General features: G+C 64.5%; 53 protein-coding genes, 1 tRNA gene and 2 riboswitches (1 of these 56 only partly in view). Of the genes, 24 read left to right on the forward strand and 30 right to left on the reverse strand.

The window, feature by feature from the left end; genetic code table 11:
- Positions 1–538: 538 nt before the first annotated feature.
- Positions 539–1,792: an NAD(P)/FAD-dependent oxidoreductase gene (locus CG51_RS13020; RefSeq protein ID WP_051930565.1), complete on the reverse strand. Its 1,254-nt coding sequence runs from the start codon at positions 1,790–1,792 to the stop codon at positions 539–541.
- Positions 1,793–1,966: 174 nt separating this feature from the next.
- Here CG51_RS13020 and CG51_RS13025 point away from each other — a divergent pair, with 174 nt between their 5' ends.
- Positions 1,967–2,305, forward strand: coding sequence for a hypothetical protein (locus CG51_RS13025; protein WP_035745693.1), 339 nt, complete (start codon positions 1,967–1,969; stop codon positions 2,303–2,305).
- A 110-nt stretch (positions 2,306–2,415) separates the two neighbouring features.
- On the opposite strand, the gene CG51_RS13030 is transcribed toward CG51_RS13025, so the two are convergent.
- The gene (locus CG51_RS13030; protein WP_035745695.1) at positions 2,416–3,168 is read right to left on the reverse strand and encodes an SDR family NAD(P)-dependent oxidoreductase; all 753 of its coding nucleotides are present in this window, start codon (positions 3,166–3,168) and stop codon (positions 2,416–2,418) included.
- 62 nt (positions 3,169–3,230) lie between these two features.
- Complete coding sequence (locus CG51_RS13035) at positions 3,231–3,929, reverse strand: alpha-ketoglutarate-dependent dioxygenase AlkB family protein (protein WP_269845372.1); 699 nt, start codon at positions 3,927–3,929, stop codon at positions 3,231–3,233.
- A 214-nt stretch (positions 3,930–4,143) separates the two neighbouring features.
- Here CG51_RS13035 and dnaK point away from each other — a divergent pair, with 214 nt between their 5' ends.
- From dnaK to radC, 3 genes are all read left to right on the forward strand, one after another.
- A complete protein-coding gene (gene dnaK / locus CG51_RS13040; RefSeq protein WP_035745697.1) occupies positions 4,144–6,054 on the forward strand; it encodes a molecular chaperone DnaK in 1,911 nt (636 codons plus the stop codon).
- 65 nt (positions 6,055–6,119) lie between these two features.
- Positions 6,120–7,271, forward strand: coding sequence for a molecular chaperone DnaJ (gene dnaJ / locus CG51_RS13045; RefSeq protein ID WP_035745699.1), 1,152 nt, complete (start codon positions 6,120–6,122; stop codon positions 7,269–7,271).
- A gap of 195 nt (positions 7,272–7,466) precedes the next feature.
- Positions 7,467–8,222, forward strand: coding sequence for a RadC family protein (radC, locus tag CG51_RS13050; RefSeq protein ID WP_035745701.1), 756 nt, complete (start codon positions 7,467–7,469; stop codon positions 8,220–8,222).
- 454 nt (positions 8,223–8,676) lie between these two features.
- Here the strand turns inward: radC and CG51_RS13055 are convergent, their stop codons facing one another.
- Together CG51_RS13055 and secA are read right to left on the reverse strand one after the other, a co-directional pair.
- On the reverse strand, positions 8,677–9,288 hold the full coding sequence (locus CG51_RS13055; RefSeq protein WP_035745703.1) for a hypothetical protein: 612 nt from the start codon (positions 9,286–9,288) through the stop codon (positions 8,677–8,679).
- Between the two features lie 52 nt (positions 9,289–9,340).
- On the reverse strand, positions 9,341–12,073 hold the full coding sequence (gene secA / locus CG51_RS13060) for a preprotein translocase subunit SecA (RefSeq protein WP_035745705.1): 2,733 nt from the start codon (positions 12,071–12,073) through the stop codon (positions 9,341–9,343).
- A 213-nt stretch (positions 12,074–12,286) separates the two neighbouring features.
- Here secA and CG51_RS13065 point away from each other — a divergent pair, with 213 nt between their 5' ends.
- The 4 genes from CG51_RS13065 to CG51_RS20410 all read left to right on the forward strand — a co-directional run bounded on the left by CG51_RS13065 (position 12,287) and on the right by CG51_RS20410 (position 15,225).
- Complete coding sequence (locus tag CG51_RS13065; RefSeq protein ID WP_035745707.1) at positions 12,287–13,132, forward strand: peptidylprolyl isomerase; 846 nt, start codon at positions 12,287–12,289, stop codon at positions 13,130–13,132.
- A 26-nt stretch (positions 13,133–13,158) separates the two neighbouring features.
- Positions 13,159–14,532, forward strand: coding sequence for a bifunctional glutamate N-acetyltransferase/amino-acid acetyltransferase ArgJ (argJ, locus tag CG51_RS13070; protein ID WP_035745709.1), 1,374 nt, complete (start codon positions 13,159–13,161; stop codon positions 14,530–14,532).
- Entirely contained in the window at positions 14,529–14,927 is a 399-nt protein-coding gene (locus tag CG51_RS13075; RefSeq protein ID WP_035745711.1) for a (deoxy)nucleoside triphosphate pyrophosphohydrolase, read from the forward strand. Before argJ ends, CG51_RS13075 begins: the two co-directional genes overlap by 4 nt.
- A gap of 154 nt (positions 14,928–15,081) precedes the next feature.
- Complete coding sequence (locus CG51_RS20410) at positions 15,082–15,225, forward strand: hypothetical protein (protein WP_035745772.1); 144 nt, start codon at positions 15,082–15,084, stop codon at positions 15,223–15,225.
- 325 nt (positions 15,226–15,550) lie between these two features.
- Here the strand turns inward: CG51_RS20410 and ubiG are convergent, their stop codons facing one another.
- The gene (ubiG, locus tag CG51_RS13085; protein WP_035745713.1) at positions 15,551–16,294 is read right to left on the reverse strand and encodes a bifunctional 2-polyprenyl-6-hydroxyphenol methylase/3-demethylubiquinol 3-O-methyltransferase UbiG; all 744 of its coding nucleotides are present in this window, start codon (positions 16,292–16,294) and stop codon (positions 15,551–15,553) included.
- 61 nt (positions 16,295–16,355) lie between these two features.
- Between ubiG and pip the strand changes: the two genes are divergently transcribed.
- The 8 genes from pip (at position 16,356) to rfbA (ending at position 24,123) form a co-directional block, all read left to right on the forward strand.
- Positions 16,356–17,324 carry a prolyl aminopeptidase gene (gene pip / locus CG51_RS13090; protein ID WP_035745715.1) on the forward strand — a complete coding sequence of 323 codons (969 nt, stop codon included), beginning with the start codon at positions 16,356–16,358 and terminating at the stop codon, positions 17,322–17,324.
- Between the two features lie 181 nt (positions 17,325–17,505).
- Complete coding sequence (locus tag CG51_RS13095) at positions 17,506–19,623, forward strand: YjbH domain-containing protein (RefSeq protein WP_035745717.1); 2,118 nt, start codon at positions 17,506–17,508, stop codon at positions 19,621–19,623.
- Positions 19,614–20,273, forward strand: a complete 660-nt coding sequence (locus CG51_RS13100; protein ID WP_051930567.1) for a YjbF family lipoprotein — start codon at positions 19,614–19,616, stop codon at positions 20,271–20,273. The genes CG51_RS13095 and CG51_RS13100 overlap by 10 nt, the downstream gene beginning before the upstream one ends.
- 75 nt (positions 20,274–20,348) lie before the next feature.
- The gene (locus CG51_RS13105; RefSeq protein ID WP_051930570.1) at positions 20,349–20,594 is read left to right on the forward strand and encodes a hypothetical protein; all 246 of its coding nucleotides are present in this window, start codon (positions 20,349–20,351) and stop codon (positions 20,592–20,594) included.
- Between the two features lie 188 nt (positions 20,595–20,782).
- Positions 20,783–21,346, forward strand: a complete 564-nt coding sequence (rfbC, locus tag CG51_RS13110; RefSeq protein ID WP_035745719.1) for a dTDP-4-dehydrorhamnose 3,5-epimerase — start codon at positions 20,783–20,785, stop codon at positions 21,344–21,346.
- A 5-nt stretch (positions 21,347–21,351) separates the two neighbouring features.
- Positions 21,352–22,392 carry a dTDP-glucose 4,6-dehydratase gene (rfbB, locus tag CG51_RS13115; RefSeq protein WP_035745721.1) on the forward strand — a complete coding sequence of 347 codons (1,041 nt, stop codon included), beginning with the start codon at positions 21,352–21,354 and terminating at the stop codon, positions 22,390–22,392.
- Positions 22,389–23,246 (forward strand): dTDP-4-dehydrorhamnose reductase, encoded by an 858-nt coding sequence (rfbD, locus tag CG51_RS13120; RefSeq protein ID WP_035745723.1) that lies wholly within the window; start codon positions 22,389–22,391, stop codon positions 23,244–23,246. Before rfbB ends, rfbD begins: the two co-directional genes overlap by 4 nt.
- 1 nt (position 23,247) lies before the next feature.
- Positions 23,248–24,123 (forward strand): glucose-1-phosphate thymidylyltransferase RfbA, encoded by an 876-nt coding sequence (gene rfbA / locus CG51_RS13125; protein ID WP_035745725.1) that lies wholly within the window; start codon positions 23,248–23,250, stop codon positions 24,121–24,123.
- 154 nt (positions 24,124–24,277) lie between these two features.
- Here rfbA and CG51_RS13130 read toward each other — a convergent pair.
- From CG51_RS13130 to CG51_RS13160, 7 genes are all read right to left on the reverse strand, one after another.
- Positions 24,278–24,353 (reverse strand) — tRNA-Ala (locus CG51_RS13130).
- Between the two features lie 143 nt (positions 24,354–24,496).
- Positions 24,497–27,334, reverse strand: a complete 2,838-nt coding sequence (gene gcvP / locus CG51_RS13135) for an aminomethyl-transferring glycine dehydrogenase (RefSeq protein ID WP_035745726.1) — start codon at positions 27,332–27,334, stop codon at positions 24,497–24,499.
- A gap of 18 nt (positions 27,335–27,352) precedes the next feature.
- A complete protein-coding gene (locus tag CG51_RS13140; RefSeq protein ID WP_035745727.1) occupies positions 27,353–27,700 on the reverse strand; it encodes a VOC family protein in 348 nt (115 codons plus the stop codon).
- A complete protein-coding gene (gene gcvH / locus CG51_RS13145) occupies positions 27,697–28,056 on the reverse strand; it encodes a glycine cleavage system protein GcvH (protein WP_035745779.1) in 360 nt (119 codons plus the stop codon). Before gcvH ends, CG51_RS13140 begins: the two co-directional genes overlap by 4 nt.
- A 30-nt stretch (positions 28,057–28,086) precedes the next feature.
- On the reverse strand, positions 28,087–29,202 hold the full coding sequence (gene gcvT / locus CG51_RS13150) for a glycine cleavage system aminomethyltransferase GcvT (protein ID WP_035745728.1): 1,116 nt from the start codon (positions 29,200–29,202) through the stop codon (positions 28,087–28,089).
- Between the two features lie 69 nt (positions 29,203–29,271).
- Positions 29,272–29,334: riboswitch (glycine riboswitch) on the reverse strand.
- A gap of 3 nt (positions 29,335–29,337) precedes the next feature.
- A riboswitch (glycine riboswitch) is annotated at positions 29,338–29,426 on the reverse strand.
- A gap of 128 nt (positions 29,427–29,554) precedes the next feature.
- Positions 29,555–30,916, reverse strand: a complete 1,362-nt coding sequence (locus CG51_RS13155) for an ammonium transporter (RefSeq protein ID WP_035745729.1) — start codon at positions 30,914–30,916, stop codon at positions 29,555–29,557.
- Between the two features lie 28 nt (positions 30,917–30,944).
- Entirely contained in the window at positions 30,945–31,283 is a 339-nt protein-coding gene (locus tag CG51_RS13160; RefSeq protein ID WP_035745781.1) for a P-II family nitrogen regulator, read from the reverse strand.
- Positions 31,284–31,579: 296 nt separating this feature from the next.
- Between CG51_RS13160 and CG51_RS13165 the strand changes: the two genes are divergently transcribed.
- Entirely contained in the window at positions 31,580–33,787 is a 2,208-nt protein-coding gene (locus CG51_RS13165) for a transglycosylase domain-containing protein (protein ID WP_051930572.1), read from the forward strand.
- Positions 33,788–33,935: 148 nt separating this feature from the next.
- On the opposite strand, the gene CG51_RS13170 is transcribed toward CG51_RS13165, so the two are convergent.
- The 5 genes from CG51_RS13170 to CG51_RS13190 form a co-directional block, all read right to left on the reverse strand.
- A complete protein-coding gene (locus CG51_RS13170; protein WP_233141266.1) occupies positions 33,936–34,508 on the reverse strand; it encodes an MlaC/ttg2D family ABC transporter substrate-binding protein in 573 nt (190 codons plus the stop codon).
- Positions 34,509–34,536: 28 nt separating this feature from the next.
- Positions 34,537–35,355, reverse strand: a complete 819-nt coding sequence (locus CG51_RS13175; protein WP_233141267.1) for an MlaA family lipoprotein — start codon at positions 35,353–35,355, stop codon at positions 34,537–34,539.
- A gap of 107 nt (positions 35,356–35,462) precedes the next feature.
- Positions 35,463–36,971, reverse strand: coding sequence for a UdgX family uracil-DNA binding protein (locus tag CG51_RS13180; protein WP_035745731.1), 1,509 nt, complete (start codon positions 36,969–36,971; stop codon positions 35,463–35,465).
- The gene (locus CG51_RS13185) at positions 36,971–38,155 is read right to left on the reverse strand and encodes a putative DNA modification/repair radical SAM protein (RefSeq protein ID WP_035745733.1); all 1,185 of its coding nucleotides are present in this window, start codon (positions 38,153–38,155) and stop codon (positions 36,971–36,973) included. Before CG51_RS13185 ends, CG51_RS13180 begins: the two co-directional genes overlap by 1 nt.
- Positions 38,156–38,266: 111 nt before the next feature.
- Positions 38,267–39,181 carry a 2-hydroxyacid dehydrogenase gene (locus tag CG51_RS13190; protein WP_035745734.1) on the reverse strand — a complete coding sequence of 305 codons (915 nt, stop codon included), beginning with the start codon at positions 39,179–39,181 and terminating at the stop codon, positions 38,267–38,269.
- Positions 39,182–39,349: 168 nt separating this feature from the next.
- Between CG51_RS13190 and CG51_RS13195 the strand changes: the two genes are divergently transcribed.
- The gene (locus tag CG51_RS13195) at positions 39,350–39,973 is read left to right on the forward strand and encodes an exopolysaccharide biosynthesis protein (RefSeq protein ID WP_035745736.1); all 624 of its coding nucleotides are present in this window, start codon (positions 39,350–39,352) and stop codon (positions 39,971–39,973) included.
- Between the two features lie 12 nt (positions 39,974–39,985).
- Positions 39,986–40,651 carry a sulfite oxidase-like oxidoreductase gene (locus CG51_RS13200; protein WP_035745737.1) on the forward strand — a complete coding sequence of 222 codons (666 nt, stop codon included), beginning with the start codon at positions 39,986–39,988 and terminating at the stop codon, positions 40,649–40,651.
- Here CG51_RS13200 and CG51_RS13205 read toward each other — a convergent pair.
- From CG51_RS13205 to coxB, 11 genes are all read right to left on the reverse strand, one after another.
- Positions 40,639–42,090 (reverse strand): FAD-binding oxidoreductase, encoded by a 1,452-nt coding sequence (locus CG51_RS13205; RefSeq protein WP_051930574.1) that lies wholly within the window; start codon positions 42,088–42,090, stop codon positions 40,639–40,641. The two genes, CG51_RS13200 and CG51_RS13205, sit on opposite strands and share 13 nt — an antisense overlap.
- Positions 42,091–42,150: 60 nt before the next feature.
- On the reverse strand, positions 42,151–42,963 hold the full coding sequence (locus CG51_RS13210; protein WP_084695189.1) for an MBL fold metallo-hydrolase: 813 nt from the start codon (positions 42,961–42,963) through the stop codon (positions 42,151–42,153).
- A gap of 71 nt (positions 42,964–43,034) precedes the next feature.
- Positions 43,035–43,616: a GNAT family N-acetyltransferase gene (locus tag CG51_RS13215; protein WP_088233470.1), complete on the reverse strand. Its 582-nt coding sequence runs from the start codon at positions 43,614–43,616 to the stop codon at positions 43,035–43,037.
- Positions 43,616–44,872 carry a M16 family metallopeptidase gene (locus CG51_RS13220; protein ID WP_035745741.1) on the reverse strand — a complete coding sequence of 419 codons (1,257 nt, stop codon included), beginning with the start codon at positions 44,870–44,872 and terminating at the stop codon, positions 43,616–43,618. The genes CG51_RS13215 and CG51_RS13220 overlap by 1 nt, the downstream gene beginning before the upstream one ends.
- Positions 44,873–46,261 carry a threonine synthase gene (thrC, locus tag CG51_RS13225; RefSeq protein ID WP_035745742.1) on the reverse strand — a complete coding sequence of 463 codons (1,389 nt, stop codon included), beginning with the start codon at positions 46,259–46,261 and terminating at the stop codon, positions 44,873–44,875. It abuts the gene before it with no gap.
- Positions 46,258–46,962 carry an SURF1 family protein gene (locus CG51_RS13230; RefSeq protein WP_051930576.1) on the reverse strand — a complete coding sequence of 235 codons (705 nt, stop codon included), beginning with the start codon at positions 46,960–46,962 and terminating at the stop codon, positions 46,258–46,260. The genes thrC and CG51_RS13230 overlap by 4 nt, the downstream gene beginning before the upstream one ends.
- A gap of 71 nt (positions 46,963–47,033) precedes the next feature.
- Positions 47,034–47,840 (reverse strand): cytochrome c oxidase subunit 3, encoded by an 807-nt coding sequence (locus tag CG51_RS13235; RefSeq protein ID WP_035745744.1) that lies wholly within the window; start codon positions 47,838–47,840, stop codon positions 47,034–47,036.
- A 25-nt stretch (positions 47,841–47,865) separates the two neighbouring features.
- A complete protein-coding gene (locus CG51_RS13240) occupies positions 47,866–48,438 on the reverse strand; it encodes a cytochrome c oxidase assembly protein (RefSeq protein ID WP_084695190.1) in 573 nt (190 codons plus the stop codon).
- The gene (locus tag CG51_RS13245; protein WP_035745746.1) at positions 48,435–48,635 is read right to left on the reverse strand and encodes a hypothetical protein; all 201 of its coding nucleotides are present in this window, start codon (positions 48,633–48,635) and stop codon (positions 48,435–48,437) included. Before CG51_RS13245 ends, CG51_RS13240 begins: the two co-directional genes overlap by 4 nt.
- Positions 48,636–48,637: 2 nt before the next feature.
- A complete protein-coding gene (cyoE, locus tag CG51_RS13250; RefSeq protein WP_035745748.1) occupies positions 48,638–49,579 on the reverse strand; it encodes a heme o synthase in 942 nt (313 codons plus the stop codon).
- An 89-nt stretch (positions 49,580–49,668) separates the two neighbouring features.
- Positions 49,669–50,568: a cytochrome c oxidase subunit II gene (gene coxB, locus CG51_RS13255; RefSeq protein WP_051930587.1), complete on the reverse strand. Its 900-nt coding sequence runs from the start codon at positions 50,566–50,568 to the stop codon at positions 49,669–49,671.
- A gap of 171 nt (positions 50,569–50,739) precedes the next feature.
- Between coxB and tldD the strand changes: the two genes are divergently transcribed.
- The gene (gene tldD, locus CG51_RS13260) at positions 50,740–52,158 is read left to right on the forward strand and encodes a metalloprotease TldD (RefSeq protein ID WP_035745795.1); all 1,419 of its coding nucleotides are present in this window, start codon (positions 50,740–50,742) and stop codon (positions 52,156–52,158) included.
- 172 nt (positions 52,159–52,330) lie between these two features.
- On the opposite strand, the gene CG51_RS13265 is transcribed toward tldD, so the two are convergent.
- Positions 52,331–52,768: a GNAT family N-acetyltransferase gene (locus tag CG51_RS13265; protein ID WP_035745750.1), complete on the reverse strand. Its 438-nt coding sequence runs from the start codon at positions 52,766–52,768 to the stop codon at positions 52,331–52,333.
- A 352-nt stretch (positions 52,769–53,120) separates the two neighbouring features.
- Here CG51_RS13265 and dprA point away from each other — a divergent pair, with 352 nt between their 5' ends.
- From dprA to topA, 4 genes are all read left to right on the forward strand, one after another.
- A complete protein-coding gene (gene dprA, locus CG51_RS13270) occupies positions 53,121–54,299 on the forward strand; it encodes a DNA-processing protein DprA (RefSeq protein WP_035745797.1) in 1,179 nt (392 codons plus the stop codon).
- Between the two features lie 343 nt (positions 54,300–54,642).
- Positions 54,643–54,888: a glycine zipper 2TM domain-containing protein gene (locus tag CG51_RS13275; RefSeq protein ID WP_051930578.1), complete on the forward strand. Its 246-nt coding sequence runs from the start codon at positions 54,643–54,645 to the stop codon at positions 54,886–54,888.
- Between the two features lie 13 nt (positions 54,889–54,901).
- Positions 54,902–55,258, forward strand: coding sequence for an EF-hand domain-containing protein (locus CG51_RS13280; RefSeq protein WP_035745752.1), 357 nt, complete (start codon positions 54,902–54,904; stop codon positions 55,256–55,258).
- Positions 55,259–55,375: 117 nt separating this feature from the next.
- A protein-coding gene (gene topA, locus CG51_RS13285) for a type I DNA topoisomerase (RefSeq protein ID WP_035745753.1) crosses the window boundary here: on the forward strand, positions 55,376–57,015 show its 5' portion. It continues 1,006 nt past the right edge of the window; only the first 1,640 of its 2,646 coding nucleotides appear in the window; it begins with the start codon at positions 55,376–55,378; the stop codon falls past the right edge of the window.

A 57,015-nucleotide genomic window follows, 5' to 3' on the forward strand; every position in this document is an offset into this window, starting at 1 on the left:
CGATGCTGACCGATGCTGACCGATGCTGAGAAAGGCTCTCGGATCGCTGCGATTGTAAAGGGATATGTTCTAACAAGCCGCCCCGCCCGATTTCGGGGATCTTCCGACGTAGAGGTAGATATTCCCGTATCTCAGCGGTGGATCGCCTCTCCAGACTTCGTCAGCCCGTTGAGGCTGGCCGATCCGCTGAGGTTGTGAAGTCCTGCTTCACAGGGCGCGCTCGAGCAGCAATCGTTTTCCTCAAGGATCCGCGGAGGACGGCTTGCCGCAACGAACAGTGCGGCGCTTTGCAGAGACTACCGGAGATCAGACTCGCCCTGCCGAGCAGGCGACCCCATGGTCCACGCACACATTGACCCTCCCCGTGCGGCGCCGGACGCGGGCGCCTTCCTGGCAGTCGATACACCGAGGTCGCAATCTGATCGGAGCCATCGCCCGATTGATCGCAGCGCGTTCCGCCGCCCCGGAAAATCCGCTCTCCCCCTTTCCGCGGCAGCCGGCTCGGCGGGGGCTCGATGCCCCCGGTGGGCCGGCTCGGCTAAGGTTGGCGGAACAGGTCCGCGTCAGGGTCTTCGATACCCTCAACCCGGCCCCTCACAATATCTGCCGCGATGGCGGAGAAAGTGATGCCGTTACCACCGAAGCCCATCACCACATGCACCCGCTCCGCTCCCGGCGCGCGGTCGATGATCGGTAGCCCGGTGGTGGTATTGCCGAAGGGCGCGGCCCAGGCATACGCTGGCTCGCCGATGTCGATGCCCGTCAGATCGGCGAGTTTCTCCACGATCCGCCGCGTCTTTTTCCGACCCTTGGCAGGGTCTGCGAAGGCGGTGGCGCTTTCCTCGTCCTCGCCGCCCACGATGATCCGCCCACCGCTTGCGGTCCGAAAATAGAGATACGGATCAGACGCTTCCCAGACCAGAAAGCCATCCAGCCAACCGGGCCGGGCCATATCGGGGCGGGAAGCCAGCGCCCAGGTGGAGATGATGCGATGGACGGGGCTTTCCATCACCTTGAGAAATTCATAGCCCGTGCAGAAAACGACATGCCCGGCCGTGAGCAACCGCCCCTCCGATGTGGCGAGAATCACGGTCTCCCCCCGCTCCTCGACATCCGTCACTTCCACCGGAGAGACCAGTTCCGCCCCCCGCGCCATGGCGGCGCGCAGAAGGCCCGCCGTCATCTGCGCCGGATTGGCGGAGGCGGAGAAATCGGACACGATGGCGCCTGTACGGCTGAGGCCGAAGCGATCCTGAAGCGCCGCCGCATTCAGATAGTCTGCCGCGATCCCAGCCTCATGCCGGGTCTGCGCCTCCGTCTGCAATGCGCGCGAACCATATTCGTTACCGGCGAGGTAAAGCGCCTGTTTCGCCGTCATCGCACAATTGATGCCCAGCCGCTCCACGCGGAGGCGCAGGTCCTCCACGGCGCGGGCGGACCGCCGCCAGGCCCGCGCCGCCTTCTCCGCACCGATCTTGCGGGCGAGCACGTGCAGCGGCACGTCAATCTCATGCTGGATCATCGCCGTGCTGGCGAGCGTACTTCCTTCCACCGGGTCGCGCCGATCCAGGATCAGCACGCGCCGGACCCCGTCCGCCAGCGATTCCGCCACGAGCGCTCCGCTGATTCCGCTGCCAATGACGATCACATCATAATGCCGGTCCACAGGTTCCCGCGAGGCGGGGGCCTTGCGGTGTGGTGTCGCCGCCCAAAACGGTCGGTCCCGGTGCAGCGCTCGCTGTTCGGTAGGTCCATCCGTGGAGGGGGAGTGTTCGGTCTGTCCGTCATCCACGGTGTTTCTCCTGTGCGAACCGCTCCGCCCGAACGCTCGGTCCCGCGCCCGGTTCCACTGCAAGGTTTCCACTGAAGGAGGACGCAATGGTTGTGCCGGGGCAGCACTGTGCCTATTGCGGGAAATGTCGCTGGAGCAACCATCTCGGTGCCGCGTGGAACGTGAGGGAAAGAGATGACCGATACGGAAAAGCAGAAGCGCCCGCAGCAGGTTTATATGCTTGTGGTGGAGGTGGGGCGCCGTCCGGGCGATGGCCTGCCGAACGGCGCGACCGGCGCGGGGCTGATCGTCTATGCCAGCGGCGTAGATGAGGCGGAAGCCGTGCGCGAGACGGTCGCCGTGCTCCGTCAGGCGGAGATGGCACCGCTGGACGTCTCCGGCTATGGCACGCTGGAGGAACGGCTTGCCGCCGGGCAGGATGTGCCGGACGAGGAGCGCGCCCTGATGGAGCGGGCACTAGCGGAGAACGCCGTCGTGATCGCCCAGATGGAACCCTATTTCGACAAGGGCTGAAAGCGCCAAAACCTCATGGACCACGGCAATCCGCTGAATCAAGCGGGTAAGCGCCCCTCGCCGCCGCCGCGAAAGGCAGCGGCGAGCGCAGCTCTGCCGCCCGAGGGCCGTCACGGGACGGTGTAGCCCCCATCCACCAGTTGGTAGCTGCCGGTGATGAACGAGGCGCGGTCCGAGAGCAGGAAGCAGGTCAGTGCCGCCACTTCCTCAGAACGACCGAGCCGCCCCATCGGATGCAGGGAGATGAGGTGGTCATGGGTTGCCTTGTCCATATGCGCCAGCAGCGGTGTTTCGATATAGCCGGGGCCGACCGCGTTCACGCGGACGCCGCGTGTCGCATAGTCGAGCGCGGCGGTCTTGGTCAGGCCGATCACGCCGTGTTTCGCGGCCACGTAATCCGGGTTTCCCGCCGTGCCCACGGAACTGAGGATGGAGCCCATGTTGACGATCGCGCCGCCGCCTGCCCGTTCGATGGCCGGAATCTGATAGCGCAGGCAGTAGAACACGCTGTTGAGGTTCACGTCGATCACGCGCCGCCAGGTATCGACGTCATATTCACCGACCGGCGCGGGATGCTGGCCGCTGATCCCTGCATTGTTGACTGCCAGATGCAGTGCACCGAATTCAGCCTCGGCAAAGGCCACCATGGAGCGAACGGCGTCCACATCCGTCACATCGACAAGGAAGGGCTTACCGCCGACCTCGGTCGCGAGCGCCGCGGCGCGATCCTCATCCATGTCCGCGACAACGACCTTCGCCCCGCCCGCAGCCAGTTCACGCACCACCGCCGCGCCGATACCGGAGGCTCCCCCGGTGACTATGGCGACTTTACCGTCGAATTCCGCGCCTTTGGCTTCAGCCATGACACATCTCCTTCAGAATGTCTGGCGGGAAACATAGGTGCTTCGGCCGCGTCGTCGCCCCCTCATGACGAAGTGACGCAGCGGAGCGTGACGTTGATCCGGCCACCTTTGGGCAGAAGGGTGGAGGAACCGAAGCGGATCCTGTCGATCCCGTGATAGGCCAGCCTCGCCGCGCCCCCCATCACCACCACATCGCCGGAACGGAGCCAGACGGACTCCGTTCGCTCCTCGCGCTTCGTGCCGCCCATGCGGAACAGGGCTTCGTCGCCAAGGGAGAGGGAGACGACCGGAAAGCGGAAATCGCCCTCATCCTTGTCCTGGTGCAGACCCATGCGCGCCGCTTCCCCGTAGAAATTGACGAGACAGCTATTCGGCATTTGTGTGCTGCCGGAAACGGCGCGCCAGACAGCGAGGATGCTGTCGGGAATCGCCGGCCATGCCTCTCCGGTGCCGGGGTGCCGCGGCTCGTAGCGATAGCCGCGCCTGTCCGTCACCCAGCCCAGCCGCCCGGCGGAAGTCATCTGCACCGACATGGGCTTGCCCCAGGCCGTCATAGGCCGCAGGAATGGCGCTTCTCCCGCGATAGCACGCAGATCGGTGACCATCGCCTCCTGCTTCGCCCGGTCGAGGAAGTCTCGGTAGAGCAGGAAGCCCCGGATCGTCACCGGCGGAGCGGTCGAAGCGGTCTCCCCTGACGGGTCCGGATCATGCCCCTGCCCCCGCTCCGAGGGCGACATGGATGACGGGTCATGTTTCGGCATTTCTCCCTCCATCTGCGCGGCCCGTGACAGAGATCGCCCTGCCGCGCGTTTTGCATCGAGTTTGCCAGGCGCTCCGCTTGCAGCGCTATTTCACCCTCCTTATATACCGCTGGAGCCGTCGGGAGGGTATCTCCCGGCGAACCACTGGGATCGGGGAGCGGAGGCCGAAGTCCGGCTCCGAACTCCAATAATCGCCGAAGGAAGAGGTAAATACATGGCCAAAGTCATCGGGATCGACCTCGGGACAACCAACAGCTGCGTCGCCATCATGGACGGGTCGCAGCCCCGGGTGATCGAGAACTCCGAAGGCGCGCGGACGACTCCGTCGATCGTCGCCTTCACCGACACCGAGCGCCTCGTCGGACAGGCCGCCAAGCGGCAGGCCGTCACCAACCCTGCGAATACCGTTTTCGCCGTGAAGCGCCTGATCGGTCGCCGCGTTACCGACGCGGAAGTCGAGAAGGACCGCAAGCTCGTCCCCTACAATATCGTGGACGGCGGCAATGGCGACGCTTGGGTAGAGGTGCATGGCGAGAAGTACTCGCCCTCGCAAATTTCCGCCTTCATCCTGCAGAAGATGAAGGAAACCGCCGAGTCGTATCTTGGTGAAACGGTCACGCAAGCCGTCATCACCGTGCCCGCTTATTTCAACGACGCCCAGCGTCAGGCGACCAAGGACGCGGGCAAGATCGCAGGCCTTGAGGTGCTGCGCATCATCAACGAACCCACGGCCGCCGCTCTGGCCTATGGGCTCGACAAGAAGGAAACGAAGACGATCGCCGTCTATGACCTTGGCGGGGGCACCTTCGACATCACCATCCTTGAGATCGATGACGGTCTGTTCGAGGTGAAATCCACCAACGGGGACACGTTCCTCGGCGGTGAGGATTTCGACATGCGCATCGTGAGCTACCTCGCCGAGGAGTTCAAGAAAGAGCATGGCGTCGATCTGACCAAGGACAAGATGGCGCTTCAGCGCCTGAAGGAAGCTGCGGAAAAAGCCAAGATCGAGCTGTCCTCCAGCCAGCAGACCGAGATCAACCAGCCGTTCATCTCGATGGACAAGAACACCGGCACTCCGCTGCACATGGTCATGAAACTGACCCGCGCGAAGCTCGAATCGCTGGTCGACGATCTTATCAAGAAGTCCATGAAGCCCTGTGCCGACGCCCTGAAGGATGCCGGCGTCTCCAAGGGTGACATCGACGAGGTGGTTCTGGTCGGCGGCATGACGCGGATGCCGAAGGTCGTCGAGGAAGTGACGAAATTCTTCGGCAAGGAGCCGCACAAAGGTGTGAACCCGGACGAAGTCGTGGCGCTCGGCGCGGCCATTCAGGCCGGCGTCCTGCAAGGCGACGTGAAGGACGTGGTCCTGCTCGACGTGACCCCGCTGAGCTTGGGTATCGAGACACTGGGCGGCGTGTTCACCCGGCTCATCGACCGCAACACCACCATCCCGACCAAGAAATCGCAGATCTTCTCCACTGCCGAAGACAACCAGTCGGCCGTGACGATCCGCGTCTTCCAGGGCGAGCGGGAAATGGCGGCGGACAACAAGATGCTGGGCCAGTTCAATCTGGAGCAGATTCCGCCCGCGCCGCGCGGCATGCCGCAGATCGAGGTGACCTTCGACATCGACGCGAACGGCATCGTGAGCGTGTCCGCGAAGGACAAGGGCACCGGCAAGGAGCAGAAGATCACCATCCAGGCGTCCGGCGGTCTGTCGGATGACGAGATCCAGAAGATGGTGCGCGACGCCGAGGCGAACGCCGAATCGGATAAGAAGCGCAAGGAACTCGTCGAGGCCAAGAACCAGGCGGAGGGGCTGATCCACTCCACCCGGAAGTCGCTGGAAGATCATGGCGACAAGGTCGATGGCTCCACGGTGGAGGCGATCGAACTGGCCATCGGCGCGCTGGAAGAGTCGCTCAAGACGGAAGATGCCGGCAAGATCAAAGGCGGAATCCACAACCTGACCGACGCTGCGATGAAACTTGGCGAGGCGATCTACAAGGCCAGCCAGGAGGAATCGGCAGAGAAGGAAGAAGGGCCCGCCGGGGCGCGCGATGACGATGACATCGTCGATGCGGACTTCGAGGATCTGGGCAACAACAAGCGCTCGTAACAGGCGCGGAATGCGGAAAGGCCCGGCCCTCGGCCGGGCCTGACCGTGTTTGAAAGGGAATTTCAATGGCAAAGCGGGATTTCTACGAGGTTCTGGGCGTCGAAAAGGGCGCCTCGGCCGAGGAAATCAAGAAGGCCTATCGCAAGAAGGCCAAGGAACTTCATCCCGACCGCAACGCCGACAATCCGAATGCAGAGGCCGAGTTCAAGGAGGTGAACGAGGCCTATGAAACGCTGAAGGACGAGCAGAAGAAAGCTGCCTACGACCGCTTCGGTCATGCGGCCTTCGAGGGAGGAATGGGCGGTGCGGCCCAAGGGCGCGGTGGCGCCTATCAGGGGGGCGACTTCGCCTCCGCCTTCTCCGACGTGTTCGAGGATCTGTTCGGCGATTTCATGGGCGGGCGTCAGGGCGGTGCACCGCGCTCCCGCGCGCAGCGTGGCTCCGATCTGCGCTACAACATGCGGATCACGCTGGAAGATGCGTGGAGCGGCGTACAGAAAACGATCACGGTCCCTGCCTCCGCCGTGTGCGAAGCCTGCCACGGCACCGGTGCCGAAGGAGGCGCGGAGCCTGTGACTTGCCCAACCTGCTCGGGTATGGGCAAGGTGCGCGCCCAGCAGGGCTTCTTCACCGTGGAGCGGACCTGCCCGACCTGCGGCGGCTCCGGCCAGATCGTGAAGAACCCCTGCAAGGTCTGCCATGGTGCGGGCCGGGTGGAAAAGGAACGGACGCTCTCCGTCAATATCCCCGCCGGGGTGGAGACGGGCACCCGGATCCGGCTTGCCGGTGAGGGAGAGGCCGGGTTGCGCGGCGGGCCGACGGGGGATCTCTACATCTTCATCGAAGTGCGCGAGCACCCGATCTTCCAGCGCGACGGTCAGACGCTGCACTGCCACGTGCCGGTCAGCATGACCACCGCCGCGCTTGGGGGTGAGATCGAGGTGCCCACGATCGACGGCGGACGGAGCCGCGTGAAAGTGCCGTCAGGCTCCCAGTCCGGGCGTCAGATGCGGCTGCGCGGCAAGGGGATGCCCCAGCTCCGGGGTGGAAACCACGGCGACATGCTGATCGAGCTTACGGTGGAGACGCCGGTGAACCTCACCCAGCGGCAACGGGAACTTCTGCGTGAGTTCGAGGAAATCGACGCGAACAACAATCCGGAAAGCTCCTCCTTCTTCACGAAGGTGAAAAGTTTCTGGGACGGGATGAAAGGCTGAGGGGGCGGGAGCCCCCTCTTCCATCGACGGGCCTCCTGAAAGCGTCGCGGCAGCCACGGTGGCGGAATATGGTCTTGGTCGCGGCGATACGCTCCCAGTAGTAGTTCAAGACTGAGCGTGCTTGCGATGGCAGGTTGCCGCTGTGTCCCGGCGTTTCTTAACGCTTTATTCACTCCGCCTGGGCACACTCCACCCATGACCCACGCGTTTCAGGAAGCCCCCCTCCCATTGTTGCTCGACCCAGATGAGGCCGAGGGGTTTCCGCTGCCCGACAGGCTGCCCTCCTATATCCGCGACCATCGCAAGCGGCTGCGTCACCGGTTCATGGCGGGCGGCGCCGCGGCAATGCCGGATTACGAGCTGCTGGAACTCGTGCTGTTCCGTGCCATCCCCCGGCAAGATGTAAAGCCGCTGGCACATCGGTTGATGGCTGCCTTCGGCGATTTCAACGGCGTGATCTCCGCACCCCTGCCGCGGCTGAAATCGGTGGAGGGGGTGGGAGAGGCTGTGATGCAGGAACTGAAAATCGTGGAGGCGGCGGCGCATCGCATGGCGCGAAGCCGCATCATGCATCGCCCCGTGCTGTCCTCATGGAGCGCCCTGCTCGATTATTGCCGGGCGGCAATGGCGCACCGGGAGACGGAGCAGTTTCGCATCCTTTTTCTTGATCGGAAGAACACGCTCATCGCGGACGAGGAGCAGGCGCGGGGCACGGTGGATCACGTACCGGTCTATCCGCGTGAGGTGATGAAGCGGGCGCTTGAACTGAACGCATCCGCCTTGATCCTGGTGCACAATCACCCCTCGGGGGATCCGACGCCGTCCGATGCCGATATCTCGGTGACTGCGCAGATCGCCGCCGCGGCGCAGGCCCTCGGGCTGACGCTGCACGACCATCTCATCATCGGCAAGGCGCAGGAGGTGAGTTTTCGCGCCTCAGGCTATCTTTAGCAGGCGGCTGAAGGAGTTCTCAGGTGGCATAGCTATGCCCCGGAAAACGGGAAATCAGCCCGGAATGACCAAAGATGGGTAGATTACGGATGTCGTCTTATTGTGCACGACCTCCGCTCCCACCCAGAGCTGAAAGCCTTTTCCAGCATCCTGCCAGTGATGCGACGCGCGCAGATTCCCCTGCTGTACAAGCAATGTCTTCCGCCGCAATCGTGCCGCAGGTTCAAACCGACAGGGGCGGGCCGCTGGGGGAGTACCCTGACAGGTCTCTGGAAGAGCATTCCGGTGCGGCTCGGCGGCGAAGACCCTCCCCCGCTTTTGGCGATCGCCCCGGATAGCGCAAGTTTCGGCTCGTGACAGAACCGATTTCCAAGCGTTCAACGTGGCCACTTGGTTTCAGCGGGCCGTCCAGCCACAAAGCCGGGCGCAGCGATACCTCAGGCATAGTTCGCCTTCAGTCCGCCAACCCCCGCAAGTGCAGCCTCTCCCCCACGGCGTCGCAGGCGGGAAGGCTCACCGTCAGATCGCGGCGCTCGATGTCGCCGCGCCGGATCACCAGCGTCTCGCCAATGAGGTCGCGGCTGCAGGTCTCGGGGGTGACCGGCATAACCACTTCAGGCGAGAGGCTGTCCGACGCACGGGTGGACAGGACAAGCGCGCGCAGCGGGAATACCACATCCGCGGCGCCATAATGACCGGCCCCCGCCAACTCCGGCTCACCCGGCCCCAGCCACTGCAGCACGAAGCGGTTGTAGGCCGTAGCTGTGGGCACCTCGATCTGCGCAAGAACGGAGGGGGTATCGGGCAGCGTCGCCGTAACCTCCACCATCGGCGAAAGGGCGGGGTAAACGCCCGAGAAATGCCCGCTTGCATCCAGCCGCTCCGTAACCACGAAGGCATCCTGCGCGATCAGGATGCGCGTATCGGGCGCGCAGGCCGCCTCCACCGTCACTCTGACAGAGGCCGGCGCGGCAGGGTTGAGCGTCAATACGGGCGCACAGGCCCAAACACCGCCGGGGAAAAGGGCGACACCTGCAGCCAGCAGAAGACGGCGGAAGAGGGGCACGGCAATCTCCCTGACGCCCGCGACCCATTCCGGGGACGCGGGCAGATGCCGGTCAGATGAACCGGCCGTGGCAGTGCTTGAACTTCTCGCCCGATCCGCAGGGGCAAGGATCGTTGCGCCCGGGATTGCCCCAGGTCGCGGGATCGGCCTCATCGAAGCCGCTGGCCTCCACCCTCACCGGGGCCGGTTCCGCCTGATTGAGCGGCGCGTCATCGGCGGTCGTAACCAGTTCGGGCACTGCCGCAGGTTGGGCCGCGCGTTGCTGTGCGATGAGCTGGCGCATCATCTCCGCCTGCTCCTCCTGCGTGAGCGGGCGGATCATGGCGAGCTTGGCCGTCACCTCGGAGCGCAGGGATTCGAGCATGGATTCGAACAGGCCGAACGCCTCGGTCTTGTATTCGTTCAACGGATCGCGCTGCGCATAGCCCCGGAAGCCGACGACGGAGCGGAGATGTTCGAGCGTCAGCAGATGTTCCCGCCACTTCGCGTCGATGGTCTGGAGCAGCACCTGCTTTTCGATGCTGCGCATCGTCTCGTCGCCGAAGGCTGCGGCCTTTTCCGCGGTGAAGGCGTCGGAGGCTTCCGCCAGCCGCTCCCGCACCACCTCCTGATCGACGCCCTCCTCCTCCTGCCAGTCCTTTACCGGCAGGTCGAGGCCAAGCTGGGTCTGCACCGCATCGTGGAAACCGGCCATGTCCCACTGATCGGAATAGCTTTTCGGCGGAAGATGCGTATCCACCAGATCTTCGATGACCTGATGGCGCATGTCTTCCGCGATCTCCGCCACTTCATTGGCCGACATGATCTCCCGGCGCTGGCTGAAGATCGCCTTGCGCTGGTCGTTCATCACGTCGTCATACTTGAGAAGCTGCTTGCGGATGTCGAAGTTGCGAGCCTCCACCTTGCCCTGCGCCTTCTCCAGCGACTTGTTCACCCAAGGATGGACGATGGCCTCGCCTTCCTTCATCCCCAGTTTCTGGAGCATGGAGTCCAGCCGTTCGGAGCCGAAGATCCGCATCAGGTCGTCTTCCAGCGACAGGAAGAACGACGACCGGCCCGGATCGCCCTGACGGCCGGACCGCCCGCGAAGCTGGTTGTCGATCCGGCGGCTTTCGTGACGTTCGGTGGCCAGAACGTAAAGCCCGCCCGCCTCAAGCACCTTCTGCTTCTCGGCGGCGTGCTCCTCCTCGATCCGGGCGCGCACCTCGTCCGGGTTTGCTTCCGGGTCGATCTCCAGCGCCTGGATCACCTTCATCTCGACGTTGCCGCCAAGCTGGATGTCCGTCCCGCGGCCAGCCATGTTCGTGGCGATGGTCACCGCGCCAAGCTTGCCGGCCTCGGAGACAATCATCGCCTCCTGCTCATGGTGGCGGGCGTTCAGCACGTTGTGCGGGATACCCTCCTTCTTGAGCAGGCTGGACAGAAGTTCCGACTTCTCGATGGAGGTCGTGCCGACGAGAACGGGCTGGCCCTTCTCGTTCGCCTCACGGATCGCCTTGACGATCGCGTCGAACTTCTCCCGCGCGGTGCGATAGACCTGATCGTGTTCGTCGATCCGCTGAATGGGCCGGTTCGTCGGCACCTCGACCACGCCGAGTTTGTAGATCTCGGCGAATTCCTCGGCTTCCGTCGCCGCCGTGCCGGTCATGCCGGAGAGCTTGTCGTAAAGCCGGAAGTAATTCTGGAAGGTCACGGAGGCGAGCGTGACGTTCTCGGGCTGGATCTGGACGTCTTCCTTGGCCTCAATGGCCTGGTGCAGCCCTTCGGAAAGCCGCCGTCCCTTCATCATCCGCCCGGTGAATTCGTCGATCAGCATCACCTCGCCGTCCCGCACGATGTAATGCGTGTCGCGCTGGAACAGCTTGTGCGCCCGGAGACCCTGCGTGACGTGGTGAACGATGGTGGTCGATTCGGGATCGTAGAGCGACTGGCCCTCCGGCAGCACTCCCATCTCGTGAAGCCGCTGCTCCACGAATTCGTTGCCTTCCTCCGTGAAGACCACGGTGCGCTGCTTTTCGTCCAGCGTGAAGTGCTCGGACTGCACTTCCGGGATCAGCACATCGATGGTCTTGTAAAGTTCGGATCTGTCCTGAGACGGGCCGGAAATGATGAGCGGCGTGCGGGCCTCGTCGATCAGGATCGAGTCGACCTCGTCCACTACGGCGAAGAAATGGTCGCGCTGCACCATCTCCTCGATGGAGGACTTCATGTTGTCGCGCAGATAGTCGAAGCCCAGTTCGTTGTTCGTGGCATAGGTGATGTCGGCCTTGTAGGCCGACCGCTTCTCCGCATCCTGCTGGAATGGATAAACCACCCCGGTCGTGAGGCCGAGCGTGCCGTAGACCTTGCTCATCCAGTCCGCGTCGCGCTTGGCCAGGTAGTCGTTCACCGTGACGACATGCACACCCCGACCGGCCAAGGCATTGAGATAAACCGGAAAGGTCGCCATGAGGGTCTTGCCCTCACCCGTCTTCATCTCCGCGATATTGCCCTGATGGAGGAAGATGCCCGCCATCAGCTGCACATCGAAGGCCCGCAGCCCCAGGGCACGGCGCGCGCCCTCCCGGCAGTTGGCAAAGGCCTCCGGCAACAGGTCGTCCAGGCTTTCGCCCTTGGCGTATCGTTCCTGGAACTCGGCCGTCTTGGCCCGCAGCCCCTCATCCGAAAGAACCTTGAACTCAGGCTCCAGCGCATTGATCCGCGCGACGAGCGGGCGAACTTCCTTGACCTTACGATCGTTCGGGGTCCCGAAGACCTTCTTGGCGATTTTACCCAGCCCCAGCATGTTTTCTCCGCTTGGCCCACGTCATCGTGTGGCCACCGGCCTTGCCCGAGCGGGATGCCTTGCCTAGAACCACCCACGGAACGGCTCCGGAAGGGCAATGGACAGGGACGCCCCGGTCGCGCCGGTGCCATGAATCCTTGGGCGATGTAAGGGTCGCCCGCTCAACTGTCAACGCCGCGAGGGGTCGCGGCTTCTGCGAGGAAAGCATCCGACATGTCGAAAATGGCGAAGTTCTGCACGAGCGCAGCGGTAGCGCTGGCACTGGCGCTCCCTGCTGCTGCCGCAGATGTGACCGCTGAAACCGTCGTCGCGACGGTGAACGGCAAGAATATCACCATGGGCGATCTGCTCGTGGTGAAGGAAGGCCTGCCCGCGCAGTACCAGCAGCTTCCCGATGACGTTCTGATGAACGGGCTGATCGAACAACTCGTGCAGCAGACTGTTCTGGCCGACAGCGTTGAGGGCAAGCTGACGAAGCGGGAAGAGATCGGCCTCGGCGCTACCGAACGCGCCTTCCTTGCCGGCACGGCGCTTGAGCGTGTCGCGGCGACGGCTGTGACGGAAGAAGCGGTCAAGGCCGCCTATGACGAGCAATATGCAAAGGCGGAGCCCGGCAAGGAATATCACGCGCGCCATATCCTCGTTCCCACGGAGGATGAGGCGAAAGCCGTGGAGAAAGCCATCGCGGACGGCGGCGATTTTGCCACGGTCGCCAATGAAAAGACCCAGGATCCCAGCGGCAAGACCAATGGCGGCGATCTGGGCTGGTTCGGGGCCGGCATGATGGTGCCGGAATTCGAGGAAGCCGTGTCCGCTCTGCAACCCGGACAGGTGTCCCAGCCAATCCAGACCCAGTTCGGCTGGCATGTCATCAAGCTCGAGGAAGTGCGCGACGCCACCGCTCCCACGCTGGACGAGGTCCGTCCGCAGATCGAAACCCAGCTCCAGCAGGCTGCCGTTCAGGCGGAACTCGCGAAAGCAACCGAATCGGCCAAGATTGAGCGCACCGAAGGGATTGACCCGTCCGTGCTTCACAATCAGACATTGCTGAACGAGTAACAGCCCAGCGGCGCGAGGAGACGGGAATGGCGAAGGACTGGAAAGCCAAGGCGAAAAAGGCCGAAGGCAAGGTCGCCAAGCTGAAGAAGAAGCTGGAAACCGCGGTTGGCGAGACGGTGGAGCGGGTCGAAGACGCCGTTTCATCCGCCAAAAAGAAACCGCTCCCCGTCTCCCCCCTTGCGCCTGCCGCCTTTCCCGCGCTGCCCGTCATCGCGGGCGTGGAATTCGCTGCCGCAGAGGCCGGCGTGCGCTACAAGGGCCGGACCGACGTGATGCTGGTCCGGCTGGCTCCCGGCACGTCCATCGCCGGAGCCTTCACCAAATCCTCCACCCGCGCTGCTTCGGTGCTGGACTGTCAGGCAAAGCTAGCCGATCCCGCCGCGCGGAAGGCCGGGGCCGCGATCATCGTGAACTCCGGCAATGCCAATGCGTTCACCGGCCGGAGTGGTCAGGACGCGGTGGACAGCGTGACAGCCGGGGTTGCCGCAGCGCTCGACGTGCCTGCGTCTCGCGTGTTCTCCTCCTCCACGGGCGTGATCGGGGAGCCGCTGCCGCATGACCGGATCACCGCCGCACTGGACAAGCTGAAGAGCGCGCTATCCGCGGACGGTATCGCCGAAGCCGCCCGCGCCATCATGACCACCGACACTTTCCCAAAGGGCGCAATGGCCGAAGTGGAAGGGGATGGCGGCACGATCCACATCGCCGGGATCGCCAAGGGATCAGGCATGATCGCGCCGGACATGGCGACGATGCTCGTTTATATCTTCACCGATGCGAAGATCCCCGCAGCCACTCTGCAACGCATGGTGAGCGCCCATGTCGATGGCACCTTCAACAGCATTACCGTGGACAGCGACACCTCGACCTCCGACGCGCTGATTGTCGCGGCTACGGGCCAGAGCACTGCCGCCGAAATCCGGGATCTGCGCAGCAAAGGATCCCGCGCCTTTCAGAAGGCGCTGCAAGGCGTGATGCTCGATCTCGCCAAACAGGTGGTCCGCGACGGTGAGGGTGCGACGAAGTTCGTCGAAGTCCGGGTGACTCGTGCCGCCAATGATGCAGATGCACGCAAGGTGGCGCTCGCCATCGCCAACTCCCCGCTCGTCAAGACAGCAGTGGCGGGTGAGGATGCGAACTGGGGCCGGATCGTCATGGCTGTCGGCAAATCAGGTGCGCAGGCGGATCGCGATCTGCTTGCCATCCGATTCGGCGACCTGCTTCTGGCGGAAAAAGGCCTTCGCGCGGAAGGCTACAGCGAAGAGGCCGCCTCCGCCTACATGAAGAATCAGGAGTTGACGATTTCCGTCGATCTGGGGCTTGGCCGTGGCAAGGCGACGGTCTGGACCTGCGATCTCACCCACGGATATATCGACATCAACGCCGACTACCGCTCGTGAAACTCGTTCTCGTTTCAGCGGTCGCGCTGGTGGATGGTGACGGGCGCGTGCTTCTGGCGCAGCGCCCGCCCGGCAAGTCTCTGGCGGGACTGTGGGAGTTTCCCGGTGGCAAGGTGGAGCCGGGAGAGACCCCGGAGACCGCCCTCATCCGGGAACTGCATGAGGAACTTGGCATCGCCACGGAGGAGAGCTGCCTTGCGCCGCTCACCTTCGCCAGCCATTCCTATGACGATTTTCACCTGCTCATGCCGCTTTTCGCTTGCCGTCGCTGGCGCGGCATCCCCGAGGCCCGCGAGGGGCAGGTGCTGAAGTGGGTGCGGGCCGATGCGCTCCGCGATTACCCCATGCCGCCCGCCGATATTCCCCTCATCCCGATCCTGCGCGACTGGCTTTGATTTCTTTCCGATCGGTCGATCCGTTAATCATCCTTTAGGTGGTTGCGGCATAGAATCAACACATTCGCGGGAGTTAATCTTGCGGGATGATTTAAGACTGTTCATGAGATATCCTTAACGGACCGCAATGGTCTTGCTTTGGGAGGAGAAAGCCATGCTGCGCACCATCACTATCGGAAGCTGCATTTCCGTGCAGGGAATGTTCATAAAGATGCTCGAAAACGGCAAGGTCGTTGTTCGGGTGGGCGAAAAGACCTTTACCGGAAGGCCCGTGGAAACCGGCAAACGCGCTGCCTGAGGGTCAGGGACAGAAGGCAGGGTTCCGATCGGGAACTCCGGGGCGCGAAGATCAAGAATAATGCGCCTCGCGGGCTGAACCGTTTCCTATACAACTGGCGGATTCGACCTGTTCTGCAGCTGAGTCGCTGCAGCCCACGTCAGCCGTGCCCGCGGTCATTGGCCCGGAGGCGTCGGCATGTCCGCGCGTGCCCGGGTTCCTTGTCCCGATGTCCCTTTTCCCATCCTATGCGGCTCGATTCCATGGCCATTGTGTGATCGTCGGTCTTGGCGGTGTCCGTCTGGCGATGACAGAGATGTGGCCTCGATCTGTCGCGCGGGCAGTTTCAAAGCGGCCTCGTGCTCGCCGTGACATAGTTCACGGAGAGATCCTCAGGAGAAAGTGACCACTTCTGGCGCAGCGGATCAAAGACCATCCCCTTGCGATCCACCTGGGTCATTCCGGCGGTCGCGATCAGTGTGCCGAGTTCTTGGGGCGTGATGAATTTTCGCCAGTCATGCGTCCCCTTCGGCAACCACCGAAGAATCCATTCCGCGCCGACGATGGCAAGCGCAAAGCTCTTTGCCGTGCGGTTCAGAGTGGAGCAGATCATCAGCCCGCCGGGTTTCAGAAGATCATGGCAGGCAGTCAGATAGGCGAGGGGATCGGCGACATGTTCGATCACCTCCATGTTGAGAACGACATCGAAGCGCTCCCCCTCTGCAGCGAGCGCTTCCGCCGTGGTATGACGGTAGTCGATGGGGAGTCCCTGCTGCGCGGCATGCACCCGTGCGACCGGAATGTTGCCCGCTGCTGCGTCCGCGCCCACCACATCGGCGCCGAGCCGCGCCATCGGTTCGGACAGAAGCCCGCCACCGCAGCCGATATCCAGAAGCCTCAGCCCCGCGAAAGGGCGCGACCCGTTCCTGTCGCGTCCGAATTCCGCCGCGACCTGGGCACAAATATAGTCGAGTCGGCAGGGGTTCATTCCGTGAAGCGGTTTGAACTTACCATCAGGATCCCACCATTCAGCAGCCATGGCTTCGAATTTGGCGACTTCGGTGGCATCGACTGTGGACTCCGTCGTCATCCCCTGTCCTTTCGCGCAATCGGAATAGGCAGCGCCCGCCTGACGGTTATATAGTACCCTCATGGACAGGACCGCATCCCCGAAACGCCCCCCGGCGACGCTTTACCCTCCGACCGACCCATTCGACCAGCGCATGATCGAGATGGGCGACGGCCATGTCGTGTATATGGAGCAATGCGGGAACCCTGCGGGTCAGCCCGTGATCGTGCTCCACGGCGGTCCCGGCGGCGGCTGCAGCCCCATGATGCGCCGTTTCTTCGATCCGCAGGTCTATCGCATCGTGCTGTTCGATCAGCGGGGCTGCGGGCGCTCACGCCCCTATGCCAGCGTGGAGGCGAACACGACACAGCATCTGATCGGCGATATAGAGCGCATCCGCAAAACACTGGATATCGACACCTGGATGGCCTTCGGCGGAAGCTGGGGCGCGACACTCGCTCTCCTTTATGCGCAGGCCCATCCCGAGCGGGTGAACGCGCTGGTGCTGCGCGGCGTGTTCCTGATGACCCAGGCGGAGCTGGCGTGGTTCTATGGCGGTGGAGCGGGTCGGTTCTTCCCCGATCTGTGGCAGCGTTTCGCCAATGCCGTTCCGGCGAGCGAACGGGATGACCTGATCGCGGCCTATCACCGGCGCCTGTTCAGCGGAAACCTGCAGGAGGAGGTGGCCTATGGCCGGCTCTGGGCCGGGTGGGAGAATGCTCTGGCAAGCATCGACCACCCCGCGGTGATGGGTGACGGGCCAGCGGACTACGTTCGTGCCTTCTCTCGACTGGAGAACCACTATTTCATCCATCGCGGCTTTCTGGAACAGGACGATCAGATCGTCTCCCGGGCGGCAAGCATTGCCCACATCCCTGCCCGGATCGTGCAGGGTCGGTACGACATGGTATGTCCGCCTGTCTCCGCTTGGCGGCTGGCAGAGCGCCTCCCGCGCGCGGAACTGCGAATGATCCCCTTGGCGGGCCATGCGCTCTCCGAACCGGGCATCGCCGCGGAACTGATCAGCGCGACCGACGACTTCCGTCTCTGATACTTCGCGCGGAAACGGCACCGAGTTGCCACCCAAGCCGGGTTTCCTCGGTCCCGCTATTGTGACTGGCGGTGACTGCGGATAGCCTTGTCGCAATCAAAGAGCAGGCGGACACACCGCGATAACAGGCCGGGGACAGATGACACCACCCTTTAGACGAGACAGGCGCCCCAGGCGCGCCGTGGCCTCTGTCCTCGCGCTTTGCGCCGTGGCCGCGCCGCTTTCCGCCGAGACCCTCCTGCCCTCGCCCGCGCTCACACCCTCCCCCACGATGAACATGAACGGCGTCGCCGGGCTTATCGACATGCCCACGGGCGAGGCCATGCCGGATGGGGAGTTCACGCTCGGCATCGGGCATTTCTCCGGCATCACGCGTGGCACGCTGAGCTTTCAGTTCCTGCCGTGGCTGGGCGCGTCCTTCCGCTACAGCGAGACGCGGGATTTCAACTACGCGGGCTACGACACCTTCTACGACCGGAGCTTCGACCTGCGGCTGACGCCCCTGAGAGAGCAGGGCTACTGGCCCTCGCTGACCATCGGGCTTCAGGATCTCGCGGGAACTGGGGTGTTCTCGGGGGAATATGTCGCGCTGACCAAGACCGTCATTCCCGGCCTAAAGGTCACGGGTGGTCTGGGCTGGGGCCGGCTAGGCACGGAGCATGACCTCGGCTCACCCTTCGGCGACCGGCCCGGCGGATTCAGCGGCACAGGCGGCAAGTTCGAACCGGATCGCTGGTTCCGGGGGCCGATGTCACCCTTCGCGGGGGTGGAGTGGCAGGCCAACGACAGGCTAGGCTTCAAGGTCGAGTATTCCTCCGATGCCTATGTGCTGGAGTCGGAGCAGAGCGGTGTCTTCGACCGCAAGTCGGACTGGAACTTCGGCGCCGAATATCAGGCAAGCGAGAATATCCGGCTGGGCGCCTACTACATGTATGGCAGCGAGTTCGGCCTGACCTTCCAGCTCGCGCTCAATCCGAAGAACCCGCCGAACCGCAATACGACCGAACCCGCTCCGCTGCCGGTGGTGGCGCGCCCCGATCCCGTCTCCCGCCCGGAGGCGTGGAGCCGAGAATGGGTACAGAACCCGGAAGCCGCCGTGACGCTGAGAGACCGGCTTGAGACGGTTCTGGCCGCGGACGGCATGCATGTAGAGGCGCTCTCCGTCACGGCGGAGACGGCGCGCCTCCGGTTGCGCAACAACAAGTTCGATCAGGAACCGCAGGCCATCGGTCGCGCCGCCCGCGCGATGACCCGCACCCTCCCGGCCTCCATCGAGACGTTCGAGATCGAGCCGGTCAACCGTGGTATCCCTGCCGCGCGCGTCACCTTCAAGCGAAGCGATATCGAGGCGCTGGAGAATGCGCCCGACGGCTCCAACCGCCTTCTCGCGCGGACCATAATCGGTGAGACCACCGATACCGTGGCGGAAGGCACCGTCTGGGGCGAAGGGTTGTATCCCAAGTTCCGCTGGTCGCTTGGCCCGAACGCGGTGTTCAGCTGGTTCGACCCCGATCAGCCGGTGCGGGCCGATCTGAACGCTTTGCTGGCAGCAGAATACGACCTCCTGCCCGGCCTGACGTTTTCAGGCGCTGTCTCCAAGCGGATCATCGGCAATCTGGACAGCGTGAAGCGCGAGTCGAACTCGCGCCTGCCGCATGTGCGCTCCGATCAGGCGGAATATGACAAATACGGCGATCCCCGCATCGAGCGGTTGCAGATGGCCTGGTACCGCCATCCGGCCGAGGAGATCTATACCCGTGTCACCTTCGGCTATCTGGAGCAGATGTTCGGCGGCATTTCGACAGAGGCGCTCTGGGCGCCCGTCGGGAGCCGACTGGCATTCGGCGCGGAGCTGAACTGGGTCAAGCAGCGCGACTTCGACGGCTATTTCGGCTTTCAGGACTATGATGTCGTGACCGGCCATGTCTCGGCCTATTACGATATCGGCAGCGGATACCGCGCCGAAATCGACGTGGGCCGTTATCTTGCCGGCGACTGGGGCACGACATTGACGCTGGAACGGGAATTCGCGAACGGCTGGCGCGTCGGGGCCTTCGCCACGTTCACCAACGTCTCCTCGGAGGATTTCGGCGAGGGATCGTTCGACAAGGGCATCACACTCACCATTCCGATCTCCTGGATGCTCGGCCAGCCCACGCAGCAGGCCTACTCCACTGCCATCCGCCCGATAAACCGCGATGGCGGAGCACGTCTCGGCGTGACGGGCCGGCTTTATGATACGGTGCGCGGCATGCATGAGGATCGGCTCGAACAGCAATGGGGCAAGGTATGGCGCTGATGCGAAAGGCGCTCGTCGCCACTATCGGGCTTGCGCTCATGACGCTGGCGGGCTGCGGCGATCTTCAGGATTCACGCACCCTGCTTCGCGACGTGGTCATGGGCGGGGGCGACCGTGCCCAGCCCACACCCATGCCCCGGGTCACGCAGGCAATGCTCGCGCAACAGAAGACGCCTCTCATCTCCGCCCATGTCGAGCGGACGGAGGGCAACGCGCTCCTCGCTCTCGCCGGTCGCAATGCGGGGGTAGACACCTACGTATCCGGCGATGGCTCCACGCTCGCTTTCCGGGATGGCGTTCTCGTCGCGACTCGGGGGCTCGCCGGAGCGGACCTGATGTCCGCGGAAGTGCCGTCCCGCACCGTCATTTCCGCAGGCACCGGCCAGCACCAGCGCCGCATGTTCTACATCGACGGGGATAATCAGCCCTACGCTCGCTCCTTCCTGTGTGATCTTAGCAACATCGGGCAGGAGAATCTTGTCGTGGCAGAGCGGAGTTTCGCCACTCGCCATGTCATCGAACGCTGCAGGAGCGAAGACATTTCGGTGGAAAATGCTTATTGGATTGATGATTCCGGCGTGATACGCGGCTCGCGGCAGTGGGTCTCGCCCTATCTCGGGTGGGTCGAGCTTCGTCAGCTCAAGGATTGATTGCATTTGGAAATTCTGTCGGCCATGCTATCTTCTGGTCGTGAATTCCACGCTAGCCGACCCAAGAGGTAGAAAATGATGAAATCGACTGTTTCCGCACTTGCGGCCGGTGCGATCCTGCTGTCCAGCACCGTCGCAAGCTTCGCCGGTTCCGTTGCTGCGCCGATCCCGGAGCCGGAGCCCGTCGTCGTCGTCGGTGAGACCGGCAGCATGGGTGGCGTCGGCACCATCGCCGCCATCGCAGCCGCCGTTGCCGTCGTCGCTCTGATCGCGGACGACAGCAGCGACAGCCGCCGCGGCACCACGACCACCACGAACTGAGCTTTCGTGCAAACGTAAGCGGGAAAGGGCAGGCGCTCCGGCGTTTGCCCTTTTTCATGCGATCTGGAACGATGGTTCCCGCTGCCAGGAAATGAGCTTGGCCCGTTCTGGCGCGTCTTGGCCGGTGACAGACCTGCCGCGACTTGCTAGGCATGAAGCGGGGAGACGTGAAAAGGAACGGAGCAGGGATGCAGATCGAGGAGACGACCCTCCCCGGGGTCGTAATCATCACACCCAAGCGATTTGGCGACGACCGCGGTTATTTTTCCGAGACATACAACCTCAAGGCCCTGTCCGATCTGGGGATCTCCACCCCCTTCGTGCAGGACAACCAGTCCCTCTCACGCCAGGTCGGGACCGTCCGCGGCCTGCATTTCCAGCGTCCGCCCCATGCGCAGGCGAAGCTGGTCCGCGTGCTTCAGGGCCGGATCCTTGACGTTGCGGTGGATGTCCGCAAGGGTTCACCGCATTACGGGAAATGGGTGGGAGTGGAGCTTTCGGCCGAGGATGGTCGTCAGCTCCTGATCCCGGCAGGCTTCCTGCATGGTTTCGTCACGCGGGAGCCGGATACGCTCGTGTTCTACAAATGCTCGGACTACTACGCGCCTGAGTGCGATGGCGCGGTACGGTTCGACGATTCCGACATCGGCATCGATTGGGGAATTTCCCCGGATGATGCCGTGCTTTCGGCCAAGGACGCGGCGGCGCCCGCCTTTGCCGATTTCGACAGCCCGTTCCCCTATACGGAGTGAAATCGATGAAGATTTTGGTGACCGGCGGAGCCGGCTTCATCGGATCGGCCGTGGTGCGCCGGGCCGTGGCGCAGGGCCATGAGGTCGTTAATCTCGACGCGCTGACCTATGCCGCCTGCCTTGACAACGTGGCCGGCGTGTCGGGTTCCAACCTCTATACCTTCGAGCAGGCCGACATACGCGACCGGGAGGCGCTCGACCGCATCTTCGCCGCGCATGACCCGGATGTGGTGATGCATCTCGCCGCCGAAAGCCATGTGGATCGCTCCATCGACGGGCCAAAGGACTTCATCGAAACCAACGTCACCGGCACGTTCAACATGCTGGAAGCCGCGCGGGCCCACTGGACGAACAAGGGGCGCCCCGAGAGCTTCCGCTTTCACCACATCTCCACCGACGAGGTCTTCGGCACCCTGGGGGATACCGGCAAGTTCACCGAAGACACGCCCTATGCCCCGAACAGTCCCTACTCGGCGTCCAAGGCCGGCTCCGACCACCTGGTTCGGGCCTGGCACGAAACCTATGGCCTGCCCGTGGTGATGACGAACTGCTCCAACAATTACGGGCCCTTCCACTTCCCGGAGAAACTGATACCGGTCGTCATCCTCAAGGCCTTGGCGGGAGAACCGATCCCGGTCTACGGCAAGGGGGAGAATGTCCGCGACTGGCTCTATGTGGAAGACCATGCCGATGCGCTGCTTCTTGTGGTTCAGAAGGGCGAAATCGGGCGCAGCTACAATATCGGCGGCGAGAATGAGGCGAAGAACATCGACCTTGTGCGCATGATCTGCCGCATTCTCGACGAGAAGCATCCCGAAGGCGCTCCACATGAACAGCTCATCACCTTTGTGAGCGACCGTCCCGGCCATGACCTGCGCTACGCCATCGATCCTTCGCGCATCCGCGAGGAACTGGGCTGGCGTCCTTCCGTCACGCTGGAGCAGGGGCTGGAGAAGACGGTGCAGTGGTATCTCGACAACAAGCCATGGTGGCAGGCCCTGCAGGATCGCGCGGGCGTCGGTCAGCGGCTGGGGACCAAGGCGTGAGGCTTCTGGTCATCGGCAGGAGCGGCCAGCTCGCCACCGAGTTGCAGAACCGCGCGGGCGCCGCCCTGGAGGTCACCGCCCTGCCCCGCGACAAGGTTGATCTGACCGACCCGGAGAGCGCGGCTCGCGCAATCCGGGAGGCGGAGGCCGATGCCGTCATCAACGCCGCCGCCTATACCGCAGTGGACAAGGCCGAGACGGAGGAGGAGATGGCCCGGCTCGTCAATGCCGCCGCTCCGGCCGCCATGGCCCATGCCGCAGCCGGGCGCGGGCTGCCGTTTCTGCACGTCTCGACCGATTATGTATTTGCGGGCGACGGAACGACAGCCTGGAAACCCGACGATCCGACAGGACCGCTTGGCGTCTATGGACGCACGAAACTGGAGGGGGAGGAGGGCGTCCGCGACGCGGGCGGCACCTCTGCAATCCTGCGGACCTCATGGGTTTTCTCGGCCCATGGGGCGAATTTCGTCAAGACCATGCTGCGCCTCGGGCGCGAGCGGGAGCGGCTGACCGTCGTGGCGGACCAGATCGGCGGGCCGACACCTGCTGCCGACATTGCCGATGCGCTGATCGTCATGGCCCGTGGGCTGATCGCCGATCCGTCAAAAAGCGGCACCTATCACTTCTCCGGTGCGCCGGATGTGAGCTGGGCCGACTTCGCGCGCGAGATCTTCGCGCAGGCCGGCCTAAAAGTGGACGTGGGGGATATCCCGACCTCCGCCTATCCGACACCGGCGCGACGGCCGGCCAATTCGCGGCTGGACTGTTCCTCCCTCACGGCCGCTTTCGGCATCCCGCGGCCAGACTGGCGGCAGGGACTGGCGGCTGTTCTCAAGCAACTGGAGACCTGAGATGACGGCACGCAAGGGTATCGTTCTGGCGGGCGGCTCCGGCACACGGCTTTACCCGATCACCATCGGGGTGTCGAAGCAGCTCATGCCGGTCTATGACAAGCCGATGATCTACTATCCGCTCACCTGCCTGATGCTGGCCGGGATACGCGAGATCGCGATCATCACCACGCCGGACGATCAGGCCCAATTTCAGCGGCTTCTGGGCGATGGCTCGCAATGGGGCGTGAGCCTCGAGTGGATCGTCCAGCCTTCCCCGGACGGGCTGGCGCAAGCCTATCTGCTGGCGGAGGCGTTCCTGGCCGGAGCCCCCTCGGCGATGGTGCTGGGCGACAACATCTTTCACGGTGCGGGTCTGCAGGAGTTGCTCAGATCTGCCGATGAGAAGGAGAAGGGCGGCACCGTCTTCGGCTACCGCGTCGCCGATCCGGAGCGGTATGGCGTTGTCGGCTTCGGCGAAGGCGGCCGCGTTACCCAGATCATCGAAAAGCCGAAGGTCCCGCCGTCCTCCTACGCGGTCACCGGGCTCTACTTCCTTGACGGCACCGCCTCTGCGCGGGCGCGCGACGTCAAACCCTCGGAACGTGGAGAGCTCGAAATCACGACGCTGCTGGAAAGCTACCTCGGCGACGACCTGCTGTCGGTCGAACTCATGGGCCGCGGCTTCGCCTGGCTCGACACCGGCACGCATGCAAGCCTTCTGGACGCGGGCAACTACGTACGGACCCTGGAGGAGCGGCAGGGGCTGCAAAGCGGCTGTCCCGAGGAGATCGCCTATGCCGCTGGCTGGATCACACGCGACCAATTGCTCGCGCAGGCCAAACGCTTCTCCAAGAACGCCTACGGTGCCTATCTCCAACGCCTCGCAGCGGATTGATCCAACACCCGCGCGCGGCACTATCGCCGCTGCGCGCGGGCACCGCGGTTTTGGAAACCACCGCAAAGTCGAGCGCCTTCACAGACATGCGGGCATTAAACCGTGCAGGACATGTCACGCGGCAAACTCAGGATAGCACTCTTGGGGGGGTACCTGGTGGAGCAGAGGGGGATCGAACCCCTGACCTCGTCATTGCGAACGACGCGCTCTCCCAACTGAGCTACTGCCCCTCACCGTGGTGGCTTTTGGACCATGTGAGAGGGAGTGTCAAGCGAGCGCTGCGGATTTTCAGCACCGATCGACGTTCGCCGCGGCAGCCGGACTGGCGGGGGCTCGATGCCCCCGTCAGTCCGACTCCTTCAAACGGGCTCCGTCATTCAGCCGCTTCGGCGTAAGCCTCCATTGGCGGGCAGATGCAGATCAGATTGCGGTCGCCCCAGACGTTGTCCACCCGTCCCACGGGTGGCCAGTATTTGTCCTCGCGGAAAGAACCGGGCGGAAAACAACCCTGCTCCCGCGGGTATTTCCGATCCCATTCGGCCACGAGGTCATTCACCGTATGCGGCGCGAAGCGGAGAGGGCTTTCTGCGGCCAGCAGCTCTCCGCGCTCCACTGCGGCGATTTCCTCGCGGATGGCCAACAGCGCTGCGATGAACCGGTCCAGCTCCGCCTGTGTCTCCGATTCGGTCGGCTCTACCATGAGCGTTCCGGGCACGGGGAACGACATCGTCGGGGCGTGGAAGCCATTGTCGATCAGCCTCTTGGCAATGTCGTCCACCGTGACGCCCGCTTCCGCGAACGGGCGGGTATCAAGGATGCACTCATGCGCCACCCGGCCCGCGCGGCCTTTGTAGAGAACCTCATAAGCCCCTTTCAGCCGCGCGGCGATGTAGTTGGCGTTCAGGATCGCCACGCGGGTCGCCTGCGTCAGCCCTGCCCCACCCATCAGCAGGCAGTAGGCCCAGGAGATGAGCAGGATGGAGGCCGAGCCAAAGGGCGCGGCGGAGACCGCCCCCTCCTCTCCCGTCTGCGGATCCGTGGGCAGGAAGGGCGCGAGATGCGCCTTGACGCCGATCGGTCCCATGCCCGGGCCACCGCCGCCATGCGGAATGGCAAAGGTCTTGTGCAGGTTCAGGTGGCTCACGTCGCCCCCGATCTCGCCCGGCTTCACGAGGCCCACCATGGCGTTCATGTTGGCGCCGTCGATATAGACCTGTCCGCCGTGCTCGTGGGTGATGGCGCAGATCTCGCGCACCGCCTCCTCGAAAACGCCGTGGGTGGAGGGGTAGGTGATCATGACCGCGGCAAGGTTTCCGCCCGCCGCTGCGGCTTTCGCGCGGAAATCCTCCACGTCGATGTCGCCGTCCAGCATCGCCTTCACCGGCACGACCTTCATGCCCACCATCTGCGCCGAGGCCGGGTTGGTACCATGGGCGGAGACCGGGATCAGGCAGATGTTGCGATGCCCCTCCCCCCGCGACCGGTGATAGGCGGCGATGGTCAGCAGCCCGGCGTATTCCCCCTGCGCGCCGGAGTTCGGCTGCATGGAGAAGGCGTCATAGCCGGTGATCGTGCAGAGTTTCTGCGACAGGTCGGCCACTACCTCCGCATAACCCTCTGCCTGATCGGTGGGCGCGAAGGGGTGCAGCGTGTTGAAGGCGGGCCAGGTGATAGGCATCATCTCCGCCGCCGCGTTCAGCTTCATCGTGCAGGAGCCGAGCGGGATCATCGCCCTGTCCAGCGCCAGGTCCCTGTCCGACAGGCGGCGCATGTAACGCATCATCTCGGATTCCGCCCGGTTCATCTGGAACACCGGATGGGTGAGATAGTCGGAGCGGCGGATCAGCGCGTCGGGAAAGCCGATACCGGCGGCCTCGGGCGCGTCGCCCTCGACACCGAAGGCTTTCAGCAGGCGGCCCAGCACCTCCTCATCGGCGATCTCGTCCATGGAGATGCCGACACGGTCGGTCCCCACCTTGCGCAGGTTGATACCCTGCTCGCGCGCGGCGGCGAGAATGCCCGCCTGCCCCACGCCGACCTCGACCGTGATCGTGTCGAAGAATGCCTCCGGGCGCACCGGAAGGCCCGCCGCCCTCAGCGCCGCCGCAAGCCGGACGGTGCGGAAGTGGATGCGCTCGGCGATGGCGCGCAGACCCTTCGGGCCGTGGAACACCGCGTAGAAAGACGCCATCACCGCCAGCAGCGCCTGCGCCGTGCAGACGTTGGAGGTCGCCTTCTCCCGCCGGATATGCTGCTCACGCGTCTGAAGCGCGAGCCGGTAGGCCCGGTTGCCGCGCGCATCGACAGAGACACCGACGATTCTGCCCGGCATGTTGCGCTTGAACTCGTCCCGGCAGGACATGAACGCGGCATGGGGGCCACCATAGCCCATCGGCACGCCGAACCGCTGGGCGGAGCCGACCGCGATATCCGCGCCCATTGCTCCCGGCTCCTTCAGCATGGTCAGCGCGAGCAGGTCGGTCGCCACCACGGCCAGCGCCTTGGCGTCATGCAGCGCGGCGATCAGGTCGGTGAAATCCCGCACATCGCCATGGGTACCGGGATACTGGAAGATCGCGCCGAACACCGATGCCGGGTCCAGCGTCTCCGGCGCGCCCCTGACGATCTCGATACCGAGGGGGGCGGCCCGCGTCTCGATGACCGCGAGGGTCTGCGGGTGCAGGTTCTCATCGACGAAGAAGGCCGTGGCCTTGGACTTCGCGCTCCGCTGGGCCATCGTCATGGCTTCGGCGGCGGCGGTTGCCTCGTCGAGCAGCGAGGCATTGGCCACCGGCAGCCCGGTCAGGTCCGACACCATCGTCTGGAAATTCAGCAGCGCCTCCAGCCGCCCTTGCGCGATCTCCGGCTGGTAGGGTGTGTAGGCGGTGTACCACGCGGGGTTTTCAAGGATGTTCCGCTGGATCGCCGGCGGCGTCACCGTGCCGTAGTAGCCCTGTCCGATCAGGCTGACCATCACGCGGTTCCTTGCGGCGACATCGCTAAGCTTCTGGAGAAGCTTGTGCTCCGCCAGAGGCGCCCAGTCGAGCGGCTCCGACTGCCGGATGGAGGCGGGTATCGTCTGGTCGATCAGCTCGTCCAGCGACGCGACACCGACAGCGGCCAGCATATCCTTCATCTCGGCGGGCGAAGGCCCGATATGGCGCCGGTTGGCAAAGTCATAGGGGTCGTAATCGGTGCGCTTGTAGGTCATGGCTCCCACTCCCGGGCGTCAGGCATGGCTCAGAACATTGACGAGATTGCCCGCCGGGTCGCGAAGAAAGAACCGGCGGACGCCCCATGGCTCGACCATGGGACCGTATTCGATGGCTGCGCCCTGCGATGTCGCACGGTCCAGCACGCTGTCGAGATCATCGACCTCGATGGAGAGGGCGGGAAGCGAGGTGCCGCTGCCGCCCTCGGAGGCGAGGCTCATCTGGGTGGTGGACGCGTCCCCCGCAAGGGTGACGATGAAACCGTGATCCATCACCGGCTGAAGCCCGAACACCACCTGATAGAAGGCGGCGAGGCGCTGCGGATCCGCCGAAGGCAAATTCGGCACGATCCGCAGGACGGTCACGAGATGAAGTCCTTGTAGGCATCCTCATCCATGAAGTCTTCGATGAGGTCGATCGAATCGAGCTTCATCTTGAAGAACCACGCCTCTCCCTGCGCGTCCTCGTTGACGAGGGCGGGATTCTCGGAGAGCACGGTGTTCACCTCCACGATCTCGCCCTCCAGGGGGGCGAGGATGTCGGAGGCGGCCTTCACGCTCTCGATCACCACGATCTCATCGCTCTGTGCGACCATGGTGCCTGGCTCCGGCAGTTCCACGAAGACCACGTCGCCCAGTTGCTCGGCGGCATAGTCCGTGATTCCGACCACGACGAGGTCACCCTCGACGCGGAGCCATTCATGTTCTTCCGTAAACCGGATCGTTCCGTTGGCGACGCTCATTTTCCCTCGCTAGCGTTTGTAAGTGGCGGGACGGAAAGGCATGTCGGTGACGGTAGCGGCCAGACGCCGGCCCCGCACCTCGCCCCAGACAGTCGTGCCGGAGGCGGAGAGTTCCATGGGAAGATAGCCCATCGACATCGGTCGCGCGATACTCGGCCCGAAACCGCCCGAGGTGACTTCCCCCACGGGATCACCGCCCGTTTCGGCTGCATAAAGGGCCGTGCCCTCCCGCATGGGCGCGCGCCCCTCCGGCAGAAGTCCGACGCGACGCCGGGCGGCGCCGGCTTCCAGCTCTTCAAGAATACGCGGCGCGCCGGGGAAGCCGCCCGCGCGGGCGCCTCCCGTGCGGCGCACCTTTTGCATCGCCCATTCCAGCGCGCCCTCCACGGGCGTCGTCGTTGTGTCGATGTCATGCCCGTAAAGGCACAGACCCGCCTCCAGGCGCAGGCTGTCCCGGGCACCGAGACCGATGGGCAACACCTCCTCCATGGCGAGAAGGGCCTCCGCCAGTGCCACGGCCTTCGCCTCCGGCACGGAGATCTCGAACCCGTCCTCACCCGTATAGCCGGAGCGGGAGATCCACAGATCCACCCCCTCCCATGCATGGGTGGCGACATCCATGAAGCGCATGTCCGTCACGCCGGGAACCAGCCTGGCGAGCGCGGCCTCCGCCTGCGGCCCCTGCAGGGCGAGCAGCGCGCGATCCACCAGAGGCTCCACCGTCAGGCGGCCACCGAGGGCACGCTGCATATGGGCGATGTCGTCGTCCTTGCAGGCGGCGTTCACCACGACGAACAGATGGTCGCCCCGGTTCGCGACCATCAGATCGTCCAGAATCCCGCCGTCATTGTTCGTAAAAAGCGCGTAGCGCTGCCGCCCTTCCTTGAGCCCGAGGATGTCGACGGGAACCAGCGTCTCCAGCGCCTCCGCCGCACCGTCACCGCGCAGAATCACCTGCCCCATATGACTGACGTCGAACAGGCCCGCGGCCTCGCGCGTATGGAGGTGTTCCTTCATCACGCCGGCAGGATACTGCACTGGCATGTCGTAGCCCGCGAAGGGCACCATCTTTGCGCCGAGGCGCAGATGCAGATCGTGAAGGACCGTTTGCTTCAGCCCGGTCATCGCAGTCTCCCCGTCTCGCCGGAAAGACCCGGCACCCTGGAACGGATTACCCCCGCCCGTAGGTGCCCCCTCTGTCCCTTGCGCCTGAGATCGTTATCCCTTCGGCGGACGCAGCTGCGCCTCTCTCCAGAGTCTTTTGCCAGAACGGTCCGTTCGCCTGAGAGTTTACCGGGGCGGTTGCTCCTTCGGCACCGGGATTTCACCGGTTCTCCCGATCCTGACAGGCCCGCTCTAGCCCGAGGCGGGTGCCTCTGACAAGGGGCTTGGCGAAGGCTGCCCGCGCCCGATCCGCCAAAAGCCGAACGGGCGGGGTTTCCCCCGCCCGTCTGCATGATTTCGCGGCAGATGGCGATCAGTAGTGGTACGCGCTTTCGCCGTGCGAGGTCAGGTCGAGGCCCTGACGTTCCGCATCCGCCGTGACGCGCAGGCCCACGATCATGTCCACGATCTTGAGGAGTATGAAGGACGCGACGCCACACCATACGATTGTCACGAGAACCGCTTTGATCTGAACCCAGACCTGCGCACCCATCGTCACCCCTTCGGCATATCCGATACCGCCAAGCGAGGAGGAGGCAAAGATGCCGGTACCGATAGCACCCACGATACCGCCCACGCCGTGAATGCCGAAAACATCCAGGCTGTCGTCATAACCGAACTTGATCTTGATGACCGCGACGAAGAAGTAGCAGACCACCGAGGCAATCGCGCCCAACACGATGGCGCCGATCGGGCCGATGATGCCCGCCGCGGGAGTGACGGCGACCAGACCCGCCACCAGGCCGGAAGCCGCGCCCAGCATGGAGGCTTTGCCACGGGCCAGCCCTTCGACGATGCACCAGGCAAGGATTGCACCGGCCGTTGCCGTGAAGGTGTTGATCATCGCCAGCGCCGCGCCACCGTTCGCCTCGAGGTTGGAGCCGGCGTTGAAACCGAACCAGCCGACCCACAGGATGGAGGCGCCGACCATGGTGAGCGTCATCGAATGCGGCGCCATCATGTCCTTGCCGTAGCCGATGCGCGGACCGATCACCAGTGCGCCGACGAGAGCCGCGATACCGGCGTTGATGTGAACGACCGTGCCACCCGCGAAGTCAAGCGCACCCCAGTTGTAGATCATACCTGCCGAATCCCAGACCATGTGGGCGATCGGGAAATAGACGACCGTGACCCAGAGCAGGATGAAAAGCATGAGCCCGGAGAACTTGATCCGCTCGGCGAAGGACCCCACGATCAGCGCGGGCGTGATGCAGGCGAAAGTCATCTGGAAGCAGATGAACACGTATTCCGGGATCACGTAGTCATCCGAGAATGTCGCGGCCATGCTGTCCATGTTCACACCGGAGAGGAACATCTTCGCCAGACCACCCCAGTAGGGGCTGGTGGAGCCGCCGAAAGCCATGGAATAGCCGTAAACGACCCAGATCACGATCACCATCGCGGTGATGAGCGTACATTGCATGAGCACGGAGAGCATGTTCTTCGTGCGCACGAGACCGCCGTAGAACAGTGCGAGACCGGGCAGGATCATGAACAGCACGAGGATGGTCGAAACGAGCATCCACGCCACGTCGCCCTTGTCCATCGTCGGACCGGCTGCCTCCACCACCGTCTCTACGGCGGGTGCCGTGGCATCCTGCGCCCAGGCAAGGGCCGGCGCGAGCGCCGTCAGCGCGGTCGCTGCCCCCCCCCAGAGAATGTTCCTCGATTTCATTTGCGAATACCTTTCTGTCCCGTCCGCGTTACAGCGCGTCGTCGTTGATTTCGCCCGTCCGCACCCGGACAGCCTGGGCCACGTCGAGAACGAAGATCTTGCCGTCGCCGATCTTGTCGGTTCGCGCGGTTTTCTGAATTGTCTCGACCACCTGATCGGCCAGCAAGTCGCTTACGACGATCTCCAGCTTGATCTTCGGGACGAAGTTCACGGCATATTCGGCGCCCCGGTAGATCTCGGTATGACCCGATTGCGACCCGAAGCCCTTGATCTCGGTCACCATCATGCCACGAACGCCAATGGACGTGAGCGCTTCGCGCACCTCCTCCAGCTTGAACGGCTTGATTGCTGCGATGATGAGTTTCACGTCCATACCCTTCCGTTAAGGGAGGCTTCTTGCGAGCCCACGGCGCTAGCAGGCGCATAAGCCCCCGTGCTGACAAGGCATTAGCTCACAAAAGCGTCATTCGCGCGAGGGCAAGATGCCCGATTTTTGCACATTTGGGGCATGTCGCATATTATTAAGGCAATTTGAAAACTCGACTGTGATCGTCTGACTCTCCCCTTTCGCTTAAATTGCGCTATGCTGCGGCATCAAATCATCAGACCGGCCCGCTTCAGGCATCCAGCTCAGGCGCGAGGACGGCGACAGGCGAGCTGACGATGAGCAACAACGGCCGGACCCGCCCACCACTGGTGGCGGATCGTCGATACCCAACCGGAAAAACAGCCGGAAAACCGCAGACCGGCAAGGCCGCGCCCGCGAAACCGTCCGCCAAGGCACGACGGAAGACAAGCAACCGGCGGCGCGGCGCGGGAGGCTCGACACTCCGCCGCATTCCGGTGATCGGCTTCTTCGTGGCGCTGTTTTCCGGGCTGTTCCGGCTGTCGCTACGGGTGGTCTGGGGGGCTGCCTGGCGGCTCGGCATGGTTTGCGCCCTGATCCTGGGCGGTGCGATTTTCTATTTCTACTCCCAGCTCCCCGATGTCACTGCCCTGCTGGACGGCCGCAACCGCGGTTCAGTCACCATGCTGGACAAGGATGGCCGTCCCTTCGCCTGGCGGGGGGAAACCTTCGGGGGAGAGATCAGCGCCCAGCACATCTCGCCCAACCTCCGCAACGCGGTGATCGCGACGGAGGACAAGCGGTTCTACAGCCACTTCGGCATCTCTCCCCGCGGCATCATTTCCGCCGTGGCGATCAACATACGCGCAGGCCGCGGGCCGTTCGAGGGCAACGGCGGCTCCACCATCACGCAACAGGTCGCGAAGCTGCTCTGTCTCGGCGTGCCCTACAATCCGAAGACATGGAAGAACGAGGCGGAATACGAGGCGGACTGCCGCGTCTCCTCTCTCGTGCGGAAGATCAAGGAAGTCCCCTACTCCATGGCCATGGAGGCCAAGTACACCAAGGACGAAATCCTCACGATCTACATCTCGCGCGCCTATCTGGGCGCGGGCACGCGAGGCTTCGAGGCCGCTGCCCAGCGGTATTTCGGCAAATCCGCCGCCGAGGTCACTCCCGCGGAGGCGGCGATGCTGGCCGGGCTGCTAAAGGCGCCGTCCTATTACGCGCCGACCAATAATCTGGCCCGCTCACAGGAACGGGCGAATGTCATCATTGGGCTGATGGAGGAGCAGGGCTATCTGACGGCCAAGCAGGCGCAGCAGGCACAGGCGCAGCCCGCGCGGCTCTCCGACAGCGCGGCCCAGCAAGCAGGCGGCTACTTCGCCGACTGGGTGATGGAATCCGGCCCCTCGTTCCTGACCACACAGACGATGGAAGACGTGGTCATCCGCACCACGCTCGATCCCCGGCTGCAACGGGCGGCCGAATCGGCGCTGACCGACGTGTTCGGGACAAAGGTGAAGGAAGGCTCCACGGCGCAGGCCGCCATCGTCGTCATGTCGCCAGACGGGGCGGTGCGGGCCATGGTCGGCGGGCGCAAGAGCCAGGTCTCAGGCGCGTTCAACCGGGCGACACAGGCGCTCCGGCAGACCGGCTCCTCCTTCAAGCCGTTCATTTATGCGACCGCGCTCAATCAGGGGGCGCATTACAACGATTACGTGGTGGACGAGCCGCTGACGATCAATGTTCCCGGCTCCGGTCCCTGGTCGCCACAGAACTATACCCGGGGCGAATACAAGGGTCGGGTCACGTTGACCCAGGCATTGAAACTGTCGCTCAACATCCCGGCGGTGAAAATCTCCGAAGGCATAGGCCGGGACAACGTGCGCCGCACGGCCGAAGCCTTCGGCATCCGGTCGGACATCGCCGCCGGTCCGGCCATGGCGCTCGGCACTTCCGAAGCCACGCTGCTGGAGATGACGGGCGCCTATGCCGGACTGCTGAACGGGGGGAGCCACGTGACGCCGTATGGCCTGGTGGATCTCACGCTCCGGGGCGATTCGTCGCCGCTGATCGGGCAGACGGGAGGGATCGGCAACCGGGTGATCTCGGAGCAGGCGTCGCGCGAGCTGATCTACATGATGAACCAGGTGATCGAGAGCGGCACCGGCACCCGCGCCCGTCTGCCGGGGCGAGAGGCTGCGGGCAAGACGGGCACCACCTCCGCTGCCCGGGACGCGTGGTTCATCGGCTTCACCGCGGATTACGTCGCGGGCGTCTGGATGGGCTATGACGACAACCGGCCGCTCTCGGGCGTGACGGGCGGCGGGCTTCCGGCGGAAATCTGGCGCGAGGTCATGCTGCGCGTGCATGAGGGGCTCCCCGCCCGCCAGCTTCCGATGATCGTGCCCGTGCCGGAACCGGCGCCACAGGTGGCCGAGGAACGGCGGGAGCAGCGGTTGCCGGGCAACCGGGTGGACGATTTCATCGGCAACATTCTCCAGTCGATTCTGGGTAACTGACAGGCTGATCCCCACATCCGCCCCGGGGGCTGCCGGGGAGCGTGAGGGGTATCCCTGTCCGTCCGCTCTGCCGGGACAACATGAAAAGGCCGGGGGTCATCGCCCCCGGCCTTTGATCCTTGGCACAGGCCATCCTGTGCTGCCCCGCTCAGCCTGCGCGTTGCAGCGCCGCCGTCAGACGCGTGATGTCACCGCCGTTCTGATCCAGCATCGCCTGAATTTCAGTCCGCTCCGTCGCCAGCATGTTCACCCCCTCAATGATGAGGTTGAAGAACTTGTCGGCGCCGCTGCGATCAGACACCTGCCAGCGCACGTCGAACGGCTGCTGCCCGCGCAGGCGGGCAACAGAAGTCACCTCGAAGAAGCTGTTGACCTGCCGGGAGCCCGTCACCTCGATCTGCCCACCGATGAAGTCCCGGAAGCGCTTGCCATACTTCCGCGCGATATAGCCCTGGAAAGCCTGGGTATAGGCGCGCATCTGCGCGGCCGGCGTCTGCCGGGCCGCCGGGCCGAGGCAGCTTGCCGCGATGGTAGGCACGTCGGCATATTGCGAAAAGACGCGCTCGAACTCCTTGTACATCGCCTGCTCCGGCATGCCGGAAGCAATGATGCGGTTGATGTCAGCCACCAGCCGGTCGATCAGTGCGCGGGCCTCTCCTGTTGTCAGCGCCAGGGCGCGGCCAGCGGGCAGCGTGGCGACCAGCAGACCGGCACCGATCATCGTCAGCACGCTCCGGCGCGAGGGCCCCTCAGCGGCCAAGAGCGGCATAGGGGTCGTAGGTGTCGGAATAGATGTCATTCGTGCCGCTCGTCTGGGACGAAGTGCCGTAGAGGTCGTCGTAAGGGTCATAGGCATCAGCCTCCGATGTTTGGTCTCCCCGCAGCTTGGCGCGCCGCGACTGCAGATAAAGCAGTCGGGCCTGCGCATAGCTGTCGGCGCTGTCATATAGGATGGAGTCCACGAAATCCGAGTAAGCATATCGTGTTCCGAGCAGACGCGCGACGCGCGAGACCGTCGCGATCTCGGGCACCGGGCTTTCCGCGAAAAGGCCGAGCGGATTGCTGACCACATCGACGACCAGCCCCGCCACGTCGCGGTTGGTGGACGGGCCGAGGAACGGCAGTTCGACGTAGTTGCCCTCCCGCATCCCCCAGACGTGCAGCGTCTCGCCGAAGTCGGTCTCGATCCGCGGCAGACCCATCGAAGTCGCCGGATCGAGAAGGCCCAGCACCCCGATCGTGGAGTTCACCACGAACCGCAGGCCGTTCTGGGCAAACGTCTGCGGGCGCCCCTGAAGCGCGCCGTTGATCGCCTCGCTCGGCAGGCCGAGGTTGGAGGACACGTTGGCCACGCCGTCGCGGATCGGCGGCGGGACGATGGAGCCGTAAACCTCGGACGCGGGGCGGTAGAGCACCTTGTCCACGCCGACGTTGAAGGAATGACGACGGCGGTTGCCGTCCTCATGCGGGTCACTGATACCGGAGGGAATCGGGGCGGGGCCGCAGCCGGCGACAACTGCCGTAAGAAGGGCAAGGGCGGCTACGCTCTTGGCGGTCTGGCGGATCACGGGCTTCTCCCTGAAGAACATGGCTTGCCGGAGGGCTCGGCCCGTGCCCGGATCGCCGGTCAGGGATAGGGCGTGCGGACACGGGACACAAGCGGGAATGGCCCCGCTCACGCCACGTCCCGCAGGAAGTCGAGCGCCGTGACAAGATCGCTGCGGAACTCCCGCTCGGCCGCGAGCCGCGCCTGCGGCTCCGGCACACGCAGGAGATAGGAAGGGTGCCAGGTCAGCAGGAGCGGGGCGCCCATCGTATCCCGTTCAAGCTTTCCGCGCCGCTGCGTCAGCCCCTTGCCGTTTCCCGTCAACGCTTCCGCCGCCGTGGCACCCATCCCGATGATCAGCTTCGGGCGCAGTCTGGCGCGCTCTATGTCGAGCCACCATCGGCAGGCCATGATCTCTCCGCCATTGGGACGCTGATGCAGGCGCCGCTTGCCGCGCGGCAGGAATTTGAAGTGTTTCACAGCGTTGGTGATCCACGCCCGCTCCCGCGACAGGCCGACCTCCTCCGCCAAGCGGTCGAAGAGCCGGCCCGCCGGGCCGACGAAGGGGCGTCCCGCGAGATCCTCCTGATCGCCGGGCTGCTCGCCCACGATCATCAGTTCGGCATCCGCCGGTCCCTCGCCGAAAACGGTCTGCGTCGCATGATGGCACAAGTCACAGCGCGTACAGACCGCCGCCTGTCGCCGCGCCTCGGCCAGCGGCGGCAGTTCGCCCGGAGTTTTGAGGTCTGGAGTTTCGGGGAGAGGCAGTGTGCCCGAAGTTTCGGACAGCGGCAGTTCACCATAGGTTTCGGGCGGCGGCGGGCGGCGCGCCGCCGCGAGCCGGACCGCGTGGGCAGGTGGGATCGTCGGCAGCGCGGCCCGCATCTGCGCCGCACGGCGGGGCGCATCGGCGATCATGCCGGGAATCAGCGATGTCTCCGGCAGGTTCTTCCAGTAGCGTCGGGGCATCTCCGCGGTCATCGCCTTCACCTTCAGCCGCGCGGGATTGAAGATGGAGACGAAATAGGTGTGCCACAGCGCCTCGGCCCCATCGGCGGGCAGGTCTGGTCGCGGCGACGGGGGGCCGAATGTCAGCCGTTCCCCCTGCCAGAGTGCGGTCATCTCGGGCGTGGCGATCAGGAAATCCATTTCCCTGTGCCGCTCGGCGAAGAAGGGCACCGCGCGCTCGGTGATGAAGTGCTGCGGCTCGAACCAGGCGGCGAAACGGAGACGCCCGCCCTCCCCCGGCGGCAGCGCGCTGAACCGGAGGAAGGCGTGCATCTTGTGAATATCACGCCGGACCGCCTTCTCCATGCGCTGCACCCCGTCCACCAGCGGATCGGCACGATCGCCCAGCAGGCCCGGTGCGTTCTGAAGGCGCAGAAGCAGGGCATAAAGCCGGTCATGCGCCGTGCCGTCCCGATGACAGGACACCGCCTCTGCCAGATCGAGAAACGCGCGCGGAACGCGGAGTTGCCGTTGGGGCGGCGGAAGTGAATGCTCCTGGCCCAGCAATCCCGGCGTGGCATCGCGGGTAAAGCTCACTTCCTCCGCCGGAATTCCTGCGCCGGCAAGCGCGCGCGCGGCCTCCCGCCAAACGGTGAAGGTGCCGAGGGCGGGCAGCACCACCTGCCGCATCAGAACAGCTCCAGCTGGCGGGGGGCGGGCAGAGGCGCCTCGGGGCGGCGCGTGGGCCGCCAGCCTTCCGCCGTGACGAAGGGCGCGGCCTTCCGCATCGCCGCGCCAAGCCGGAGGAGATGCTCGTAGCGCAGCCGCCGCTCCCGCCTGCTGGACAGGATGCGGTCCACCGTCTTGACGCCGAACCCCGGCACGCGGAGCAGCAATTCCCGCTCCGCCCGGTTCACATCCACCGGGAAGCGATCCTGATTGGCGAGCGCCCAGGCAAGCTTCGGGTCGCAGGCAAGATCGAGCATTCCCGTTTCCGGCGTCACCTCCTCCACCCCGAACCCATAGAAGCGCAGCAGCCAGTCCGCCTGATACAGCCGGTGCTCCCGCATCGGCGGTGGGCGAACGAGCGGCAGCCGCGCCGAGGCATCCGGGATCGGCGAGAAAGCGGAGTAATACACCCGCGAGAGGTCATAGGAGGAATAAAGCCGCGCGGCCTGTCCCAGAATCGCCGCGTCATCGGTTCCGTCCGCGCCGACGATCATCTGCGTGGATTGTCCGGCGGGAGCGAATCGCGGGGCGGAGGTGCCGCGATGGGTCACATCCCGCGCCGCCTCCCGTTCCAGACGCACCGCACCCATGGCGCGGCGGATGCTGGCGGCATCCTTCTCGGGCGCGAGCTGGCGGAGACTCTCCTCCCGCGGCAGTTCGATGTTGATGGACACCCGGTCCGCGAACAATCCCGCCTGCCGCACCAGCTCCGGTGCGGCGTCGGGGATGGTCTTCAGATGGATATAGCCGCGGAAACCATGGGTCTGGCGCAACTCCCGCGCCACCCTCACCATCTCCGCCATCGTCTCGTCGGGGGAGCGGATGATGCCGGAGGACAGAAACAGCCCCTCGACATAGTTCCGGCGGTAGAAATCGAGCGTGAGACCTACGATCTCTTCCACCGTGAACCGCGCCCGCCGCACGTTGGAGGAGGCGCGGTTCACACAATAGACGCAATCATAGATGCAGAAGTTGGTCAGCAGCACTTTCAACAGGGAGATGCAGCGCCCGTCGGGCGCATAGGCATGGCAGATGCCCATGCCACCGCCGCCCGAACGGTCCGAGCCGCTGGAGGCACAGGAGGCGTCGTATTTCGCCGCGTCCGACAGGATCGCGAGCTTGTCGTTCAGGCTGAGTCGCGTCATTCGTTCATGATATGTTCACGACCTCCGACCTGCAATGTCACAGGACATGGCGCGGGCCGAAACCCGCGCCCGCCGATCAGGCATCAGACATCAGGCATCAGGCATCAGGCATCAGACGATACGCGCATCCATGGGGCGGCCCGCGATATAATCCTCAAGGTTCGAGACGACCTTGCCCGCCATGCGGGTCCGCGTCTCTATCGTGGCGCTGGCGGCATGGGGAGTGAGCACGGTGCGGGAGGAGGCGACAAGGCCCGGATGCGGGCGCGGCTCATCCTCGAACACGTCAAGACCCGCTCCGGCGATCCTGCCCGCATCCAGCGCAGCGACCAGAGCCGCCTCATCCACCAGTTGCCCCCGCGCGATGTTCACGAGGAACCCGTCCGGGCCGATCCGGTCCAGCATCGCGGCATCGACGACATGGAAGGTTTCCGCCGTGCCCGGCGCGGCCAGAACCAGCGTGTCGCACCAGTCCGCCAGCCCCGCCAGTGTATCGAAGTAACGCTGCGGCGCGTCCCGCCTGCTGCGGTTGTGATAGCCCACCTCCATGCGGAAGGCCTCCGCGCGGCGGGCGATCTCCACCCCGATGTCGCCCATTCCGAAGATGCCGAGCTTCTTGCCTGCCATGGTATGGGTGAGCCAGGCCTTGCCTTCGCGCGCCCAGCCGCCATCGCGGGCAAAGCGGTCCTGCGGCAGAAGCTCCCGGTGCAGCGCAAGGGTGAGCATGACCGCGCAATCGGCCACGTCGTCGTTCAGCGTACCCCGTGTGGTCGCCACAATGATCCCGCGACGCCTGCATTCCTCCAGATCGATCTTGTCGGTGCCCACGCCGAAGACAGAGATCATCTTCACATTGGGAAGCCGTGCCAGCACCTCCTCCGGCACCCCCTTTGCGGCAAAGGTCACCACTGCCTCCACCTCCGGCATCTCGGCGCCGGTATCGCGCACCAGATCGGCGACGACGGCAAGATCCTCCTGCGGCTGGCCGGTGAGGGGCGAAAGCTGAAGTGTCACGGGTCTGGGCATGGTGTGTCTCGCGTGATGAGGGATGGTCACAGGGGTAGCGCCCGTCACAGCGGGTTTCCAGTACCGATACACACGGTTCTGCACTGCAGCGACGCATTGCAAAAACGCGGCGCAACAGGCAGTCTGCGCGCAGGCAAGAGAACCCGGTAGCAGATCAAGGAACACCGCATGCACTTCAGCGACACCTCTCAGGACCTCGGCACGACGCTGCGCACGACGATCGGGCGCATTCAGGGCAAGACGATCACGCTGCGCGCGCTGATGGAGGACATGGGGGAACAGGGGCTGCTGCTGATCTGCGCCGTGGCCTCCCTGCCCTTCCTGATCCCGGTGTCGATCCCCGGCGTGTCCACCGTCTTCGGCGCGGCGATCATCCTCATTGCCATCGCGGTCACGCTGAACCGGATGCCGTGGCTTCCCCGCAAGGTACTGGACCGCGAGATCGCGACGGAGAAGCTCAAACCCGCGCTGGAGCGGGGCGTAAACCTCGTGGAGCGGATCAACCGCTTCATCAGGCCCCGGTTTCAAGCGATGACGGAAGGGGGTCTCGTTACGCGGATCAACGGTCTCGCGATCGCGTGGTCGGGCCTGCTGCTGATGGCGCCCTTCGGTTTCGTGCCGTTCTCCAACACGCTTCCGGGAATCGCGGTGCTGCTGCTGGCGCTCGGCATGATCCAGCGGGACGGGCTGGTGGTCATGGCCGGCTATGTGATGATGTTCGGAACCATGGTGTATTTCACCGTGTTGTTCTGGCTGGCATTCCGCGCGGGGCAACTGGCCTTCGGCGGCTGAGCCGGAGGGACCATGTCCGAAAACGGTGAGACAAAGCTGACCCGCACCAAGCGGAAATGGGCGGAAGAAGGACGCTTTCTTACCGGGGATGTTGCAACCGGGCATACCGCGGGGAGGGAACGCCTCCCGCCCGGCCAGCATCTGGTGAAGGACTGGCCGGTGCTGGACCTCGGCGTGGAGCCGGAAGTGCCCCTCGACCGCTGGCGGCTGGAGATCACCGGCTTTGCCCGGAACCGCACCACGCTGGGCTGGGCGGCATTCACGGCGCTGCCGCAGCATGACCTGATCACCGACATCCATTGCGTCACCACATGGTCGCGCTACGACAACCCCTGGAGGGGCGTGCTGACGCGCGATCTCCTCGCTCTCGCGGAGCCGATGGCGGAGGCGGAGGCGGGCTTCGTGCTGCTGGAAAGCGCGGATGGCTACACCACCAACCTGCCGCTCGACGATTTCGCCGCGGCGGATGCAGTGCTCGCCACCCATTGGAACGGCGCGCCGCTGACGCGGGAGCATGGTGGGCCGATGCGGCTCGTCGTGCCGCATCTCTACTTCTGGAAAAGCGCCAAGTGGCTCACCCGGATCGAATTCATCGGCCGTGACCGCGCCGGGTTCTGGGAACGGAACGGCTATCACATGCGCGGCGATCCCTGGGCAGAGGAACGCTACTCCGACTGACCCGGCGCTGCGTGACGCATGGCTGCGGGCGGGATCATCACACCCGGATTAAGGATCCCCGAAGGATCGAGCGCCTTCTTGATCGCCGCCATCGCCGCAATCCGGGCCGGATCGCCGTAATGCGCGACATCATCCGTTCTCGCCCGACCCACGCCATGTTCCGCGCTGAACGCACCGCCCCGCTCCGCCACCAGATCATAGACAAGACGCGCCAGGCCCGCCGCCTGCGCGGCATAGTCGGCACGGTCACGGCCCTCCGCCGGGAAGAGGTTGAAGTGCAGGTTGCCGTCGCCCACATGGCCGAAACAGTTGATCCGCACCCCGGCCGGGGTGAGCGCCGCCTCCGCCGTCGCGATGAAATCGGCCAGTCGGGACAAGGGTACGGAAATATCGTGGCTGGAGATCGCGCCGATCCGCCGGTTGGCTTCCGGGATGCTTTCGCGGAACGCCCAGAAAGCCTGCCGCTGGGCCTCCGACGCGGCGATGACACCGTCCGCCACCAGATCGCGTTCCATCGCCTCCCCCAGCAGGTCTTCCAACACCGCCGCCGGATCGCCCGAGGACAGGCCGAGGTCGATCAGCACCGACCAGTCGGGAAGCGGGAGCGGCAGGCGCACGTCCGGCATCGTCTCCGCCATGAAAACATAGCTGTTGCGCCCGATGAGCTCAAAGGCCGAAACCCCCTCCCCGATCCGGTCACGCGCAAGCGCGAGCAGCGACAGTGCCTCTGCCGGACCGGGCACGACCACCATCGCTGCGCCCGTCGCGGCGGGGCGGGGAAAGAGTTTCAGCATGGCACCGGTGATGATGCCGAGCGTCCCCTCCGCCCCGATCAGAAGACCACGAAGGTCGTAGCCGGTGTTGTCCTTCCTGAGTCGTTTCAGCCCATGCACGATCGAGCCGTCCGGCAGCACCGCCTCTATCCCCAAGCACAGCTCACGTGCGGTGCCGTAGCGCAGCACGTTGACGCCCCCAGCATTGGTGGAAAGGCACCCCCCGATCTGCGCCGTCCCTTGTGAGGCGAGGGCGAGGGGGAACAGCCGCCCGGCAGCCTCCGCCGCATGGTGGATGGCCTCGATGGTGGCGCCCGCCTCCACCGCCAAGGCGTTTTCCTCCGGCCAGACACCCCGGATGGCAGTCATCCGGTCGAGAGACAGCAGGAGCGGCAGCCCCTCCGGCATGACCTGACCGCCGACCAGTCCCGTGCCGCCGCCAAGGGGCACGATGGGCACAATGGCCTCCGCCGCGGCGCGCACGATCTCTGCCACCTCCTCCGTAGACCGCGGGCGGGCAACTGCTCCGGCGTGGCCCAGCCAACGGCCGCGCGGCTCCTCCAGATCACGGGGCTCGGGGGCCCGGAGCGTGTCGGGCGGCAGCCGGGATGCGAGCGTGGTCAGGAAATCGGCATCTGCGGGGTTGAGCCGCGGCGAATTGAACATGGGGGCACCTCCATGCCCGGAGACAGCACACGCCAGCCTCCCGGACAAGCCCCCGACTTCCTATCGCAGCCAGCGCGGTTCCAGAACGATCACAGTAGGCTCTGCAGGCAACGACCGCATCGACACCTCCAATTCGCTGGTTCCGGGGCGGGACGTGCGGAAGGAGCCCGACATTCCGTCCAGAAAGCGTTGCAGCGTCCCCTCCCCGAACCAGTGCATCGGCAGCACGATCGACGAGCGGAACCGCTGCAAGGCCCGGATCAGCGTTGGATGGTCCAGCGTCAAGCCGCCATCCACAGGCACCATCACCACGTCAAGTCGCCCGATCATCGCATATTGCTCCGGCGTGGGTTCATGATGGAGGTGCCCGAGATGACCGATGCACAGGCCCGCGGCCTCGAAGATGAAGATCGAGTTGCCGAAATCCCGTTCTCCGCCGCGAAAGTCGCGCGTCGTGGTCGGTACGTTGCGGATGAGGATCTCGCCGAGGTCCAGATAGCGATCGGCGGGAGAACCATCCTCCTCCCATCCGGGCAGGACATGGGGAATACGCGGATCGGGATTCGCTGTGAAATGCGTGGAATGCGCATTGTTCATCGTCACCACATCCGGGATCAAATCCACGCCAAGCCGCCCGGTGTAATCCGTCGCAAGATTCAGCCCCCGCGCGGTCTGGATGAGATAGGTTGCGTGGTTCACGAAGCTCAGCCGGACTGTCTCATCCGGCACAGGGTCGCGCCAGGACGCCTTTTGAAGCAGCGGCATGCCCCCGGCCAGCGCGACGCAATGGCTGGGCGTGCGCCCGCTCTCTTGCGCACCGACAAGGGCAGGCATCAGCGCGAGTGTTGCTGCAACGGCGGAGGCAAGACGCATCGGTAATCTCCCGGAATGGGAAAGCCTAGGGCGAGATGCGCGATTTCTGTCCTGACATTTCCGCGAGCGGGCTATCCGGCGTCGGTGCGCCCCCGCCTGTCGTGGCGGAGGTTGGAGTAGAGAACATGGTTCCGCCAGCGCCCGTTGATCTGCAGATAGCTCTGCGCGACGCCCTCATACTTGAAACCAGCCTTCTCCAGCACACCGCGGGAGGCAGCATTTTCGGGCAGGCAGGCGGCCTCGATCCTGCTGAGGTTCAGATCGGTGAAGGCATGGGTTACGACCCCGTCGATCGCCTCGCGCATGTAGCCCTGCCGGGCGAAAGGCTGGCCGACCCAGTAGCCCAGCACCCCGCATTGCGCGGGCCCCCGGCGGATATTGTCGAGCGTGATCGCTCCCACAAGTACCCCATCGTCCCGCCGGATCAGGAATAGCGGCAGCGCCGTGCCGTTGGCATAGGCGCGGGCGGACCAGTAGACGCGGTTGGTGAAAGCCTTGCGCGCCAGATGGTCAGGCGCCCAGGTCGGTTCCCACGGCACAAGGAAGGCGGCGCTGTCGCGCCGAAGCGCGGACCAGGCCCGGAAGTCGCTGTGGACCGGCAGGCGCAGCACAAGCCGCGCCGTATCGATCTGCACACGCCGCCGTCCGAACATCAGGCAGCAAGGTCCATGCGCAGTTGCTGAAGCTCGGGCGCGGCGGAGTCAGGGCCGTAGATCGCCATCGCAGAGGGCGCGGTGACCAGTCGTCCAGCATAGTCGCGCACCTTATCGCGTGTCACGTCCTCAATCTGGGCGACCGCTTCGTCCAGATCGGGCACACGCCCGAAGATGGCGAGAAGACGCGCCAGGCGCTCCGCGCGGGAGGAAGCGCTCTCCAGCCCCATGACCAGGCCGGCCTTCATCTGCGCCCGCGCCCGCGCCACCTCTGCCTCCGACATGTCGTCAGCGGCGCGGCGCAGTTCCGCGATGGTGAGTTCGGTCAGCGCGCCGATCTCCTCCGCCGAGGTGCCGGCATAGATGGTCATCAGACCGGTTTCGTCATAGGCACCCGCCTGGGTGAAGATGGAGTAGCACAGCCCCTTCTCCTCCCGGATCTTCTGGAACAGGCGGGAGGACATGCCCCCGCCCATCGCCGTCGCATAGACCTGCGCGGTGTGGAAATCGGGGTGTCGGTAGCCCGGTCCCTCAAACCCCAGCGTGAAGTGAAGCTGCTCCAGTTCCTTCACCTCCCGACGCTCCCCGCCGGTAAAGTGGGCGGCACTGGGGCGCAGCGCGCGCAGCGGCGACAGATGACCGAAAGTGGCTTCCGCCAGTTTCACGATGGCATCGTGATCGACGGCCCCGGCAGCCGCGAGGATCATCTCGTCCGGCCCATAGTGCTCTGCCACGAAACGCCGAAGCTCCGGCTGGCCGAAGCTGCTCACCCGCTCCGCCGGGCCGAGGATGGACCGCCCGAGCGGCTGGTCCGCGAAGGCGGCTTCCTGAAGCCAGTCGAAGATGATGTCATCGGGCGTATCCAACGCCTGCCCGATCTCCTGCAGGATGACGTGGCGCTCCACGTCGATCTCCCGCTGGTCGAAAACCGGGTTCAGCACGATGTCGGAAATGACGTCGAAGGCCAGTTCCACATCCTCGCCCAGTACGCGGGCGTAATAGGCGGTCATCTCGCGGCTGGTATAGGCGTTGATGTAGCCGCCAACATCCTCGATCGCCTCTGCGATCTGCACGGCGGTCCGCTTCTTCGTGCCCTTGAACGCCATGTGTTCGAGGAAATGCGCGATCCCGTTTTCCTCCACCCGCTCATGCCGGCCGCCTGCGGTGATCCAGACACCGAGCGAGGCGGATTTCAGCGCCGGCATGGTCTCTGTCACGATGCGGAAGCCGTTGGAGAGGGTGGTGATGCGGGTCAATTAGCGGATCCTTTTCCTTATGAGGGCTTCAAGCGCCCCGAGATCGTTCGGCACGTCCGTCACACGCTCCGGCCGGTCGAACAGGTCGGCCATGCGGGGCGGCAGCGCCGGACGTATGCCCGTCGCGGCTTCCACCGCGTCGGGAAATTTCGCGGGATGCGCGGTGGCCAGCGTGACCATCGGCACGGGGCCGGAGAGATGCTCCTCCGCCACCTTCACACCGACGGCCGTATGCGGACAGATCAGCTCCCCCGTGGTCTCCCTCACGCGGCGAATCGTGGCGGAGGTCTCCTCCTCCGACGCGCGCCCCGATGCGAAGGTAGAGCGCAATGTCTCAAGGATGCCTTGCGAAATGGTAAAGCCGGCGCCCGATTTCAACTCCTCCATCATCAGGGCAACGGCCCGCGCATCCCGGCTTGCCGCCTCGAACAGCGCGCGCTCGAAGTTGGAGGAAACCTGAATGTCCATGGAGGGCGAGATGGAGGGATGCACCCCTTCCATGCGGTAGCTGCCGGTGCGCAGCGCGCGGTCCAGAATATCGTTCTGGTTGGTCGCGATCACGAGCTGTCCGATGGGCAGGCCCATGCGCTTGGCGATATGACCCGCGAAGATGTCACCGAAATTCCCCGTCGGCACGGTGAAATCCACCAGCCGGTGCGGTGCGCCCAGCGACACGGCGGAGGTGAAGTAATAGACAACCTGCGCCAGAACCCGCGCCCAGTTGATGGAGTTCACCCCGGCCAGCCGCACCGAATCACGGAAGGCAAAATCGTTGAACATGTCCTTCAGCCGCGCCTGGCAATCGTCGAAATCGCCTTCCAGCGCGAGGGCATGGACATTCTCCTCCGCCGGAGTGGTCATCTGACGCCGCTGGACTTCCGAGACACGACCCTTCGGGAACAGGATGAACACATCCACATTTGGCAGGCCGCGGAAAGCCTCTATCGCGGCGGAGCCGGTGTCGCCGGAGGTCGCGCCGACGATCGTCACCCGCTCGCCGGACCGCGAGAGCGCGGCCTGAAAGAGCTGGCCGATGAGCTGCATCGCGAAGTCCTTGAAGGCCAGTGTCGGCCCGTGGAACAGCTCGAGCAGGAAGTGGTTGGGCTGAAGCTGCACGAGCGGCGCCCGCGCGGCGTGATCGAACCCGCTATAGGCCCGCGCAATGATGGCGCGGAACTCCTCATCCGTGAAGGTGTCGCCGATGAAGGGGCGCATCACGCGGAAGGCCGCCTCCTCGTAGCTCTGGCCCGCCAGATCGGCGATTTCCACCGGCGTCATCTGCGGGATCGTCTGCGGAACGTAGAGTCCCCCGTCGCGGGCAAGACCCGTCAGCATCGCGTCTTCGAAGGACAGGACCGGCGCGGCCCCGCGGGTTGAGATATAGGTCATCGGGCAGGCTTTCGCTGGGCGGGCTTAGGGTGGTTTTCCCGCGTGATACGCCAGAGCAGGTAGCCTGTCATCCCCGCCCAGACGACGGCGAGCAGAAACCAGGTGACAGCATATTGCAGATGGTTGTTCGGAATGCCCTCCGCCCCGACTGGCACAAGCTCCGCAGCTGGGGTCATTTCCGTCGTGGTGCGGAGCACGACGAGCAGTGGTTCGGTTTCGAGTTGCGCGGCCATGGCCGGCACGTCACGAGCGAACCAGATGCCAGTCTTGGCGTCCGGCGGTGGGGTGTAGCTATCGCTGTCGCGTGGCCATTGCAGGTTTCCGGTGATCGTCGCCTCCACGCCCGGCCGCGGAATGCCGCGCTCCATCTCCGGCAGGAAACCCCGATCGACCAGAATCCGCCTTCCGTCCGTCGTGACGAAGGCGGTGATGACGCGGTAGCCCGGTCCCTCTCCCTGCCGGGCGGACAGCACGAGGATTTCCTTGTCGGTGAACCTGCCTACCGCCGTCACGGGAAGGTAGCGATCCCCCTCGGCGGTGGGATGCAGCGGCAAGGGAACCGGCGGGGCAAGGATGGCGGCATCGATCTGCGCCAACATCTCCTCCTTCCAGGCGAGACGCTGGAGTTGCCAGATACCGAGCGCCACCAGGATGCCGCAGCCGACCAGACCGAGGATCAGAGGCCACAAGAGGCGACGCATGCAGAACCTTTCCAACGGAAAAGCGCGCGCCTTTCGGCCCGCGCTCTGATTTCTTGACGGCGGATGTACCCTCAGCCGCCCCAGATATAGACGGAAGCGAAGAGGAACAGCCAGACCACATCGACAAAGTGCCAATACCACGCCGCCGCCTCGAAGCCCACATGCTTGGTCTGGGTGAAATCACCCCTGCGGGCGCGCAGCAAACAGACGAAGAGGAAAATCGTCCCGATGATGACATGCGCCCCGTGGAAGCCTGTCGCCATGAAGAACGTGGCGCCATAGATATTGCCCGAGAAGCCGAAGGCCGCGTGGCTGTATTCATACGCCTGGAACACGGTGAAGATGAGGCCCAGGATGACCGCGATGGTCAGGCCCGTCACCACGTCCTTGCGATTGTTCTCATGCACCAGCGCATGGTGCGCCCAGGTGACCGCGCAGCCTGACAGCAGCAGGATCAGCGTGTTGATGAGCGGCAGGTGCCAGGGATCGAAGGTTTCGATGCCGGCCGGCGGCCAGGTGCCCGGAATGACTTCTGTGCCCTCGATCACTCCCATCGGGAAAAGCGCGTGAGCGAAGAAGTTCCAGAACCAGGCGGCAAAGAACATCACCTCGGAGATGATGAACAGGATGATACCGTAGCGCAGGCCGATATCGACCACCGCCGTATGATCCCCTGCGCGGCTTTCGCGAATCACGTCGCCCCACCAGCCGACCATCACATAGGCGACGCCGACTGCCCCGATCAGAAAGACCCACGGCCCCGAAGCATGCATCCAGAGCACCGCCCCGAAAAGCATGATGAAACCGGAGACAGCAGCCAGAAACGGCCAGATCGACGGCGGGAGGACGTGATAGTCGTGATTTTTGACATGCGCCATTGCTCTTCCCTCGCTGCGCCTTCGTTCAGTTCGTTGACGTCTGCTGGACAGCCTTGGGCAGATCCAGGACGTGGAATGTATAGGACAGGGTGATCGTATGGGCGTACTTGCCCTCGCGATCGTTCACGATGGCCGGATCGACGAAGAATGTCACCGGCATCTGCACCCGTTCACCCGGCTGGAGCACCTGCTCGGTGAAGCAGAAACACTCGATCTTGGTGAAATACCCGCCCGCTGCATAGGGCGTGACATTGTAGCTCGCCTGCCCGGCTATGGGTTTGTCGGTCGGGTTGTAGGCTTCGTAGAAGGCAAGACCGGTCTCACCGATCCTGATTTCCATCTCGTTGACCATCGGCTTGAAGTGCCAAGGCATCCCACGTTCAAGGGAGGCGTCGAAGCGGATCCGCACGGTCCGGTCCAGCACCGTGTCCGGCGCGGTGGCGGCGACACCGGTCGTGCCGCCGAAGCCGGTCACCCGGCAGAACCAGTTGTAGAAGGGAACGGCCGCATAGGAGAGGGCCCCCATGAGAACGACGACGCCGACAAGCTGCAAGGCGATGCGACGACTCCGCGCGGCGTCACTCTGCGGGGCCTTCACTGCCTCGCTCCCCCGTCCTGTTCCTGCACCAGGGAGGGTCGATAGCCATGGTCGAATCCCTCCATGCTCTCGCCGTTCTCGATCTTCACAATGGTCAGTCCGAAGACGATGACGACAAAGGCGCCGAGGCTCAGACCCAGCCCGAGATTACGTCCGAAGCGCCTGCGGTGAAGTTCATGATCCTTGGTGATCGCCATCGTCACCAGCCTCCCATGCCGAAGGAGCGCAGCGCGGCTTCCGCAAGGAAAGCGCTGAAATGCAAGAAGAGATAGAGAAGCGAGAAGGAGAAGAATCGCTTCTCCGCGCGATAGCCATCGGCTTCCGCCACCTGTTCATCGCGCCGCCAAAGATCGACCGCACCCAGCACGAACAAAAGGTTCAGCACGACCGCCGCGGCCAGATAGACCGGCCCGCCGATGGAGGTGAAGCCTGCCCCGATCGCCACCGGTGCGAGCAGCAGCGTATAGACGAGGATATGCGCCCGCGTAGATTTCCGCCCATGGGTGACGGTCAGCATCGGCACACCAGCACGATCATAATCGCTGTTCATGAAAAGGGCGAGCGCCCAGAAATGCGGCGGCGTCCACATGAACACGATGAGGAACATCAGCACGCTTTCGACCGATATGCCGCCGGTCGCGACGGCCCAGCCGATCATGGGGGGGAACGCCCCAGCGGCCCCGCCGATGACGATGTTCTGCGGCGTCGTCCGCTTCAGCCAGATGGTGTAAATCACCGCGTAGAAGAAGATGGTGAAGGCCAGCAGCCCCGCCGCCAGCCAATTGGCCGCCAGTCCCAGCATCATCACCGAAAGGCCCGAAAGCGCGAGGCCTACACCGAGCGCCTCGCCACGCGCCACGCGGCCCGAGGGTACCGGACGGTTGGCGGTGCGCTTCATGACGGCGTCAATGTCGCTGTCCCACCACATGTTGAGCGCGCCCGAAGCACCGCCCCCAAGCGCGATGAAAAGGATGGAGGTGAAGGCAATGAACGGATGCACCGGCACGGGCGCCACCAGCAGGCCGACCAGTGCGGTGAACACCACGAGCGACATCACCCGCGGCTTCAGCAGGGCAAGATAATCGCCGAAGCTGCCCTCTCCGCCCTGGGTGTGCGCGTGTTGATGGAACGTATCGCTCATGCCTGCCTTCTCTCCGCACGTCGCCGGGGCGGCGCGCCTTTCGTCAGTGGGCCTGCGTCAGCCGGTTTCCCGGCCGCCTGCAGCCTGCCTCATTCGGCCTGCGCCAGCCGCACGGGCCGCTCCGAAGGAAGCGGGCCGGCATCGGCGGAGAACTCCTGCTTCGCCCGGGTCAGCCAGTCGGCATAGACCTGCGGGCTCACGACTTTAACCGTGATCGGCATGTAGGCGTGGTTGATTCCGCACAACTCCGAGCACTGGCCGAAATAGATACCCTCCCGTTCCGCCTTGAACCAGAGCTCGGCGAGGCGACCGGGTACGCCGTCCTGCTTCACCCCGAAGGCGGGGATCGCCCAGGAGTGGATCACGTCCGCCGCCGTCACCTGCATCACGACCGTCGCCCCCATCGGAACGACAACGGCGTTATCCACGGCAAGGAGGTAGTCCGAATCAGCATATCCGTTCTCGGCCAGATCTTCCCGCGGCAGCATGATACTGTCGAATGCAATTCCTTCATCCGGATATTCGTAACCCCAGTACCACTGATAGCCGGTCGTCTTGATGCGGATATCGGCCTCCGGCATCTCCTGTTGCTTGAACAGGATCGGCAACGAAAAGGAACCGATCACCACGAGGATCAGGATGGGCACGATTGTCCAAGTGATCTCGAGCGGTGAATTATGCGTGAAGCGCGCGGGCTTCGGGTTGCGTTTCTCGTTGTAGCGCAGGATGCACCATACGAGAAGAAGGGTGACGAGCAGCACGATCGGCACGATGATCCACAACAGCAGACCGTCAAGCCAGTGGATATCGCGGGCGAGTTCGGTGGCCGCGGGCTGGAATCCGATCGCACCGTCGACCGGACGGCCCACGACCGGAAGGCCCCCGATGCCATCGGGCGGGGTTTCAGCGGTCTGTGCGCTGGCGGCAAAGCTGGCGAGGGATGCGGCGACAGTCGTGGCTAATCCCGTGAGCGTGGTCGAAAGGCGCATGTTCTCCGTCCCATATGGCGCGGCACTTCCCCGGAAAGCAGTCAGCCGTGCCTGAACCGCCTTGCGGCAGTTTCCCATTGTTTCCCTGTCCTCTGAAACCATATTAGGTCATGCGCGACAAGCAAAACGTGTGTGGCGCTTCCTGAACAAAAGTACGGTTCTTCAATGACCATGTCCGATTCCTTCCGTCCTTTCGAGACGATGATCGACGAGGGGCGGGCGCTGGCGCTGCTGCGCGAGACGCTCTCGGGTGCGGAGGACGGCGAGATTTTCCTTGAACGGCGCCGGTCGGAGGCGCTCGTGCTCGACGATCAGCGAATCCGTTCCGCGAGTTACGATGCGTCAGAAGGCTTCGGCCTTCGTGCCGTGAAGGGCGACGTGACGGGCTATGCCCATTCCTCCGAGATCAGCGAGGCCGCGCTTCGCCGCATGGCAGAGACGGCGCGGCTGGCCGTGGGTGATGGCGGCGGGGTCATGGCCCCGCCCCCGCCCGGCACCAACCGGCGGCTCTACACGGATGAGAATCCGATCGACGGCGTCTCCTTCCCGGCCAAGGTCGATCTGCTGCGGGAGATCGACGACTGGGTCCGCGCGCTCGATCCGCGTGTGGTGCAGGTCTCCGCCAGTCTCGCCGCCAGCCATCAAGAGGTGGAGATACTCCGCCCCGATGGCCTTCGGCTGTCCGATGTGCGGCCGATGACCCGGATCTACATCTCCGTGATGATCGAGGAGAACGGGCGGCGCGAATCCGGCTCTGCGGGCGGCGGTGGACGGGCGGGGTTGCTCGGGCTGATCGCGCCGGAGAATTGGCAGTCCGCCGCGCGGGAAGCCCTGCGCATCGCCGCCGTGAATCTCGGCGCGGAGGCTGCACCTGCGGGCATCATGGATGTGGCGCTCGGCCCCGGCTGGCCCGGCATCCTGCTGCACGAGGCGGTGGGACACGGGCTGGAAGGCGACTTCAACCGCAAGAAAACCTCCGCCTTCGCCGGCCTTCTGGGGGAGCGCGTCGCCGCGCCGGGCGTGACGGTTCTGGATGACGGCACCATCCCGGACCGCCGCGGCTCCATCACCATCGACGATGAGGGCACCCCCTCCCGCAAGAACGTTCTGATCGAGGATGGCATCCTCGTCGGCTATATGCAGGACCGCCAGAATGCGCGCCTGATGGGGGTGGAACCCACCGGGAATGGTCGGCGGGAAAGCTACGTTCACGCCCCTATGCCCCGCATGACCAACACCTACATGCTGGCCGGGCCGGACGACCCGGAAGAAATCGTTTCCCGCGTGAAGGATGGCATCTGGGCGGTGGGTTTCGGCGGCGGTCAGGTCGATATCACCAGCGGAAAGTTCGTCTTTTCCTGCACCGAGGCCTACCGCGTCACGAACGGCAAGGTCGGCGCGCCGGTGAAGGGTGCGACGCTGATCGGCGACGGACCGACCTCGCTCCGCCATGTGCAGGCGGTCGGCAATGACCTGAAGCTGGACCCCGGCATCGGCAACTGCGGCAAGGCAGGCCAGTGGGTGCCCGTCGGTGTGGGTCAGCCGACACTGCTCATCGGCGGGCTGACGGTCGGGGGCAGCAAGCTCTGATCTCACCGCGGGGCCGGATCGGCCCCGCTCCAAGTATCGAATGCCATCCGGAAGCGACTCGGTGCGAAGCAATCCTGGATCCTGTCCAGGGCGCTGGAAAGCAATGCCAACCCAAATGCGGGGCATTCTGCCCCGGATGGCAGGAATGGTCGTTCTGGCACAAACCTGCCGTTCAGGGACGGCGCTTTTCCAAGCGAATGTCGCCGTTCCCGGCGTCCTGTTCGTTCGACCAGCCTAAGCGGCGGTAAAAGCCAGCGGCCCGTGTCGTGCTGCCCGTCTCTAGCCAACATGCGGTGTGACGAGCGAAGAGGTGTTTTTCGGCCTCATTCACAAGGCTACGTCCGACACCCCTGCCTTCATGCGACGGAAGCACGAAAGCCGCGAACAAAGACCCTTCTTCTTGGGCAATCATCGAAAACCCAACTATCGTCTCGTTTTCAACCGCAACCCAGGCACACGGTTCGGCAGCGATCATGGCAAAAACTGACTCTGGGGTAATACCCATGTCCGCCAGCTCTGCTACCGATAATACATTCTCATTCACCGAGGTCCGGACGTTGAAGATGCCTGCAATGTCGGCTTTTTCGGCTAGCCTGATATGAATATTCATGAAGTCCTTCAAGGAGGTGATATGCCATCGCACTCCGGTAGTGGAAAGTCGGCTTTCGGTTCTTTTTGGTCAATCACTGCGCCAGGCACGAATGACCGCCCTTGTCCGGCGAGCTAGGTTCAACTGCTTCAGAAGGCGATTCTGATCGGCATCTTGCACCAAGGGCAACCGCCTACGCTCCAAGATTCGGATCTGCGGCTCTCGTAGGTGCAACGCGGGCTGAACGGGACCGTCGGGGCTCCAGGCTGCGGATTTACTCACCCGCGAGGGCGGTCGGCGGATTCACCCGGTATTAACGTTCTTCGGCGACAGTGGCTCCCGTGGTGCAGGATGGAGCCTGACGATGAAGGATATGCCCAGCCCTCTCCCCAACCCTCTGTTGGCGGAGGAGGAACGGTTCGCGCGGCTCAGGCTGATCCGATCGCCCCGGGTGGGGGTTTTGACCTTTCGGCGTCTCCTCGCGGAACATGGCTCCGCGCTTCGGGCATTGGAGGCGCTTCCCACACTTGCGGCGGCGTCGGGCGCGCGGGACTACCGCCCCGCGGGCGGAGCGCTCGTGCGGGCGGAAATCGCTGCCGGTCGCGCAGCAGGCGCTCGCCTTCTGTTCGAGGGAGAGCCCGACTACCCGCGCCTGCTGGCCGAAATCCCGGATGGGCCACCGCTCCTCTGGGCCCTCGGTGACATTTCCCTTCTGAGGAGGCCGATGGTGGCGCTGGTCGGCGCGCGCAATGCATCCAGCCTCGGCATCCGCATGGCACGACGGCTTGCAGGCACGCTGGCTGAGGCCGGGTTTCCGGTCGTCTCCGGCCTTGCCCGCGGCATCGACACCGCCGCGCATGAGGCGGCACTTCCCCACGGCACGATCGCGGTTCAAGCAGGAGGGATAGACGTGATCTATCCCCGTGAAAACACTGATCTGGCGTCCCGGATCGGTCGCTCCGGCCTCCGCCTGAGCGAGCAACCCCCGGGGATGCAACCGCTTGCAAGGCACTTCCCCCAGCGCAACAGGATCGTCTCCGGCCTCAGTCATGCCGTGGTGGTGGTGGAAGCTGCGCCCCGTTCCGGCAGCCTCATCACCGCGCGGAACGCGCTGGATCAGGGGCGGGAGGTGATGGCTGTTCCCGGTCATCCGCTGGATGAACGCGCGGGTGGCTGCAATCTGCTCATTCGGGAGGGAGCGCTTCTGGTGCGGGGGGTGGAAGATGTGATCGCAGCGCTCGCAGCGCTTCCCGATCAACTCCTGTGTCCCGGCACAGCGGAATCACGGCGGCCAGTTGCACCCATCTGTCACGCAGGCCCCGACCTTCGGACGCGGCGCCCGCGGCCTGGCGGGGCCGTGGTCGCGGCCGCCCGGGGCGATGCTCCGCTTCCTCACCTCATTCTGGATCGGCTGAGCCACAGTCCCGTGCCGGAGGATCAGGTGCTCCGCGATCTCGGCATCAGCGTGGGAGAGGGCGCGCCCGCCCTTCTCTCTCTTGAACTGGAGGGACGTGTGTTCCGTCATCCGGGTGGCCTGCTAAGCCGGGCATGACGCGCGACAAGAGCATGCATGTCGTTAGATCGGGCATCTACGCCATTTTCCTGAAGGATGCCGGCTGCGAAGGTAAGGGGAGGCAGCGCCTTTCGCCGGCGCGTAACGCCCTCCTGCTGCCCGGGTGTCCTCACGACGACGAAGAAGAGCACGTGACCGCTTTCTTCCATCCGGCTCCGCAAACCCTCCAGCGTGGCCGACAGAGCTTCGCGCCCAGGGCGGCTGTCCATGGCGGCTGTGTTGACGCGCGATGTGCCGCTCGCATTTGACTCGTTCCGTGGCTGCGTCACCTTGAGGGCATGGCAGACGCGCCCGGTCGCGTCGAAACTCAACGGAGGATGATATGTTGAAACGAACCGGATTGCTGTGTTGCGCCGCGGCACTCGCCCTCGCGGCCTGCGGCCCGACGACACCGGAAGAAAGCGCCTATCGTCAGCATGAGGCCGGATGTATCGCGGGCAGTGTGACGGGTGCCGTGTTGGGCGCCGCGCTCGGCAACGCCTTCGGCGGTGGGACGGGTCGCACGATCATCACCGCGACCGGTGCAGCGCTCGGCGGTCAGGCCGGTAACCAGCTGACCTGTGGCTGAGGGAGAGACAAGAATGAACCGCAAACTGATCCTCGCCTGCGCCGCGACGCTTCTCGCGACGCCCGTGCTCGCGCAGTCCGAAGGCGTCGGCGTAATTGACGAACGCGTCCTCCAGCTCATGGATGCCAATGGCGACGGGGTCGTCACCCGAGCCGAAATGCAGGCTTATGCAGAACGGGCCTTCACGCAGCTCGACACCAACGGCAACGGGCGGCTTGAACCGTCGGAGACGAGCCAGGTCCTGTCTGCCTCCCAGTTCCAGATCATGGACAAGAACCGCAACGGCTGGCTCTCGAAGAAGGAGTTCATCGATCAGATCATGGCCGATTTCGCCTCCGCCGACAAAAACGGCGACGGCGTTCTGCGCTGATTTGCGCACGGGGGGCGGCTGCCGTGCCGCCGCCCCCCGGTTGACAAGCGGGGCGTCCCGTCACATGTAAGCCGCCGCGCGGCCGACACTCACACCTGCGCCGCGGCAGGAGGATGAATGGCCGTCGTCGTCGTCGAATCGCCCGCCAAAGCCAAGACCATAAACAAGTACCTTGGCCCCGGTTTCACCGTTCTGGCCTCTTACGGGCATGTACGCGACCTGCCGCCGAAGGATGGCTCCGTCGATCCCGAACACGATTTCTCCATGAAGTGGGAGGTTGCCTCCGACAGCAAGAAACATGTCAAGGCGATCACCGACGCGCTGAAGGATGATGACACGCTGATCCTCGCTACCGACCCTGACAGGGAGGGGGAGGCCATCTCTTGGCACCTGAAGGAAGCGCTGTCGAAGGCGATCGCCAAGAAGAAGGTCTCCCGCGTGACCTTCAACGCCATCACCAAGGATGCCGTCACCAAGGCCATGGAGGCCCCCCGCGACGTGGATATGGAGTTGGTGGAGGCCTATCTCGCCCGCCGCGCGCTCGACTATCTTGTGGGGTTCAACCTCTCGCCGGTGCTATGGCGCAAGCTGCCGGGGGCCAAGTCGGCGGGCCGGGTGCAGTCCGTCTGCCTGCGGCTCATCGTAGAGCGCGAGATGGAGATCGAGGCGTTCCGTGCCCGCGAATACTGGTCCGTAACGGCCGTGCTGGTCACACCGCGGGGGCAGGAATATCAGGCGCGCCTGACCGTTCTGGGCGGCAAGAAGCTCGACCGCTACGACATTCCGACGGCAGAGGCAGCGGAGATCGCGGTGCAGGCGATCCGATCCCGCGACCTGACGGTGCAGGGTGTCGAATCGAAGCCCGCGAGCCGCAACCCCTCCCCGCCCTTCATGACCTCCACTCTCCAGCAGGAAGCGTCGCGCAAGTTCGGCATGGGCGCGCGGGCCACGATGACGGCGGCCCAGCGGCTCTACGAGGCGGGCTATATCACCTATATGCGGACCGACGGGATCGACATGGCCCCGGAGGCGGTCTCCGCCGCACGGGCCGAAATCGGCCGGCGGTTCGGCAAGGACTACGTGCCGAACAGCCCGCGGCTCTACAAGAACAAGGCCAAGAACGCGCAGGAAGCGCATGAGTGCATCCGCCCGACCGACATGTCGATGTCGGCTGACAAGCTCGGCGTCTCCGAAACCGACCAGCGGCGGCTCTACGAACTGATTTGGAAGCGGACCATCGCCAGCCAGATGGCCAGCGCCCGGATGGAGCGGACGACCGTAGATGTCACCTCCGCGGATGGTCAGGTCGGCCTTCGCGCCACCGGGCAGGTCGTGCTGTTCGACGGATTCCTCAGGGTTTACGAGGAAGGCCGGGACGATGATGGCGACGAGGACGGCGCCCGGCTGCCGCAGATCATGCAGGGCGAACCCGCGGAAAAGCGCGACATCCAGCCCGAGCAGCACTTCACCCAGCCGCCCCCCCGCTACACGGAGGCGACCCTCGTCAAGCGGATGGAGGAGCTGGGGATCGGTCGGCCCTCCACCTATGCCTCCATCGTCACGACGATCCAGGACCGGGAATACGTCCGCAAGGAAAAGAACCGCCTGATCCCGGAGGACAAGGGCCGGCTCGTCACCGCCTTTCTGTCCAACTACTTCCGCCGTTATGTCGAATACGACTTCACCGCCGATCTGGAGGGGCAGCTCGACGACATCTCTGCCGGGGAGCGGGATTACAAGGATGTGCTGGCGCGATT

The organism is Haematobacter missouriensis (genome assembly GCF_000740775.1).
Lineage (GTDB): Bacteria > Pseudomonadota > Alphaproteobacteria > Rhodobacterales > Rhodobacteraceae > Haematobacter > Haematobacter missouriensis.

What these genes read in the sequence shown, in the direction of transcription:
- CG51_RS13025 (WP_035745693.1), top strand. Translation starts at nt 1,967, where the DNA reads ATGACCGATACGGAAAAGCAGAAGCGCCCGCAGCAGGTTTATATGCTT.
- CG51_RS13030 (WP_035745695.1), bottom strand. Translation starts at nt 3,168, where the DNA reads ATGGCTGAAGCCAAAGGCGCGGAATTCGACGGTAAAGTCGCCATAGTC.
- CG51_RS13035 (WP_269845372.1), bottom strand. Translation starts at nt 3,929, where the DNA reads ATGCCGAAACATGACCCGTCATCCATGTCGCCCTCGGAGCGGGGGCAG.
- dnaK (WP_035745697.1), top strand. Translation starts at nt 4,144, where the DNA reads ATGGCCAAAGTCATCGGGATCGACCTCGGGACAACCAACAGCTGCGTC.
- dnaJ (WP_035745699.1), top strand. Translation starts at nt 6,120, where the DNA reads ATGGCAAAGCGGGATTTCTACGAGGTTCTGGGCGTCGAAAAGGGCGCC.
- radC (WP_035745701.1), top strand. Translation starts at nt 7,467, where the DNA reads ATGACCCACGCGTTTCAGGAAGCCCCCCTCCCATTGTTGCTCGACCCA.
- secA (WP_035745705.1), bottom strand. Translation starts at nt 12,073, where the DNA reads ATGCTGGGGCTGGGTAAAATCGCCAAGAAGGTCTTCGGGACCCCGAAC.
- CG51_RS13065 (WP_035745707.1), top strand. Translation starts at nt 12,287, where the DNA reads ATGTCGAAAATGGCGAAGTTCTGCACGAGCGCAGCGGTAGCGCTGGCA.
- argJ (WP_035745709.1), top strand. Translation starts at nt 13,159, where the DNA reads ATGGCGAAGGACTGGAAAGCCAAGGCGAAAAAGGCCGAAGGCAAGGTC.
- CG51_RS20410 (WP_035745772.1), top strand. Translation starts at nt 15,082, where the DNA reads ATGCTGCGCACCATCACTATCGGAAGCTGCATTTCCGTGCAGGGAATG.
- ubiG (WP_035745713.1), bottom strand. Translation starts at nt 16,294, where the DNA reads ATGACGACGGAGTCCACAGTCGATGCCACCGAAGTCGCCAAATTCGAA.
- pip (WP_035745715.1), top strand. Translation starts at nt 16,356, where the DNA reads ATGGACAGGACCGCATCCCCGAAACGCCCCCCGGCGACGCTTTACCCT.
- CG51_RS13100 (WP_051930567.1), top strand. Translation starts at nt 19,614, where the DNA reads ATGGCGCTGATGCGAAAGGCGCTCGTCGCCACTATCGGGCTTGCGCTC.
- CG51_RS13105 (WP_051930570.1), top strand. Translation starts at nt 20,349, where the DNA reads ATGATGAAATCGACTGTTTCCGCACTTGCGGCCGGTGCGATCCTGCTG.
- rfbC (WP_035745719.1), top strand. Translation starts at nt 20,783, where the DNA reads ATGCAGATCGAGGAGACGACCCTCCCCGGGGTCGTAATCATCACACCC.
- rfbB (WP_035745721.1), top strand. Translation starts at nt 21,352, where the DNA reads ATGAAGATTTTGGTGACCGGCGGAGCCGGCTTCATCGGATCGGCCGTG.
- rfbA (WP_035745725.1), top strand. Translation starts at nt 23,248, where the DNA reads ATGACGGCACGCAAGGGTATCGTTCTGGCGGGCGGCTCCGGCACACGG.
- gcvP (WP_035745726.1), bottom strand. Translation starts at nt 27,334, where the DNA reads ATGACCTACAAGCGCACCGATTACGACCCCTATGACTTTGCCAACCGG.
- gcvT (WP_035745728.1), bottom strand. Translation starts at nt 29,202, where the DNA reads ATGACCGGGCTGAAGCAAACGGTCCTTCACGATCTGCATCTGCGCCTC.
- CG51_RS13155 (WP_035745729.1), bottom strand. Translation starts at nt 30,916, where the DNA reads ATGAAATCGAGGAACATTCTCTGGGGGGGGGCAGCGACCGCGCTGACG.
- CG51_RS13165 (WP_051930572.1), top strand. Translation starts at nt 31,580, where the DNA reads ATGAGCAACAACGGCCGGACCCGCCCACCACTGGTGGCGGATCGTCGA.
- CG51_RS13170 (WP_233141266.1), bottom strand. Translation starts at nt 34,508, where the DNA reads ATGATCGGTGCCGGTCTGCTGGTCGCCACGCTGCCCGCTGGCCGCGCC.
- CG51_RS13180 (WP_035745731.1), bottom strand. Translation starts at nt 36,971, where the DNA reads ATGCGGCAGGTGGTGCTGCCCGCCCTCGGCACCTTCACCGTTTGGCGG.
- CG51_RS13185 (WP_035745733.1), bottom strand. Translation starts at nt 38,155, where the DNA reads ATGACGCGACTCAGCCTGAACGACAAGCTCGCGATCCTGTCGGACGCG.
- CG51_RS13190 (WP_035745734.1), bottom strand. Translation starts at nt 39,181, where the DNA reads ATGCCCAGACCCGTGACACTTCAGCTTTCGCCCCTCACCGGCCAGCCG.
- CG51_RS13195 (WP_035745736.1), top strand. Translation starts at nt 39,350, where the DNA reads ATGCACTTCAGCGACACCTCTCAGGACCTCGGCACGACGCTGCGCACG.
- CG51_RS13200 (WP_035745737.1), top strand. Translation starts at nt 39,986, where the DNA reads ATGTCCGAAAACGGTGAGACAAAGCTGACCCGCACCAAGCGGAAATGG.
- CG51_RS13205 (WP_051930574.1), bottom strand. Translation starts at nt 42,090, where the DNA reads ATGTTCAATTCGCCGCGGCTCAACCCCGCAGATGCCGATTTCCTGACC.
- CG51_RS13210 (WP_084695189.1), bottom strand. Translation starts at nt 42,963, where the DNA reads ATGCGTCTTGCCTCCGCCGTTGCAGCAACACTCGCGCTGATGCCTGCC.
- CG51_RS13215 (WP_088233470.1), bottom strand. Translation starts at nt 43,616, where the DNA reads ATGTTCGGACGGCGGCGTGTGCAGATCGATACGGCGCGGCTTGTGCTG.
- thrC (WP_035745742.1), bottom strand. Translation starts at nt 46,261, where the DNA reads ATGACCTATATCTCAACCCGCGGGGCCGCGCCGGTCCTGTCCTTCGAA.
- CG51_RS13230 (WP_051930576.1), bottom strand. Translation starts at nt 46,962, where the DNA reads ATGCGTCGCCTCTTGTGGCCTCTGATCCTCGGTCTGGTCGGCTGCGGC.
- CG51_RS13235 (WP_035745744.1), bottom strand. Translation starts at nt 47,840, where the DNA reads ATGGCGCATGTCAAAAATCACGACTATCACGTCCTCCCGCCGTCGATC.
- CG51_RS13245 (WP_035745746.1), bottom strand. Translation starts at nt 48,635, where the DNA reads ATGGCGATCACCAAGGATCATGAACTTCACCGCAGGCGCTTCGGACGT.
- cyoE (WP_035745748.1), bottom strand. Translation starts at nt 49,579, where the DNA reads ATGAGCGATACGTTCCATCAACACGCGCACACCCAGGGCGGAGAGGGC.
- coxB (WP_051930587.1), bottom strand. Translation starts at nt 50,568, where the DNA reads ATGCGCCTTTCGACCACGCTCACGGGATTAGCCACGACTGTCGCCGCA.
- tldD (WP_035745795.1), top strand. Translation starts at nt 50,740, where the DNA reads ATGTCCGATTCCTTCCGTCCTTTCGAGACGATGATCGACGAGGGGCGG.
- CG51_RS13265 (WP_035745750.1), bottom strand. Translation starts at nt 52,768, where the DNA reads ATGAATATTCATATCAGGCTAGCCGAAAAAGCCGACATTGCAGGCATC.
- dprA (WP_035745797.1), top strand. Translation starts at nt 53,121, where the DNA reads ATGCCCAGCCCTCTCCCCAACCCTCTGTTGGCGGAGGAGGAACGGTTC.
- CG51_RS13275 (WP_051930578.1), top strand. Translation starts at nt 54,643, where the DNA reads ATGTTGAAACGAACCGGATTGCTGTGTTGCGCCGCGGCACTCGCCCTC.
- CG51_RS13280 (WP_035745752.1), top strand. Translation starts at nt 54,902, where the DNA reads ATGAACCGCAAACTGATCCTCGCCTGCGCCGCGACGCTTCTCGCGACG.